Origin of the sequence: Acinetobacter sp. YH12138 (assembly GCF_015218525.1) — a bacterium.
GTDB lineage: Bacteria > Pseudomonadota > Gammaproteobacteria > Pseudomonadales > Moraxellaceae > Acinetobacter > Acinetobacter amyesii.
In genome coordinates, this window is record NZ_CP048670.1 from 1,672,475 (window position 1) to 1,730,145 (window position 57,671).

The following is a 57,671-nucleotide window of genomic DNA, read 5'->3' on the forward strand; positions in this document are numbered from 1 at the left end:
AAAGATCTTTTTGAAAAATATCCAGAACAACTGAATATTTCTGATCTTAAAGGCCAAACACCATTAATGTTGGCTGTTGAAGCTCGTGAAACGATGTTAGTTGAACAAATGTTGGCAGCTGGAGCAAATGCGAATATTGAAAATTATCAAGGGATGACTGCGTTGCATACGGCCTGTAAAATTCAAACTCCCCAAATTTTTGATGCCTTTTGCACTGAGTCTTCCGATTGGAATGTGAGAACAGTAGATGGAAGATTACCGTTACATACTGCTTGTTGGTCTGGAAATATTTATGCTGTCAAAAAGTTGGTAGTATTGGTGCCAAATCAACTTTGGGAAAAAGATCATGCTGAATTTACACCACTAGAATTGGTTGAATATCTGATTGAAGAACCTGAAGCTCTAGCCATTTTAGCAAAAATTAGTCAAGAAAATGGCTATTCCTGTGGCTCAAAACAAGAACTTGTAAAAATTGTGGAAGTTCTTGAACAAGCTATCCTTTTGAAATGCTAATTAATTAAATAATTACCCCTGAGCAGAAATTCCGCTCAGGGAAGGCTATTCAAAAGGTGTGATGGTGCACTCAGACCAAGGTAGTCAGGTAATCCCCCTAAAAATAATAGGACCTAAAAGTAGAATTTCCTCTTAAAGTATAGGCAGGAGATTCTGCATGAAAACATCTAAATTTACTGACAGCCATATCATGGCTATATTAAAGCAAGCGGAAAGTTTGGCACACCTGTTGCTGCCCTTTGTTGTGAACACGGTCTTCTATAAATGGCGTGCCAACAAAGATGTATGCATACATCTTTGTTGGCACGGATGAAAGTGTTAGAATATGTCGTACAAAAAGGAAAGGCTAAATTTTTAAATTAGGTGACACTCTATTCAAGTTTTGTTGCATAAATTACTCTGTTAAGGTTAATTCAAGCTAGGATCGATCCAGAGTTATTCATATATTTTAATATGTAAGATTATCAATACTGTATTTCTAAAATATTTTTAAGAGCATTTAATTCAGCTCTTAATAAAATTAATTCCTTTTTCTTGTTTTTTATTAATGTGCCTATAGCATCTGAAATTATTGGAAATTTTCCAGAATATGAATAATAAGCATTTATTTCATTGTGTAACAATTCAATATTATCCAAGACATTATTATGTTCAATTAAAAGGTTTTTTCGAATTAATTCATTAGTATCTAATGAACTGAAATTTAAAATTTCTTCTTTTGAATAGTTTGACGTATATCTATATGTACAGTTTTTTCGGTCAACGAGAATCATCCCAGATTCACCTAACTCTCTTATAATTAGATATATTTTTGAATAGTATTTTTTTGCACTAAATTCCGGGTAATATTGGATAAAAGATTGTCTTAAATCCTTAAACTCATAGCTAGTGAATGACATATTTGATAAAAATCCAAATAAACAATTTTTAAGCTGATGAGTATCTTGCATATTTAATGACCTAAAAACTAATAAAATCAATCAAATATCCTATTTTGGGATATTTGATTTAATAGTACACCATCTTGAGCTATGAGCTCAATACATGATCCTAGATATAGAAAACTTATCAAAGCATTAATTCTTAAACGTGAGTTAAAAAATATAACTCAAGTGCAACTTGCTTCATCCTTAAAAAAACCACAATCCTATGTAGCAAAAGTTGAAAATTTCGAGAGGAGAATTGATGTATTGGAACTTCACGATTGGTTGAATGTGTTAGGAATTTCAATCGTCAACTTTTTAGAAGAAAATTTGTAATTCATTATTTTTCGGCTTTGTTGCATAAATATGTAAGCATCTGATTTAAATAAATTTAATTTTAGATCAAAAAATAATCAAAACTTTTAAAATCATATAGTTATGAAATCTTTGTGCAACAAAGCCTTATTTTTCTATAAAATAAATATTTTCTTTTTGATTTGAGCAGATATTCTCAGGGAATATATGCTGACAGGTTTTTGACTTTTCTTCTAACATAATAGTGTCTACTTTGATAAATATTTTTTCAAAAGATGTGGGGCTAAGAGATGATCGATCTTTAAATTTGTTCTTAATTTAACCTCCTCAATAATATCTATCAATGTTTCTGTATTTTGATTCAGCTGTGATTCCAACTCATTTATTTGAGAATGCAGATTTTTATTGGTATCAGTAAGCGCTTTTCTCGTTTTTTTATTTACATATAGTTGCTGTTCTTTAGTTTTTAGATTCAATGGTGCTATTTGCTCCACCATATAAAGACTAATAAGACTTTTTCTTTCAGCTGAACTCAAAGTACTAAGTCCCCCAGATATGTAGCCTCTGGCAGTTAAACGATCATGTAAGCTCTTATGAGAAATAGGGGACTTCTCAAAACCTTCAACCAACATCATTTGCAATTCTTGTTCAATGACTTCATCTAATTGTTTACCACGTAACATATCAGGCTTCCTTGGTTTCAATTTTTTGCTGTTCTATAGCGAATAGTTCACTTAAGGTTGTTGGTAATTTAGTAATAGCATCACCATAAGGAAAAACAGGAACAGGAGTTAAACTATTTTGCTTATCAAGTGCTTTTGTTTTTAAATCACTTAAATAAAGTATTTTTTTACGTAAGCCCTCAAGCATTTCGCTATAAGATGAATCATGGATTACGATTTGCTCTATTTGTACAAACTTATCTAGTAATTCATTCAAAGTATGTTGTAGGGCTTCTAATTCACCTTTACGTCCAGTTAAAGCAAAGTTTCCACATTGATCACCTGATTGGCATGCAAGACGTTTAGGACAATCGTGCACAGCCACATCACGCATACAACCACCAAAAGGTAAAGGGTGCAAACAAGCATGGCGTTGAACTAATGAGTTAGCCAATGATCGATCTTCTTTAACTAATTCATTAAAAGATTGAGCGATATCTTGAAAATATTCATCGAAGAAGGATTCCCTTATATAACTCGCTACTTCATTTTTCGAGTCAAAGGTTTGTAAATTCATCTTTAAATTATTTTCTAGATCCAATTTTTCTGAAAAGTACATTAATCCATCATGTTTTATAGAATCAATTGGATAGTCTGACTTTATTTCCTGTTTATCGTTTTTGTAAAGTGTCAATTCATATTTCTCTAACAAACTAGCTGTGACTTTACGTTGTTTTAACGCTAAGTGTTGATAATATTGATTTTGCTTTATATCTATGCGTCCCATGAGCATGGCCTGTAAATGTTCAGATATAACACTCAAAGCTAAAAAAGTATTTATATTATGTCGAGGAATATGTGTTGTTATCTTTGAGTATTCATCTTTATTTTCAAGTAAAAGGTATTTTTGGAAAATCGATATATTTCTGCCATTTCCAAAAAAATTATTAATTATTGTTGCATGAAATGGCATAATATTCGTTTTATTTGATAATACTTGCTTAACATTTGTAGATCTATATTCATGAATAAATAAAATGTCTTCAAATGGTAGGTTGATTAATTTATTTTCATAATTAAAAATATGATTAAACGGATTATCAATATTGTATGTTTTCAAACTAATCACATAATCATTTAAATCTTTTTTACTATAATATCGCTTAAATTGTTTTTCAGATTTATCAATGAAACTAGGTTTTAATCCAGTAAATCTAGCATTATCCATAATAACTCTACGTTTTGAGTCATTAGTTACTTTATACTCCTCATTGATACCAAAAAAATATTTAATTAAATCATCTATTTCAACAAAATCAGAATTAATATCATCAATCTCTTTAGGTAAAAAATCCTTTATATTTTTCCCGCGGATATATTTTATATAGTCTCGGTAGGGCTGTGTTAGAGATAATACATTTGAGAATATACTTTCTATAATAGGAACAGCAAGAGGTTCTACCCAATGAATACGGTAGCCAGAACCTTTTGCTCCATGATACTGAATGCCAACTGTGTATTGCTTAATGCCATCCAAAGCTAAATGCTCTTTGGTTAAAGGGTCAAGAATAGGTTTTTTTATCAAAGCATCAGTTTTTAAAAGAAAGGCTTCTGTAGAACGTAAACCAGTGACTATAAGTAATAGTAAAATATTTAGTACTATCTTTTCACCATTTGTACTACATAAGCTTATTAAAGAAACAATATTGATGAATGTTCGAATCGAAATGAGCTTATCCTTATCTAGATCATCTTCATCTAACTCTAATTGATCTATTAATGCTTTAGTTTTTCTAGCATTAGGGGTTCTATTTTGTCGATTTATGTATAAGTATTTTTGAGAAAATTCTAATGGTTGTTTAGTAAAAGCATAATGATTTATTATTTCTTGCAATCTTCTGTAAGTTCCAACATGGTCAGGCAGATTCATTCTACTTGAGTTTTCTGCCAAAATTTCAAAAGACTTATTTAAGATTAATGTTGATAACTGACAGGGATGTATGCTCTCGATTTTTTCAGTATATAAAGCGCTGTACCATCGTTTAAGAATTAAAAATTCTGCATAAAGTTTTTGAGGGGATGCTTTAGAATTGGACTTACGATAACTAAGAATGAGCACAGATTTAATAAACTCTTGAAAATCTGTATTTATAGTAGTGTTTTCAACACCTTTTAATCTTTTAATTGTGCTGAAAGTAAAATTTACTTTACCACTTCTTGACAGTAACCAACCAGATCCTATTGTACCACCATACCAAACTGAATCATTCCAATCCCATTTGAAGTTAGACTGCAAATTCTCATTAAAATAACTCTTTTGTTCATCTATAAAAATATTATATTTTTCATTGTTCATAAATATCATCCTTCTGTAATGCACAACGAGCTATTACGGATTCAATTTCGAATTTAGTTGACTCATGCACTCGTATCAATGGGTTTCTAGATACACCTATACCGTCTGATAATTTGATCAGATCATTGATTTCGCTTTGTATACTTTCTAAAATATGATTATGGTTAGCATCAATAAAAGGATAAAAGTACATACAGCCATAGCAATTACGAACTGGTTGAAATAAACAATTGTCTTCGTAGGAGCACCCACCAATATCGTAATGAATTTTGCTACCAATATTTCCTAGTACTTTTTTCTGTTGCCAATCTTTCTTATAAACGAGCCTTCCAGTCAGGAGCATGGCGATCATTTGTCGATATAAGGAATTTTTCCCAAGTGCCTGTGCTCTAATTTGAGCAAGTTCAGGGGTAGAGAAAATATAATGTCTAGCAGTTACAATAGAAGAATGACCTAAGATATAAGCAATTTCTTCAGCAGAAGCCCCAGCCATTGCCAAACTATAGCCAACATGATGCCTAAAATCAGAAAATGAGTACTTTTGCTTTATCATTTCATCTGCAAGAACAGCTTCTTTGTACTCTTCGGAAGCAAAATCAAATAATTGTGTATTAATCGCTTTTGAGCAAAAGCGTGCAGAATTTTCCCCTAAATCAAATAACTTATCTTTTGGACTTAAGTTAAATCTTTCGATATAAGCAATAATGATTTTAGCAACTTCTTCTGGTAATTTGACTGCGATCTTTTCATGTACATAACGTGATTGTTTCGCATAGGGAACTAGTATGCTATAGCGATGAAAATGATCTGTAGTGCGTGTGGTATCTATCTTTATGTCTTCAGCAGATAGTTTTGCTAATTGTACAGGTCTATGACCAGTTGCATACACCAAACCAAGTATTGATGAATAAAGTAATGTTTGTTTATCGATACCTTGAAAATCATCTTTGATAGCTTGGTTTAACTTGATAAAGCCTTGTTGAATCATTGAAATAAGAGGATAGTCGATCGTATCTTCGTATTGCTGGTAATATAAACTTGAATTAAATGCTTTAGGACGTTCAAGAAATTCCAACTCATATTCCTGATCAAGATCAAAGCATGAAAAGTTCTCGAGAAATAGTAGCTTCACTAAGAACTTAAAATGGTAATAGTATGTAGAATTATCGGCTTTTGCTAAATCAACCAGTAAAGATTTCGCATTCTGATAATCAAGCTTTAAGTCTCTAGTTTTTAGCGACTTTATTACAAAAGTGTAAGCTTGTAATTTAGCTTCAAGTGCAGATGGTGTATTAATTTGAATGTAATTAGCTAGAAAAAATTTAGCCAATTTTTTCTCTGACGTACTGAAGTTAGAGAAGTTTAAGTGAAGTTTTTTCCCTGAATATGAAAAATTCCAAACATCGTTAGATGTTTGAACGAACTTGCTATCAAATTTATCAGCTCTATAGAATCGGATGATTGCCGGTAAGTGTAAAGACTCTATGAGCCTAAGGTCAGCATCATGGAAAATAATAAAGTCACTAGGACTATCATCATTTTTTTCAAAATCTAGACTAAGTTGAGGTATATTCTTATCATTCATAATTTAATACTAGAATCAATTATCCGAGCCAAGTTCATAAAATTAGCACGTTCTACAATAAAGCGTTTACCATAATATATGGGCATTTTACTTGTAGGTGACCAACCACCTAAGGCTCTTAGATCATGCTGTGCATCTAGCAGAGCATCATTTACACTTTGCCTGAGATCAGAGTGACTATCATTTTCTTTCTTATACTTCTCAAAAGAAAAGCTTAACATCATATAAGCCCAAGAATGTCTACAAACGTGCGGAGTGAGACGTTCTATTGAATCATATGCTGAAGTATCAAAACACTCAGGTAATAATGCTTTTAATGACGAATCTACTTGATCAAATATCTTTTTAACACTGGCATAACTTAAAGCAGAATAGGGAGGCTTTAAGGATGTAAATAAGATATGTGAAGGAATTTCTTTTCGGATTTCATTTATATAGATTTGAAGAATTCTGTAGTCTCGTTCCTGCAGTTTAATTACTCGGTACGAATATTCATTTTTGATTTTTGGCTTTTTTGATCGATCATCGAACTCATCATCTGTATTTGTAATAATTAAACTAAAACTATGATTCTGAATTGATTTTTTAATAGAGTTGGTTGTTAGTAGCATAAGCTCACCAATTCTAAGACCATAGTTGAGCATGAGATGTATGATCAGAAAGTTTCTGAGTTGTACATTTTTAGATCTAAAAGGATTTAATTCATTGTATTTATTAGAGTTACTTGGTGAAATGACTGAATACAATCCTTTAATCATTTCCTGATTCATGCTCTTAAAATTATGATTTATCTCACTTTTAATTGTCTTATTGGCTTTTGAAAAATTATTTATAATTTTTTTCTTTATTGTCATATATTTATTCAAGTTTTCTTTAATTTTTTGAATTTCCTTCAACGTAAGTTGTGGCTGTGATTGCATGCTTAAGTATTCATTAATCAAGAAGTTGTAAAACTTTAAGAAGGATCTAACTCTATGACCAATTGTTGTGTAATTAATATGTTCTGAATTGCTTAGCCGTATAAGATTACTTTCAAGTTTTTTATTATTTTCTAAGTAAACAATGAAATTATCAATTTCACATTGAATGATCTCAAAATTATAGGATGTCGAATAGAACGACTCACAAAAGGACGTGGCAAACTTTTCAAACCAAAATTCATACCAAAATTTTATTGCGATTAAATCTGCATGCTGCGTAGAGATACTTTGAAATCTAAGAAATTTCATGGTGTACAGCATAGGGTACATACATGGACAGAATGAATCTAAATCAAATAAAAGAATAATTTGATTTTCGTTTGAGACTTTCTTTTCTAAATGAATTGTTTTTAAAGCAAACATAGTAAAGTTTATGAATTATTCTTAAGGTCAACATATCATATTTTATGATTGAAATAGAAATTAGTTAAGTTATTGAATCTTAGTTCAAGAAAGAAAAATATGAAGTTATTGTTAGGTGTATCGGATTTAACATAATATACATTATACGAAATGTTTAAGCTTTATTTACAAAGATGATAATTCACAGCTCTTGCACATCAACTGTATTCAAATTGCTATGTTCCTAAGCTTCGCTAAAAATAAATTTGTCCTGCCACAATCCTTAGGCAAGAAAAAGCCATAACAATTGTTGTTATGGCTGTACATATGTATTTCTATATTTAAATCAGTCCACTGTTTTCCTGATTGTTGATTTAGGAAGATTTGATTTCCTCACTACTAAATACTTTAGTCTTTTGCTCTATTTGATCTGGCTTTAAAAATGATGATGCAATAATCGCAATCACTGCAAAGCCTGAAATATAGGCAATAATTAAATTAGGGCTTCCATCACCAATACTTAGCAATTTCGTCGCGATTAATGGTGCTAAACCACCACCTAGCACGCCTGCAAATTGAACTGAGATTGAAATACCGCTATAACGTATTTCTGCTGGAAATTGGCGCGAAAATAACTGTGACTGCGGCGCATACATCAAAGGAAAAACTACACCAATACCAATCACAATGGCCGTCCAAACCAATACTGGATCTTTAGTATTTAACATCGCAAAAAATGGATAGCTGTATAAAGCCAGTACGCATAAACCAAATCTAAACATGTTTTTTTGCCCAACTTTATCAGACAAATGTCCAAAAATTGGCGTAATAACCATGATGACTGCAGCACCACAAATCGTTGCAAACAAGATATCTTGCCTAGGAATATTTAGCTGTGTGGTGGTATAGGCTAAAGCAAATGTCGATGCCAAATAGAACCAAGCATTTTCAGCAGCTCGAGATAAAATAATCGTAATCAACTGCTTAGGATGATTCTTAAATACCTGTTTTGCTGGAACTTTAATTGTTTCGGTTTGCGCTTTAACTTTTTCAAAGTCTGGCGACTCAGGCACTTTCACACGAATATACCAACCTACAGCCAGTAAAATAATGCTGGCTAAAAATGGTAGACGCCAACCCCAGCTAAATAACGCTTCTTCAGGTAACATTGAGACTAAGCCTAAAGCTACCGAAGCGAGCAATAAACCACCACCTGTACTGGCTTGCGGTAAACTTCCCCAAAAGCCTTTTTTACCCGCTGGCGCATGCTCTACCGCCATGAGGACTGCTCCGCCCCATTCTCCACCCATGGCCATGCCCTGTATAAATCTTAAAATAATTAAACAGACCGTTGCCCAATAACCAATGGTTTCAAATGTCGGTAACAACCCAATCATCACCGTTGGAATACCCATCAACATTAATGTGACCAATAACATTGATTTACGACCGATTTTATCGCCAAAATGACCAAAAACAATGCCACCAAGTGGTCGACCAATAAAGCCTACAGCATAAGTGGCAAATGCTGCCAATACGCCAGTTAATGGATCAAGATTTGGGAAAAAAAGTCGATTGAAAATGAGTGCTGCGGCAGCACCATAGATAAAAAAGTCATACCATTCGATGGTTGTACCCACCATGCTGGAAATACCCGCTAAACGATGCGAGGACTTAGCTGGTGGAGCTGTGTTTCCCTGTACATTTTGCATTGTTATCTTCCTTATTCTGCAAGATATTTCTACGTTGCATTTTCACGATGCTTGATTTGTATGATGATTTTCTTCATGAAAATCAATATTTTTAGATCTTATATGTGTTTAATTTACGCTGAGTCACTGGTTCATATCGAACATAAAATCAAATATGAATATTGACCAAGGGTTTGAACCGTTAAAAATATAAACCTACTGATTAAATAGATATTTCCTCCATTATTTTGTCTAAAGTCGGACTGGACTGTTGCCACTTTGGCTGTTTGTCTTTATCCACAATTAATGCACGCACACCTTCAACAATATCGCCATGTTGAAACCAAACGTCTTGTAAATGTCGTTCAATTTGCATGCATTGCTTTAGTGAAAGACCTCGACCTAAATGTTGGAGTTGCAAACTGATCCTTTTCGCGATTGGAGATCGTTGTTCCAAGGTATTGCGTATTTTTAACGCCCACGCTTGAGCATCATTATGCTGTTCATTTTCAAGACTATTTTCAATGGCATCAATGCTCTCAAAACCAAAATGCTTACGAATTAAATCTGCATTTTGACTGAGTTCACTTTCCACTGGTCGAGTAATATATTTCGCAATCAATTGTTCAATATTTTCTTTGCTGAGATGCTTGGAATTTCTTAAATCTTCTTCTAATTGAACAAGTTGCTCACTCGGAACATGGTAGTCAATCAAATCTAGATACAACGCATCGCTAGCACTGATTTGATCGCCCGTAGTTGCCATGTACACACCAATATCATCTAAACGTGATAAAAAGTGTGTCGCAGCCACATCTGGGAAAAATCCAATGGCAGTTTCAGGCATGGCAAATCTAGATTTTTCGCTACTCACAAGCACATGACATGCTTGCGCTAAGCCAAATCCACCGCCAAGTACATAGCCATCGAGTATGACAATAATGGGTTTTTCATAGGCACGAATGCTATTCAGCATTTCATACTCAGCTTGAAAATAAGCTTGATGATCTTCTTTACCATTCATGTAACTATCATAGAGATAGCGAATATCTCCACCTGCACAAAATGCTTTGGGACTATTTGAGCGAATAAGTACGGCATGAATATTAGTTTGATCAGCCCATAGCCCTAATTGCTGTTGAATTCCCTGAATCATTTCCAAAGACAAGGCATTTAAACTTGCCACGCGATCTAAACTGATTTGGCCTAAATGTCCATGTTCTTCAATCATTAAGTTATTTGTACTCATATCCATATAATCCTTTTTTATTTTTAATTGTCTTTAAAATTGGCTTGGCGCTTTTCAACAAATGCTTGCATGCCTTCTTTTTGATCTTGAGTGGCAAAAATCGAATGGAATGTTCTACGTTCAAAACGTAAACCTTCTTGCAAACTGACTTCAAATGCACGGTTAATTGACTCTTTGATCATCATGGTTGCGACTACAGATTTTTCGGCTATTTTTTCAGCAGCTTTTAAGGTCTTTTCGACCAACTCCTCTTTAGGGAAGACTTGAGCAACTAAACCACTCTGCTCTGCTTCTACTGCGCCCATTTGTCTCGCAGTCAGACACATTTCCATGGCTTTGGCCTTACCTATAGCAAGCGTTAAGCGCTGTGTCCCACCTATCCCTGGGATTACTCCCAATGTCACTTCTGGTAAACCGAATTTTGCATTGTCGGCACAGTAAATAAAGTCACACATGAGCGCTAACTCACAGCCTCCACCTAACGCATAACCACTGACAGCTGCGATTAGAGGTTTACGGCGCTGAGCAATTCGATCTGCCAGATGAAAAAAATCATCCAAATAAATATTTGGAAAACTCAGTTCAGCCATTTCTTTAATATCTGCACCAGCGGCGAAGGCTTTTTCTGAACCTGTAATAACCATACAGCCGATGGCAGGGTCTCGATCTAAATCATCCAAGGCAGAATTAAGGTCTTGAATTAATGTACTATTTAACGCATTTAAGGCCTGAGGACGATTTAAAGTAATGAGTCCAACACCATTGTTCTTTTCGAGTAGAATCGTTTCAAATTGCATGTAATATCCCTATATTTGTTCAATATTTATAAGTAGGCTTCGTCTGAAGCCTTGTCGTTTTAAATGTCTTAAAGACAACGTTATAAGCTTCGGGCAATCACTAAACGTTGGATATCACTTGTGCCTTCATAGATTTGGCAAATACGTGCATCACGATATATACGCTCTATCGGGAAATCTTTGAGATAACCATAACCACCAAAGACTTGTAATGCTGCGGAGCAAACACGTTCAGCCATTTCAGACGAAAAAAGCTTGGCCATAGACGCTTCATTTAAACAAGGTTGTCCTGCTTCTTTTAAACGTGCCGCGTGATAGACCAATTGGCGTGCAGCTTCTATTTCTGTTGCCATACTTGCCAATCGGAACGCAACTGCCTGATGTTCAAAGATCGGCTTTCCAAAAGTAATACGCTCTTTGGCATATCGGGTTGCTTCTTCTAATGCTGCTCGTGCAAGACCAACCGCTTGCGCCGCTATACCAATACGACCGCCTTCTAGATTTGATAAGGCGATTTTCAAACCTTCACCTTCTTTTCCTAACATCAGGCTTTCATGCACTCGCACGTCTGTGAGTGCAATTTGGCAGGTATCTGAGGCATGTAATCCAAGCTTTTCTTCAGTACGAATCACTTCATAACCAGGTGTTTCTCTTGGGACAATAAAAGCACTCATGCCTTTTTTCCCTGCACTTGGGTCAGTCACAGCAAAGACAATAATGACCCCTGCATTATGTCCCGAGGTAATAAACTGCTTAGCACCATTAATCACCCATTCATTGCCATCTTTTACTGCACGAGTTTTAATGGCAGCAGCATCTGAACCCGTATGTGGCTCAGTTAATGCAAATGCACCGATCATTTTGCCTTGTGCTAAAGGCACTAAATATTTCTGCTTTTGTTCTTCTGTGCCAAATTTAGCAATAGGAACACAGCCTACCGAGTTATGTACACTCATAATGGTTGAGGTTGCCCCATCGGCCGCGGCAATCTCTTCTAAAGCCATAACATAGGCAAGATTACCTGTATCTGAACCACCCCATTCATCTGATACCAACATACCCAATAAACCCAGTTCTCCCATCTGCGCTAATGCCGCTTTGGGAAAGGTACCGTTTTTATCCCATTCAGCCGCTTGAGGTTTAATTTGTTCCTGTGCGAAACTGCGTGCCATGTCCTGAATTAATAATTGTTCTTCGGTAAATTGCATCTTATCTTCCTGTACATCAATCAATTGCTTTCATCCAGTTTGAAAATGACTAGAACTGAATGAAAGCTTGATTTTGATCCTGATTGTTCGGCATTCATTTAGGGTTAATCGTTACGTCATTTAACTTGCATGCTGCGTGGATTGTTTCGCAATCTCTTGATTTCTTAATAAGAAACGCTGAATTTTTCCACTTGGGGTTTTCGGCAGTTCTTGAACAAACTCCACCAATCGTGGATAAGCATGTGCAGATAAGCGCTTTTTCACAAATTGCCCTAGTTGCTCTGCTAACTCTTCTGACGCTGTGACATGCTCAGCTAAAATCACAAAAGCTTTTACAATTTCTGTCCGATCCGGATCAGGTACACCAATGACCGCAGCTTCAATCACTGCATCATGCTCAAGTAAAGCGCTTTCAACATCGAATGGCCCGATACGATAACCTGATGTGGTAATCACATCATCATTACGACCAACGAAGCTCATACTGCCATCTGCGTGTAATTCTGCGGTATCACCCGTGAGGTAATAATGCTTTACAAAGGGTGACTTACGACTTTCTTTATAGCCACCAAACCACATCATCGGTGATTGACTAATATCGACAGCCAGTACTCCTGGCGTTCCTGCAGCTAGCTCTTGCCCTTGTTCATCAACAACCGCCACGCGATATCCCGGACTGGCATAACCTGCGACACCTGCGCGAATATCATGTTGTAAACCATGGTGATTACACACCACCATACCAACTTCAGTCTGACCATAATGGTCAAAGATCGGTGCATCTAAAACTTGTTTAAACCAGCGGAACACTTCAGGGTTAAGCGGCTCTCCAGCACTACTCACGACTCTAAATTTCCCTTTGAGTTTTGACATTTGTTCAGGATCAGCCGCCATCATCATTCGATACGCTGTCGGTGCGCCTGCAAGGTTCGTCACTTTGTAGTCATCTACGATCTGACACAAACTATCAATGCTAAAACCACCTTCGTAAAAGAGTGTTGCATGTCCAAGTAAAAGTGGCCCAGTAATTCCGTAATACAAACCATAAGCCCAACCCGGATCGGCAATATTCCAAAACGAATCATCTTCACGTAGCCCTACCGCATTTTTCATATATTGACCAAAAGCGATCAAAGCTTTAAGCGGGACTTCTAAGGGCTTTGCAGGACCTGTAGTACCTGAAGTAAACATCAAAAGAAATGGATCATTGATGCTCTGTAGGACAATTTCACAATCTGTAGACTGTGCGTTTACTTCATCCCAAAAGTTTAAATCTCCCTGTTGTATCCCTTGACCCGCTGGATCTGCAACAGTAACGATTTGAGGACAATGTGCAACTTCATCTAATTTACTGCGATTACCAACATCGCTAATCACCAATTTGCTTTGTGCAAGGTGTAAACGATGTTCAATGGCTTTGGGGCCAAAGGCGGTAAATAGCGGTTGATATACAGCACCTATTCGCCAAGCCCCTAAAATCACCACAAGTAATTCAACTGTACGGGGTAATAAACCCGATACACGATCACCTTTTTGCACACCCTGTGACTTTAAAAAATTGGCAAATTGGCTTGACCACTGTTGCAGCTCTGCAAAGGTATATTGTTCTTTCCGCCCATCTTTACCTTGCCAATATAGTGCGACCTTATTTTGATCAATCGCATGACGGTCGCAGCATTCATAACATGCATTTAATTGCTCTAAAGAGCCTGATAACATTTCTTTGGCAGCATGATTTAAGTCAAATGCCTTTGCAACATCTTGATAATTCGACATCTTCTCTACCTCAGTCTCAATTTATTGTTATTCCGACACGAGTATTAGTATTTTTAGCCATCCCTAGGCTAGATTGGTGTTCAATGTGATTCAGCATCCTTAGGTAAATATTGCTGCACGATGCTTGAAAAATCTAAGTGTGCATTACCTTGTAAACACAGCTGTTGATACATCTGCTGAACCAGTCCACCTAAAATAATCGGCTGTTTGACTTGTCCTGCGGCTTCTACAGCCAATCCTAAATCTTTCAACATCAACTGCGTTGCAAAACCATCGGTATAGCCACGTCCTGCAGGTGCATTTGCTGAGATACCCGGCCATGGATTACATACATCCGAACTCCAGCAACGTCCGCTCGAACTATTCACCACACCTGCTAAGGCTTGAGGATCAATCCCCAGACGCGCACCGAGCGCCATACCTTCAGCAACGGCTGCCATGGAAATACCAAGAATCAAGTTATTGCAAATTTTCGCAATTTGACCTGCACCCACATCACCACAATGCACAATGTTTTTACCCATGTGCCCCAATACAGCTTTGGTTCTTTCAAAAGTTTGATCATCTGAACCGACCATAAAGGTTAATGTACCTGCCTGAGCACCAATAGTGCCGCCTGAAACAGGTGCATCACAGATTTTTATCTGATGTGCAGCACCCGCCTCGGCTATATCCTTAATGGTTTGCGGATCAATGGTACTGCTATCGATACATAAGCTTCCTGCTTTCATTACCGCTAATACACCATTTTCTCCCAAATACACTTCTTTGACATGCTTGGCAGCAGGCAACATGCTAATCACAACATCTGCTTGTTTCGCTGCATCTTGTGGGCTTTGGCAAACAATGCCACCTGCTTCAGTAAAATGCTGAATCGCAATTTCGCTTAAGTCGAAACCGTAAACCGTAAAACCTGCTTTGAGTAGGTTTTGGGCCATTTTTCCGCCCATGTTTCCTAAACCGATAAAGGCAATATTCATCCTTGAACTCCTAAATTAACGTAGGTTAATGGTGGTATTCACTTCACCTTTTTCTTGTGTATCTTCGAACCAACGACTGGTGATCGTTTTGGTTTGTGTATAGAACTGAACTGCTTGCTTACCATATGGACCTAAGTCACCCAGTTTTGAACCACGCGATCCTGTAAAGCTAAAGAAAGGTACAGGTACAGGAATTGGAATATTGATACCCACTTGACCAATATCGATATCGCTTTGGAATGTACGTGCGACTGCACCGCTTTGTGTAAATAGTCCGACACCGTTGCCAAATGGATTGGCATTAATTAATTCAATCGCCTGCTCCAGAGTATCGACATGAATAATGGCTAATACAGGTCCAAAGATCTCTTCGGTATAGATACGCATATCAGTTGAAACTTGATTAAAAATCGTTGCTCCGACAAAGTTTCCTTGCTCATAGCCTATGACTTGAACATCACGACCATCCAGCAGCAACTCCGCACCTTGCTCTACACCGCTTTGAATTAAATCCAGTACACGTGCTTTTGCGCGAGGTGAAATAACTGGGCCAATATCGGTATTCGGCTCATGCCCTGCATTGACCTTCAGCGTTTTGGCTTTTTCAACCAGTTCATTGACCCATTCTTTACTTTCACCAACCATGACAGCAACCGACAAAGCCATACAACGCTGACCTGCCGCACCGAATGCTGCACCAACGAGGGCATTTAAAGTTTGTTCTTTATTGGCATCCGGCATTACCACGACATGGTTTTTAGCCCCCATCATCGACTGCACACGTTTTCCATGCTGTCCTGCAAGGTTATATACATGTGTACCAACGGCTGTAGAGCCTACAAATGAAATGGCCTTAATAGCTTGATGTGTGCATAAACGATCAACAACGTCTTTACCACCATGCACTACGTTTAATACACCTGCTGGAATACCGGCTTCAATCGCAAGTTCGACAAGCATCATGGTCGATAATGGATCTTGTTCAGATGGCTTTAAAACAAAGGTATTTCCACTGACAATCGCCATTGGAAACATCCACAGTGGAATCATCGCAGGAAAGTTAAATGGTGTAATTCCTGCACATACACCCAAAGGTTGCTGCAAGGTATAGGTATCCACACCACGTGCAACACCTTCTATATATTCGCCCATTTGAAGTGTGCCAACCGAACACGCATGCTCAACGACTTCTAAACCACGTTGAATATCACCCTCGGCATCTGCTAGCGTCTTTCCTTGCTCAGCCGTCAGTACACGGGCAATCTCTTTCATATTGCTACGGATCAGATCTTGTAGCTTCAACATAATGCGCATACGTGCTTGTACGGGTGTTAAGCGCCAAGTTTTAAAAGCCTCGTGCGCTGAAGCAATCGCTGCATCCACTTCTTCCATAGTCGCCATTGGAACACGACCTAAAACCTCTTGAGTTGCAGGATTTAAAATGTCTTGCCACTCTGTAGTGTTTGACTCTACAAATTTACCGTTAATTAATAATTTAGCCGTTGCTGACTGAATATTTGACATTGTGTTCATGACCTCTCCATAGGCACTTATTGTTTTGTACTGACTTAGAAAATATCCAAAAGCCTTATATTTATATTTTCCAATTCACTTCAAACTAGCAAAGAAAATTTTGACTACCAATAGAGATTCACGCACGATTGATGTGCAAATATGCACAGGGATGACAATAACAATGAAAGTAGACTGGGATCATTTACAGTATTTTTTGGTTTTGGCTCGTGCGAAAACCCTAACCAATACCGCCCGTATTATCGGTGTTGAGCACAGTACGGTTTCTCGACGTATACATGCGCTAGAACTGGCTTTAGGCACACCATTATTTAAACGTGAAGCCACAGGTTATGAGCTCACTTTAGAAGGTTTGGCACTGGTTCCTCGCGTTGAACAAATGGAACAGGCATTTTTACAAATCGAAAAACCCAACCAACCTATGCAAGGTCGTGTGCGAATTGGCACACCCGAAGGATTTGGAACAGCATTTTTGACACAGCTCTTGGCAGAATTGTCCAAAAAATACCCTCTACTGACGATCGACCTTATTCCTGTCCCGAAAATGATCAAGCTTTCACATCGTGAAGCAGATATTGTTATTTCCATTGATCGACCGAAATCTGGACCTTATATCATTACTCGACTGGCAGACTATTGTTTAAAGATTTATGGCAGTAAAGAATACTTAAAAAACACGCAACCCATTCATACATTAGATGATTTAAAATCACATACTTTTGTGAATTATATAGATGATTTAGTCTATAGCCCTGAACTGTATTGTTTAGAACGTTTACCTATTCAGCTCAATGCAAACTTTAGAAGTAGTAGTATTTTAGCTCAACAAATTGCCGTGAGTGCGGGTGCAGGATTGGCAATATTGCCCAAGTTTTTGGCCGAGGAAAAACCCGAATTAGAACAAGTCTTGGCGCAAGATGTTCGTTTTGTGCATACCTTTTGGATGCTGACCTTAGTCGATTTACAGCATGAGCCACGCATTAAGCTGGTCTGGGACTTTTTGAGAAAAAGAACCGATCAATATCATAGTTTATTAATGGATTAAGTCAGGATGGCTGCTTCTAAACTATAACTGTTATAGAAATTTAGATGAATGTTGTATCTATGCTTTCAAGCGATATACCCTAATAATCACCTATAACCACTAGGGATTTAGAGTACATCTTATGAGCAATCAAGAGCCTAAAAAACCGCAAAAATATGCAGACAGTGAAATTTCAGATAAGGCCTTTAAGCGTGCCATTATTTGGTTCTCGATCTATGTGCTTTTATTCTGTATTGGTGTAGCGTTTGTCGTTGGTGCAGATAATTCCTATCTACCTTAAGCGATAATCTATTCACTTATTACAACTCGCTATTGTATGTATATCTTACATTTCATGTTCGCTCATGATCAGTTCATATTGATCATCAGACCAAATAATTTGGTTTAAATTTGAATTTTAAAAAAGCTTGTAAGTCTAGATTTACAAGCTTTTTGCATTTTAAAGTAATCAATTCACAGCTATAAAAATTACTTGCCCATCTGAATCGCTTATGCAGGACTGTGCTTTATAACTTGGTGCTGTAGATGCGTTTGAATATATTCACCGTATACCGACATTTTTTCAAAGATGTGTTCTGAATAAAACATGTCTTCTACCAAGACTTGCGCACGGTCAAACTCATATAAACCTAATCGTTGTAAAATTTGCGCATTAATAAACGAAAATTTTTGACATAAATCGATATATTGCTGATCTTTGTCTTTAAATAGCAGCTTTAACATATTGATTTTATTTAGATCAAAGTCAATCGGTTCAGCTTTATCCGCCAAGACATGGATTTCAACATCTAAATATTCAGCAAGCTGATTTAATTTTTCTAAGTCGATATGTAGATGTGTAATACAAATAATTTTGGAAACTTTCGGATTACATAAGCTATTGATCAAACTAAAATAGAAGTATTCTGCTGGCGATAGCTGTTCATTATTTAGCTCAATGTAGACATTGAGTCCCGATAAAACATCATCAACTTTAAATGCGCTAAGTTTAGCCTCAGCATGATAATAACGATTCAATATCGCAACATTTTCAGGGCTTTGTGGTGTAGCGTAGATCACCTTCTGATTCAAATTCGCTAGGATAAATGGTGCAAATAAAAAAGCAGCATTTTCAGCCTTGGCGTGCATATGCTCCTGACAAATACTGACATAGCCCACTTGCTGTACTTGGCGCAAAATTCGACTGCGTAACAGCACCGCTTCTAAATTAGTATGCTGTTGTTGCAGCAGATGCAGCGTTGAATCTGTCAATGGAACATCCACCAGTAAATGTTGTATCAGATCTACTTCACTGGCTTTAAACATACTCAACTCCCTAACTTCCATACCATTTGACGCCACAAGTGTTGTGGTCAATGCACCTTATAAAAAATTCAAACTTAAAACTAGATACAGTGAATTTGAAAAAACATATAACAGTACAGACTCATCTGTTATAAAAATATAATGCAAGGCTACTTTTACTGATATATTTATAACAGAATCTTGACTTGTTGATGACTATGTATAAATCGGAACAGCTCGCTCAGCACCTACGTCAACTGATTGAAAATGGCACTTTAAAAGCGCACGAAAAACTTCCGTCTTTACGTGAACAAGTGCAGTTGTCCGGTTTTAGTTTGATCACGGTCATGAATGCCTATCAGGAGTTGGAATCGCGTGGCTTAATCTATGCACGTGAAAAATCAGGCTACTATGTAGCTCAAGGCTTAGTCGAAATAGAAGCTGAACAAACTCAAATCGTGTCCTTAAACACACCGGTTGAAATTAACTCTCTGGTCTTTAAGTATTTAAAATCAATACAAGATGAAAAAATCATTCCATTGGGTTCAGCCTTTCCATCTCAAGATATTGTTTTTTCTAAAAAGTTAACCCAAATCATGGGGCAAATTTCCCGAAATCCTAAAAGTTACGATGCCATTGATAATCTTCCACCCGGTAATTTAGCCCTTCGTAAGTTGATTGCACAGCGTTATTGCATGCAAGGCATTGCCACAGATCTAGAGGATATTGTGATTACCTCAGGCTGTATGGATGCACTGAATCTTTCCTTACAAGCCATTGCCTCACCGGGTGATTATATTGTGTTACAGCAAAATATTTTCTATGGCGCCTTGCAAGCTGCAGAGCGCTTAGGCCTTAAAGTGGTGACCTTACCTGAACATCCACAAGACGGTTTTGATTTAACCGCGTTTGAACATATTTTAAAAACTTATCCCGTCAAGATCTGTTGGTTGATGCTGAATTCACATAATCCTGTGGGCTTCACAGTGAGTGATGAAATCAAGCAAAAAATTGCCGTGCTCTTACACCAATATCATGTGCATTTAATTGAGGACGATGTGTATGAAGAAATGCATTATGCGTCTAAGAAACCTGTTTCAATGAAATACTTTGATCAAAATAATATGGTCTTACATTGCTCTTCTTTTTCTAAAACGTTGGGCGCTGCATTTCGGGTGGGTTGGGTGCATGCAGGTAAATACTCTCAAGCGATTCAACACTTACAGCTTATGAGCACGATTTCCGTTAATACCTTATTGCAAAATGCCTTGGTGGAATTTATTTCAAATTATCATTATGAAAAACATTTACGGGTCTTAAGAAAAAGTCTACAGCAACATAAATTACAGTTTTACCGTTATTTAGAAAGCCGCCTACCGACTGGATGCAAATTACAATATCATCCAAGTGGTTATTTTCTTTGGTTAAAACTACCAGAAAATATTGAAAGCATGGCGGTCTATGAAGCCTTAATTCAACAGCAGATCGGTGTTGCTCCAGGCCGTTTATTTAACGTATCAGAAGCCAAAACTCAATATATCCGTCTAAATTGTTCCTTTGCATGGAAGGATGAGATTCAACAGGCTTTAGATGCCCTCCTTAGTACAATCTCTGCACTTTCTTCAGATCAGATGAATATTTGACAATTTTTATTGTCATTATTATGCTCAACCAGATAATGTTCAAATACATATATTTGTTGTTGAGAGAGCAATGAATTCATTCAATATTTACCAAAATTCAAAAAACAAATAGGTTAGTTCATGGAAGATCAAAAACACAGTCAACGCATACATGCCTTTAGTTCGGATGTACTCACAGATCTAGATGCTGTGGGGATTGCACAGCTCATCAAATCTAAAGAAGCCTCTGTACAGGAAATAACACTAGCGGCCATTACACGTGCGGAACAAGTGAACCCGCATCTAAATGCCATTGAATTAGACTGTTTTCAGCGTGCTTTAGAGAAAAATCAATATGTTGAACATGGTCTATTTGCGGGCGTCCCTTTTTTCTTTAAAGATAATCTAGATTATCAAGGCTTGCCCTCACGCCATGGTTCAAAGGCCATAGGTTCAAAACCAGCCGATCGTAATCCTCAAATTAGCCAACAAATCTTAGATCAAGGTTTTGTCGTATTAGGAAAATCCAAGCTCCCTGAATTTGGTCTAAATGCCAGCACCGAATATAAAGATGGATCAGCCACCTATAACCCTTGGCATTTAGGTTATTCCTGCGGTGCATCTTCAGGGGGTTCCGCAGCTCTCGTTGCAGCCGGTGTAGTTCCGATTGCCCATGCCAATGATGGCGGTGGTTCGATTCGTATCCCTGCTGCATGCTGCGGTTTGATTGGATTAAAGCCTAGCCGTGGCCGTACTTATGACAGTGAAGCAGCAGCTTCTCTTCCGATTAATATCATCAGTGAAGGTGTCCTAACCCGTAGCATACGAGATACTGCGCATTTCTATGCAGGAATGGAGTCAAGTTATTACAATAAAAAACTGCCACGCATAGGCATGATTCATGGCCCTTCTAAACGTCGACTACGCATAGGCTTAGTCCCGCAATCGATTACAGGGCAAATAGATAGCGAAACAACTGCAACGTTAATGCATAGCGCAGCACTCTTAGAAAAATTAGGCCATCATGTTGAAGAACTTCAGTTACCTTTTGCCTTAAGCTTTGTGGAAGATTTTAGTGAATATTGGGGGATGTTGTCCTTTTTACTGAGTACCTTTGGCAAGAAAATCTTTGGTACTGACTTTAATCCAAAAGAGTTAGATCACTTAACCGTTGGTTTATCGAAGTTGTATAAAAAGAACTTTTATAAAACCCCGTTATTTCTGTATCGATTAAAGAAAATGCAGCAACAATATCGTGAAATCTTTAAGCATTACGATGTGTTGCTATCACCTGTACTTGCACATACCACACCTAAAATCGGCTATTTGTCACCTCAATTACCGTTTGACCAGTTATTTGAACGTATACAGAACTATGTGACTTTTACACCCATCCAAAATGTTGTTGGTGCTCCAGCCATGTCGATTCCTATGGGAGAAACGCAAAACGATGGACTACCGATCAGTATGCAAATTTCAGCCGATGTCGGTGATGAAAAAACCTTAATTGAACTGGCATATGAAATTGAAGAAGCTCAGCCATGGCGACGTATTCAGGATATGCCTCGAACTGCTTAACAAACTAATCAAAGAGTTAAAAAAAGGGAGCTGATTGGCTCCCTTTTTTTATTCAAATCCACAGAATAAGGCTTTTTAATTGTTCGCTGTATTTGAATATAAGATGCTTAATTAAAATGATACGTCAGTCCTGCATATACCGCCCGACCTTCACCAGGTGTTAAACGAGCAGGATCTTTGCCGGCATCGTTATAGCCCGGTGTCACGGTAGATGCATATTTTTTATTGGCCATATTTCTGAAATCCAACCAAGCCAAATACTGTTTTTGTGGTTGCATATAGCCGAATGATGCTCCCCAAATTTGCCAATCTTTTGCGTAGAAACTATTGGCATAGTCGGTTGCGACCTTTGCGGCATAAAGTGTATTCACCGCAACATAAAATCCTAAAGGATGTTCGTATTTCAGTTCAGCCTGATAGATGTGTTTTGGTATACCTGCAAGTTCATTTTTTCCAAATACCGCATCATTTTTATAGTGAAAATCATTCAAAGTATAGGCTTGTTTCAGTTGAACTTGTCCATATACATCATTTTGCCAAAGTGAACTGTTTAAACCGAGTTCTAGCCCCTGATGGATGGTGTCTGAAGCATTCGATTCGTAAATTATCGGATTAGGCTCTGGTTGGATTTCAACAGCCAACAGTTCATTTTTAACCTGTGAATAGTAATATGCAATATTCCACTCACCCAGTGCATGTTGACCACGCCCACCTAGTTCAAGAGTATTCGCTGTCTGACTATTCAAATGAATCGGAGCATTTTGGCGTCCCGTCGCTGCGCCACTTTCATCGGGGAACTTTTGATCCGAACCCCAAATTAAAGCCCAAGGATGTGGTGCTTCTAAGCTTCGACTGACATTGGCAAAGAGCTGTGTTTCAGGTTAGATTTGATATCGAAAACCTAGCGATGGCAGGACATTCCATTCACGAATATTTTCTTTATGACTTTGCACAGGCCATGTCACTTCACTTTCACGATGGGTGTACGCCAATGCAACTCGACTATCGAGCCAAAACTGTGGGTGTAGTGCCAAGGCATTGGCATAATGTAAAACATAGTCACCACCTTGGTAGGTATAATGCCGCGTTTCTGTACCCGCAGCATAGGCGCCTTGCGCTACACGCAAGCGTTCAACGACCTGACCATCTGGCAAATGCGTGGTACTACGAAAACCTAAAGTATTTTGGCTTTCATGCCCCCATAGCGTTCGGTCAAATTGGTAGTTAAATAAGGTAATAATATCGTCATAGTCAACATCGGTACTATACAAACCTTCTTGCAAATCCATCGGATAATGATGATAGGCCAGACCCAACTGTAAACGATCGCCCGAGTCCAAAGTCATATTGGTTTTATTCGCCAACCAAAGACTTCCCGGCTGCGGACGATTATTATTCAGCGAGATATTTTGGGCTACTGCTTGTTTTGGATTTTGTTCAATCTGTTGTTGGGTTAGACGTCCCGGCGTTTGGTGTTCAGTCTCTCGGTAACGCAGATAAAAACGTGTATCTAGGTTAGGGTTTATTTTATATCCCACATTGGCCGATAAACCTTTGCTCTGGCTTGAAGCATGATCTTGAAAACCGTCATCATCACTTTGTGTTAAGGAAAGATAATAGTCTAAGTCACCGATTTGTTGTCCTGAACTGATTTCACTTTTTTGATAACCGTGGCTGCCCATTTCATGATGCACTGACAGTTTTGCTGCATTTTTTCCTGTTGGGCTTGCATAGTTAATTAGACCACCCAAGCTTAATGCGCCACGTGTTAAACCATTAGCCCCTCGTAAAACCTCTATATGGTCTACCCACAGCGGCTCAAGCAGTTCATAAGGTGTTCCTCCTGGCCCTGTAAATGGCAAATCATCTAAGGTTACATACAACCCTGAAGCATGCGCCCCCGGTGCACGATTGATCCCCGAGCCACGTATCGACAGTTTCACCCCTTCATTTCCTGAAGATGCCGCGTATATCCCCGGTTGATTTTTAAATAAATCAGCATTTGTTCGCTTGGGTACATCTTGAATGTCTGCTGCAACGATCGCATTGGTTGCACCATTTACTTTAGTCAGTGCTTTTTTTATTTTTTCATCCATTGAACTTTGTTCAACGTTAATGGTGATTTCAGGTAATACATTGCTATCTGCAACACTATATTGTGCCATTGCAGTAAGCATCATCAGGCTTAAAAGCTTAAGTGACGTGTTGTTATATTTGGAAAATTGAGGGACATCCATGATTGCGTCTTCTAAGTGAAACGAAATTTACGGCAAGGATTGTAGTGTGTTTTATCGTCATGTATGTATCAAAATATTTCAAAATTCATGATTTTTATCAATATCCTTCTTCGTATTTTTATATTCAAATGATTTGTTAAATGAAATAAAACAGATAATTATATTTTTTAGTCAAAAAATATAAGTTTCTAAATAAGATAAAAGCCCTCAATCAGTGAAGATCAAGGGCTAGTATGAATTGAGAGCACGCATTGAAAGATTGTCGGAAAGTCAGATGTTAAAACCTGAATATAATTTCAATCACGCTCTCGTTAAATTGATATTGAAATTTCTAAGGCAATTTAAATTAAACTATTCTCTGTAATAGCATTAGAAGTTGTACATCGCGACTGCATTGATTCGGTTATCTTCCCCCTTAGTACTGCCATTTGGTGCAGCGCCAAAAGCTTCACGTTCACCATAGACATATTCCAGACCTAAACTAATCGGCTTAACAGGGCTGTAAAATACATTTGCCCATGCTTGCCACAAGTTTTTATTGGCCTTGGTTTTATCAACTAATGAGTTGACATAATCTGCATTACCATCTGCTTTCATATAACCATAGCCCAATGTTCCGCGCCATTGTGCTGAAATTTGTTGAGTTAAACCTACTGTAATCGAGTCAAATTCATTGGTGGCGATGATGTCTTTATCTGCATTGGTCACAAAACCTTGGTTGGTCCATGACACAAAACTACTGTCGCCTTTGACATGGTAATAATCCGCTTTGAGCACTGTTTTATCCGTCAAATCTAGCTTTGCGCCCAGACCAAGTCCCCATGCGGTTTCTGTATCCGTATCCGTTTTCTTTTCAGCACCCATCGCACGTGCGCTTAACATCAGTGTATCTGTCATTTTATGGTTTAACCGCGCTGTTAATGCAGGCAAACGCATAATTGAGCTGTCATCCTTAGAATCTTCTGCAGCGAGTACAAGATTTGTCTCTGGACTAAATTTGTGACTATAGCGAACTTGCGGTGTACGTTTAACAGCACCACCGACATAGCCCAATGCATCAATGGTTTCAGGCATATAATCAGGTACAGCAAAGTTAGACCATGTTTGCCCCACCAACCAATCACCATAAGTTAAATAGGCATGACGAATCCTCAGTCCATCATTTGCACCCAAAAAGTCGACTTCAATTTTACCGCCTACATCGCCCACTTGAGTCGGCGTTTTAAAGTCTAGTCCTAAACGTGTAGCAGCAAGTGTTACTTTTAAACGATCTGAACTTTCAGCATTTCCTTCTAGCGGAACACTATTCATTTGGTTATACAGGCGAGATAAGCTGCCGCCTTCTGCCTGATAAGATGCATCTGCACGCACATTGCCATACAAGCTAAACTCAGCGCCCGATTTGGTATTTAAACTCAGGGTCGGTGTTTGAGTCTGTGCAGCAACTACAGGTCGTTGTTTTACATCTTTGATTTCACTCGACAAGGTGTTTTGTTGTTGAATATATTGCTGCATCATGGCTTTTAACGCTTTGACTTCTTCACGCAACTGTTCAACTTCAGCCTCGCTGACTGCCGCATGTATCCACATGGGGAACGCGGCTGCACAAGCTAGTATCATAAGTTTAATTTTAAAGGTTTTTTTGACTAAATTTAGCTTTTGAGTTTTCATCCTGACCTCGATTTGGGCGATGCCCTTTCCTTATTTTTTGTCACAATTTCCCACTAGCCCTCATGCTGTACATCAGGGCCTAGAAACTTAAAATTTTGGGGTAATGTTAAATCTTTAAATATCGGCTTAATTCGCTGGATTTTTGATAGCTTGCGTATTGAGTTTTGGCGATTGACCTTGAGTAGATGCCTCTACAGACGCTTGCAAATTCACCATAAATATTGCTAAAGAAGCAATGACACCGGGAATGGCAATCACCAAGAAATTCATTTGATGCGGCAAATTCATCGTTAAAAGCGCACCAGTAAGTACCGGCCCAACGATTGCACCAATTCGTCCAATACCCGATGCCCAGCCCATACCTGTAGAACGTACCGTGGTTGGGTAGTATTGTGCGACAAAGGTATAAAGTAAGATTTGTGAACCGATGGTAGCTGCGCCTGCTACAGCAATTAATGTATACAGAACCATTTGCGGACTGTTAAAGCCCAGTAAGATTAAAGCCAACGCGCCACACATGAACATGATGCTCAGTACTTTTTTGATATGGAATCGGTCTGCCAAAGCACCACCACCAATAGCACCTACCATTCCACCAATATTCAGCGCAAAGAGGAAAATCATACTTGCACCAAGCGAATAGCCAGCTTGAATCATCAATTTTGGTAACCAGCTTCCAAGTGCATAAACCATCAATAAGCACATGAAAAATGCAATCCAGAACATAAACGTACTGAAACTACGGCCTTGTTGAAATAATGCTTTTAACGGAGCGTTATCTTCTTCAGAAACTTCATTGAGTACAAATTGTGTATCCGTTGTGAGGACTTGTTCAGGGGCAATTTTAGAGACAATCGTTCGAGTCGTATCTGCTTGATGCTTTGAGGTTAAATACATCAATGACTCAGGGAGGAATTTCCAAATTAAAGGCAATGCAAGACATGGAATAATTGCAATATAAAACATGATTTTCCAGCCATATACAGGCACTAACCAAGCACCCAATAACGCTGAAGCCATACCACCTATGGCATAACCACTAAACATTAGTGCAACCAAGGTACTGCGTATACGTTTAGGCGCATATTCCGTCATTAACGCCACAACGTTCGGCATAACACCACCGATGCCTAGACCGGCAAGAAAGCGTAAAATACCAAACTCAACGGGAATACTTGCAAAAGCGCCGCAGAAGGTAAAACCACTAAAAATACCGACGCAGATCATAATGGTTTTTTTACGACCAATTTTATCGGACAGTGTGCCAAAACACATGGCACCAAACATCATGCCAAATAAAGCCGTACTTGCCAGTAAGCCGGCTTGTACCGCAGATAAGGACCATTCTTGCATCAACAACGGTAAGGCAACGCCATAGATCACCAAGTCATAACCGTCAAAAATAATAATCAAAAGACACCAAATCAAAACACCCCAATGAAATGGCGTAAATTTGGCTTCATCAACCAAGGTATTAATATTAATTTTCTGGTTTTGCATAGCCCACCTCCTAATTGTGAAGCTTGTAAAATTCGCTTTTCACAATGAATAAGTCGGTGCTTAATGTCCAAAACCGATTAGGCATGTTTGTATACCTAAAAAGTTGAATACAAATTAATCCCTTGATTCCGCTTTATTTAAATAGATCATTTCATATGTGCAGTTCATCTGAACGTCTAGCGACAACATACTCAAAACACAGCACGATCATATGGAATCGCTTCTAAATCATACACTTGATAAACACTATCAAATAAACCACGAATATCTTCGCTTTCATCCATATTACGTACAGCCATAAATATAGGACTAATCGCGGCTTCATCTAAGATCGGAACAAATGTTAAATGTGTTAATTGCACACTTTGGGCACTCATTGGGGTGATACAAACTCCTTCATTCGCTGCAACAAAGCCCAAGGCTAGTTGTAATTCACGTACTTCACGTACTTTTTTAGGTTCCAAACCATACTCTGAAAATATGCCACGCACTTGGGTCGAAAAGTTTGGTTTGTTGTGATTTGGGTAAAAAATCAATTGCTGATCGATCAGATCTGCGAGATATACCCCTTCCTTTTTTTGTGCCAATGGATGACTAGCATGTAAGGCTACCACTAAGCGTTCTTCACGCAGTAAAACCCGTTTGATCGCGGGGTCTGAAATACGCAAACGCCCAAAGCCGACATCTATACGACCTTCTTTTAATGCTTTAATTTGTTCAGTGGTCGCCATTTCCTCCATTTCTATTTTTAAATGTGGATGTTGTTGTTTAAATAAATACAAAATATTCGAAAGTAAACCAAACAATAAAGAGCTCACAAAACCGATTGTCACGGTCCGTTCTGTTAAACCGATTCGTTTCGTCATTGATTTAATTTCTTCTGCATTAGACAAAAGTTTTAAAGCATGATGATAAAAAAATTGACCTGCTTCTGTAGTCTTAAGCGGACGGCTACCTCGTTCAAATAACTGAATTCCAAGCTCATGTTCCAAATTTTGAATCTGCCGACTCAAAGGTGGTTGAGCTATATATAGTTTTTCTGCCGCTTTGGTAAAACTCTGCTCTTCAACCACCGCGACAAAGTATCTTAAGTGTCTTAGTTCCATGGTTATCGATACCTATTAAGTATAATAAAATGCAAATTTGATCTTCGACGTGAAGATTTTATTCTTTTAAGGTATATCACATAGACAGGATTAAGCAAATTTAATCCCATCCAACAGATCAAAAATATCGTGCAGCGCATTACCTGAAAGAGGCTTCAGCCGCTACACGAAACAACTTAAAAAGTATTGTTAGACAACCAAACAAGGAACGTGGCAGCCAAAGACCTCTTTTATCGAGTGATAGCCACCCAAACTTAAATGCATACTTAAGGAGATATAGTATGAACCGTCAAGAGATTGATGTTCTGGTTAAACAAATGAACGTAGATACAGCGACAGGGCCTGTTGACCAACGTGTACAGCAAGTTGTGGTACGTTTATTGGGTGATTTATTCCAAGCGATTGAAGATCTAGATATTACTCAAACTGAACTATGGAAAGGTCTAGAGTATTTTACAGACGCGGGTCAAGCGAACGAATTAGGTCTTTTAGCCGCTGGTTTAGGTTTAGAGCACTATCTAGATTTACGTGCCGATGAAGCTGATGCGAAAGCAGGTATTACAGGTGGTACACCACGTACCATTGAAGGCCCTTTATATGTGGCTGGCGCACCTGAATCAGTGGGCTTTGCTCGTATGGATGATGGTACGGAAACCGATAAAATTCCAACTCTGTTTATTGAAGGTACGGTAACAGATACCGAAGGCAACATCATTGAAGGCGCTAAAGTTGAAATTTGGCATGCCAACAGCCTAGGTAACTATTCTTTCTTTGATAAGTCTCAATCTGACTTTAACCTTCGCCGTACGATTCTTTCTGACCAAGACGGTAAATATGTTGCACAAACTACGATGCCCGTTGGTTATGGCTGCCCTCCAGAAGGTACAACTCAATTTGTTTTAGACAAACTAGGCCGTCATGGTAACCGTCCATCACATGTACATTATTTTATCTCTGCACCGGGTTACCGCAAGCTAACTACTCAATTCAACATCGAAGGTGATAAATACCTTTGGGACGACTTTGCCTTTGCAACTCGTGATGGTCTGGTGGCAACTGCTGTTGATATCACAGACGAAGCTGAAATTGCACGTCGTGGTCTAAACCAACCGTTTAAGCACATTAGCTTTAATGTTGAGTTAGTTAAAGAACAAGCTGCTGCACCAAATACTGAAGTAGATCGTCGACGCGCTAGCGCTTAATTACTCAATCTAAGGAAGCCGAGCTGTCTCATCTAAGTCTGACAACTCGGTGACTATCCCCTCATTGGACAGTCGGAGAATGGACATGCCACGTATTCCTGTAATTAACACCAGCCATCTAGATCGTATTGATGAACTTCTTGTCGATAATTTTGACACTGGTGAATTTAAACTGCACCGCTCAGTATTTACCGATCAAGCGTTGTTTGATCTTGAAATGAAATACATTTTTGAAGGTAACTGGGTGTATTTGGCACATGAAAGCCAAATTCCAAATAACAATGATTATTACACGACTCATATCGGTCGCCAGCCGATCATCATTGCACGTAACCGTAATGGTGAACTGAATGCCATGATCAATGCCTGCTCACACCGTGGCGCACAGTTATGTCGTTATAAAAAAGGCAACAAAGCAACCTACACCTGTCCATTCCATGGTTGGACTTTTAATAACTCAGGTAAATTGCTCAAAGTTAAAGACCCTGCTGAAGCTGGTTATTCAGATTGCTTTAACCAAGATGGTTCACATGACTTGAAAAAAGTCGCGCGCTTTGAAAGTTATAAAGGCTTTTTATTTGGTAGCTTAAATCCTGATGTGCCAAGCCTTGAAGAATTCTTAGGTGAAACCACCAAAATTATCGACATGATCGAAGGTCAGTCGGAAAACGGTTTGGAAGTTTTACGTGGTTCATCTACCTATACCTATGAAGGTAACTGGAAACTGACAGCTGAAAATGGCGCAGATGGCTATCACGTATCAGCCGTGCATTGGAACTATGCAGCGACCACTCAGCACCGTAAAGAAGCACAAGCGGCAGATAATATTCGTGCTATGAGTGCGGGTTCTTGGGGCAAGCAAGGTGGTGGTTCTTATGGTTTTGACAGTGGTCACATGTTGTTATGGACCCAATGGGCAAACCCAGAAGACCGTCCAAACTTTAGCAAAGCCGATGAATATACCGAAAAATTCGGCGCACCGATGTCGAAATGGATGATCGAGCGTTCACGTAACCTATGTCTTTATCCAAACGTCTATTTGATGGATCAATTCGGTTCACAAATTCGAGTTTTACGCCCGATTTCTGTCAATAAAACTGAAGTCACCATTTACTGTATCGCCCCTGTCGGTGAAGAGCCAGAAGCACGTACACGTCGTATTCGTCAATATGAAGACTTCTTTAATGCCTCAGGCATGGCAACACCCGATGATTTAGAAGAATTCCGTGCCTGCCAAGCAGGTTATGCAGGGATTGAACTGGAATGGAACGACATGTGCCGTGGTTCAAAACACTGGATTCATGGACCGGATGATGCAGCCAATGAAATTGGTCTAAAACCACTATTAAGTGGCATCAAAACCGAAGATGAAGGTCTTTACCTTGCTCAGCATCAATATTGGTTAAAAACCATGAAACATGCCATCGCTGAAGAAAAAGAATTGGCACAACAAGTCGCAAATGAACAAGGAGATGTCGCATGAATTCAACTGCACATTTAGACAGCGTAAGCATTGAAGCTGTATCTCAGTTCCTCTACCGCGAAGCGCGTTTTTTAGATGATGAAAAGTGGGATGAATGGCTAGAGTGCTATGCCCCATCTGCATCATTTTGGATGCCTGCTTGGGATGACGATGACCGCCTAACGGAAGATCCGCAGTCTGAGATTTCTTTGATTTATTATCCAGACCGTCAAGGTTTAGAAGACCGTGTCTTCCGCATTAAAACTGAGCGTTCATCTGCCACGATGCCGGATACACGAACCAGCCATAACATTAATAACGTCGAGATTATTGAACGTGATGGCGACAAAGTAACGGTGCGTTTTAACTGGAACACCTTAAGTTTCCGCTACAAAACCAACTATAGCTACTTTGGCATGTCACGTTATGAAATTGATTTTTCAGGTGAGCAGCCAAAAATCCTCAGCAAATATGTAGTTCTTAAAAACGATTATATCAACCAAGTTATTGATATTTATCACCTCTAAAAGCTTATTTCACTAAGCAAGGTTTAACTTTCAGCCAGAAGGATATTTGGCTGAAAGGACACGTTATACCAGATTTTCAAAAGGATATTCAGCCATGTCAAACCATAATGTTGCACTTCAATTTGAAGATGGCGTTACTCGTTTTATTAGTGTTGCTCAAGGTGAAACCTTATCCGACGCAGCCTATCGTCAAAAAATCAATATCCCTCTAGATTGCCGTGATGGCGCATGCGGGACATGCCGTGCATTTTGTGAGTCAGGTACTTACGACATGCCTGAAGAATCTTATATCGAAGACGCTTTAACCCCCGAAGAAGCTGAGCAAGGTTATATTTTAGCTTGCCAATGTCGTCCAAGTTCAGATGCGGTTTTCCAAATCAGTGCATCATCTGACGTGTGTAAAACTGAAATTCATGAGTTTCAAGGCACATTGTCTCGTGTTAAAAATATGTCGGATTCTACGATTACCTTTGATATTCAACTGGATGAAGATCAACCTGACATTAACTTCTTGGCAGGTCAATACGTCAATGTCGGCATTCCGGGGACAAAAGAAACTCGTTCGTATTCGTTTAGTTCAAAGCCGGGTAATCGTTTAACAGGCTTCGTGGTTCGTAATGTCCCTGAAGGCAAAATGAGTACTTTCCTGAGTGCCGATGCGAAAGCCGGCGACAAAATGACCTTCAAAGGACCTTTTGGTAGTTTTTATCTGCGTAATGTTGTCCGCCCTGTGGTCATGCTTGCAGGTGGTACAGGTATTGCGCCGTTTATGTCCATGTTACAAGTGCTTGAAGAAAAAGGTTCTGAACAACCTGTTCGTCTTGTATTTGGCGTAACCAATGACTTTGACATCGTAGCAAAAGACAAGCTCGATGAATTACAAAGCAAACTCCCGTGGTTCGAATACCGTACTGTGGTCGCTCACCCTGAGTCACAGCATGAACGTAAAGGCTATGTGACCAGTCATGTTGAAAAAGATTGGTTAAACAATGGCGATGTGGATATTTACCTCTGTGGTCCTGTACCGATGGTCGAAGCGGTACGTGGCTGGTTAGATACCGAAGGCGTTAAACCTGCAAACTTTTTGTTTGAAAAATTCTCAGCGAATTAAGGGAGAATAGTTTAATGTCAGAACAAGCCAGATTTAACAATAAAGTTGTCATCGTTACCGGTGCCGCTCAAGGTATCGGTCGTGGAGTAGCACTACAAGTGGCTCGAGAAGGCGCTCAAGTGGTATTGGCAGATCTCTCAGATTTTGTTGAAGATACGCTGAACGATATTCAAGCCCATAATGGCGATGCCATTATTGTTAAAGCCAATCTTGAAACATTTGCAGGCGCCCAAGAAGTTGCTGCCCAAGCCATTGAAAAATATGGTCGAATTGATATCTTAATCAATAACGTTGGCGGTGCGATTTGGATGAAGCCCTTCCAAGAGTTTTCAGAAGAAGAAATCATTAAGGAAGTTAATCGTTCATTATTTCCAACTATGTGGTGCTGCCGAGCCGTGTTACCTGAAATGATTCAAAATCAGCAAGGGACAATTGTAAATGTATCTTCTATTGCAACCCGTGGTATTAACCGTGTGCCATATTCAGCCTCAAAAGGTGGGGTCAATGGCTTAACCGCTGCACTCGCTTTTGAACATGCCAAAGATGGTATTCGAGTCAATGCCGTAGCCACAGGTGGTACAGAAGCACCTCCACGGAAAGTTCCAAGAAATACCAATCCATTGTCAGATCATGAAAAACAATGGATGCAAGACGTGGTCGATCAAACCATTGACCGTACATTCTTAGGACGCTATGGCACAATTCAGGAACAAGTGAATGCCATCTTATTTTTGGCATCCGATGATTCATCTTATATGACAGGAACAGTCGTCCCTGTTGGTGGTGGAGATCAAGGTTAAACGCTATACCGTCATTGGTTTAATTCAACAGGCTCATTGACATAGTCGCATGGAGGCAAAAGCGATGGCACCCCTGTTAAAAACATTAAAAGAAGATTGGTCGATCTCAGCGACGGTTGCAGGATTTTTAGCCGTGCTGATTTCATATTCAGGCCCACTGATTATTTTTTTCCAAGCCGCACAAAAAGCTCAAGTTTCCCCAGCCATGATGATTTCATGGATTTGGGGGATTTCTATTGGTGCTGCGCTGGCGGGTATTTATCTCTCTATTAAATATAAAACCCCGGTGATTACCGCGTGGTCAGCGCCCGGTACAGCCCTTTTAGTCACCCTATTTCCGAATATTTCACTGAATGAAGCCATAGCAGCTTATATCACGTCTGCTATCGTTATATTTTTGATTGGAATCACCGGCTATTTTGACAAACTCCTAAAATGGATTCCTCAAGATGTCGCTGCGGGAATGATGGCAGGTATTTTATTTCAGTTTGGGCTTGGACTGTTCACTGCTACAGATAGTATGCCGATCATTGTCTTTGGCATGTTATTGGTCTTTCTGATTTCTAAAAGACTATCGCCACGCTACGCGATGATTTGGGTCTTACTGACTGGTGTCATCCTGAGTTTTACATTAGGAAAAATTAATCCTGTTGATGTGAATTTTCAACTCGCTATACCGCAGTTTATTGCCCCAATTTGGACTTGGAACTCGACTTTAAATTTGGCGATTCCTTTAATCTTAGTCAGTCTGAGTGGTCAATTTCTTCCGGGGATGGCGATCATGAAACTCAGTGGATATGACACGCCAGCTAAGCCCATTATTACAGCGACCAGTATTGCCTCGCTCGTTGTCGCATGTGTCGGAGGCATTACTATTGTTTTAGCGTCTATCACCGCAGCCATGTGTATGGGCAAAGATGCACATGAACTAAAAGAAAAACGTTATATAGCCGGTATTGCCAATGGTATTTTTTATATTTTAGGCGGCTTATTTGCAGGCAGCATTGTCATGTTATTTAGCCTATTACCTAAAGAGTTGGTCGCTGCACTTGCAGGTCTAGCGTTATTAGGTGCGATTGGAACAAACATGTCCGTTGCAATGAAAAATGAGGCCAACCGTGATGCGGCGCTAATCACTTTTTTAGCGACAGCCTCAGGTATGCATTTTTTAGGGCTAAGCTCAGTATTTTGGGGGATTTGTATCGGTGTCGCTGCACATGTCATTTTGACCAAACGAGTAGCCACACAAGCGCCGATGACAACGGCTCAAGATTCTAAAAGTTCATAATATTCAAAAGCATTACTACTACAAAGAAGATGGGAAAATTACATCTTCTTTGTTTAATCTACAACTAAATGCTTTCATTTAGACTTCGATTAATTCAGGCAATTCTCGATGAGCGATTTCAAAAGCTTCTTGAACATCTAATCCCACAGCAGTCAATAAAAGCTCTACAACTTTGGCAATCCAGTGAACCCTTTAGGCAAATAAGCATAGCAACGCACAGATTCAATTTTTATGATGAAGTAATCGCCACCTAGCCTTAGTTTAAAAAAAACCATCTAATTTGAACCAACATAAACTTTATCAGCAGCGTAAATCTAAAGGTTTTTACCCCCTGAGAAGATTATTTATTGAACAGAATCACTTAACTAAATGATATACTTCAATCAAACTTCAAATGAAAAAAATCGTTAATTAAATTTATAAATGCTTGCACACTAGGTAATGAATTTGTACTGCGCTTACTCATATATAAGTTGATTGTTGGAAGGTCCGTATCTAACTTTTTGACAATAATATTTTCATAAGCAATATCTGCAATATAACTCGGTAAAATCGTACACGACTGTGTGATATTGATTGAATTAATGTTGAATAAAATATTACTGGCGCGTTGGATGATTTTTAAGTTGATCTTTTTGTCTTCTGCAAATTTTAAAATCTTATGATGCAAAACTGACGACACTTCCTCAGCCGGAATAATAAAATCTATTTCTTCTAAAGATTTGACTGATATTTTATTTTGATTTGCAAATGGATGCTGATTATTCATCAAGAAAATCAAAGGCTCTTCAAATATCAACTGGCTCGAAATTTCATGGTTATTAACATCTGCCCTAGAAATGGCGATATCAATACGCCCATTATGTAAATCACTGACGATTTGCGTGTCATTTAAGCTCAAAAGTTCAACTTTTAAGTCAGGAAACATCTCTGTGAGTTTCGGAATAATAAAAGGAAAAATTTTCATTTCTGCAACTGGTACAAAGCCAATGGTGATTTTTTGGTCTTTGGCTTTTTTGACTTGGCGCGTCATTGCAACTGCTTTATCGGCACTTTCTAAAATGTTTTTGGCATGTTCTAAAAACACAATTCCTTCATCGGTCAGTTCAACTTTACGTTTAGAGCGAATAAATAACTGTACGCCAATAAACTCTTCGAGGTCTTTGATTTGTTGGCTAAGAGAAGGCTGAGCCGTATAAAGTTTTAAGGCCGCTTGGCTAAAATTAAGTTCTTGTGCAACCATGACAAAATATTTTAAATGTCTTAATTCCATTTAAGTCACCTGTGTAGTCCAATCCTTAGGACGTTTTTAATACAATTCCGTTAGCAAGCTAAAATAGTCTTATATTTTGTGGTGAAGTGTTCATTTTTTATTTAAATATCATTTTTTCTCATATTTTACTTCTAAATAGTTCAAAATTTTTAATCAATTGAACTCATGCTGGAATTATGTGATTTCAAAAGAGCGTCTTCTCTAGCACCGCTTAATTCATTTTAGAAATACATTTTCAAATATATATTTTGACAAAAAAAACAAAAACAAAAACAAAAACAAAAACAAAAACAAGGGATCATGTTGCATCATCCCTTGTTATTGATCTTTGAATTATTTACGTTTTTTCTTACCACTAAGTAGATCTATGGCTTGGGCATATCGTGTAGGTGCAATTCGCTGAATTAAATCAATAATTTTGGCATCATTACCAATTAAAACTCGACGTTTATTCTGCTTTACCGCATCTAAAATGCCTTTTGCTGCGACTTCAGGCGGTGTTTTTAGCACTTTATTAAATGCTTTGGTTGCCCTATCTGGGTTCATCCCTAACGCACGAATACTGTCACTCATACGCGCGCTATTTGCAATATTGGTTCGAATCCCACCCGGATGCACGCAAGTTGCGCTGACTCCAGCATTTTCCAAGTCTAATTCTTGGCGTAAAGATTCAGTAAAACCACGGACTGCAAACTTCGTTGCATTATAGGCACTTTGAGTCGGTTGAGCCGTCAAACCAAATAAGCTGGAAATATTAACTATATGTCCATCGCCACTTTGTTTTAAATACGGTAAAAATGCTTTTGTCCCATATACCACGCCCCAGAAATTAATATTCATAATCCACTCAATTTCATCATAATGCATACCTTCTACAGTACTGGCTAACGCGACACCTGCATTATTAAAGATCAAATTGACCTGGCCAAATTCAGCTTGGGTTGCAGCCGCCCATTGCTCTACAGCGGCACGATCAGACACATCTAATTGGGTCTGAATTATTTTCACACCGGTGTGCTTAATCATTTCAGCCGTTTGTGCAAGACCGTCAAGGTTGCGATCACTTAATGCTAGATGCGCACCTGATTGAGCCAGTTGAATGGCTAACTGCTGCCCAATACCTGAACCTGCTCCAGTAATGGCTGCGACTTTGTTGTTAAAATTTTTCATCGTTATTCCTATACACACTTAATCTCGTTCAGTGAACAAGCTGCATTTTCATATTATTCATAACACAAGCTTAACGAGAACTGATCTATGAATGAAATGATTTTATTTAATTGTAAAATATGAATGCTATACATAGCTCTTTAGCGTTATTGCTTCAAATCAAATTAATGTAATTCAACATGATTAGAGCAAAAATTGAAAACTTAAATGAGCCTTTTAGCTCCGGCTTTTTTTGGGATTGTAGCTCTAAATTTTTCAGCTCAAACAGCGTTTGATATTTATAAAAGTGATACAAATCCCAAATGTTATAAACAAAGCTCAACATTTATTCTATTTTTCTACACGATCCAGATTCTACATATTCAAAATCAGTATATAAAATCCACAATATATACTTATTTTTTTGTGAATATAGCCCTTGAAGACAGCAAGGCTGATGCTTTGTAATTTTCCAAGTCTTGTGTATCCACCTTTTGGAAGATCAGGGATGCACATCTCTTACTATGTTCAATAGAGGTTCTAAAATGATAAAAACAACTCTTAGCCTAATCGGTTTGTCACTGGTGTCTAGCTTAGCTTTGGCTGCTGATCCATTGCATGGTACTAAATGGAAAACCATCGATGACCAAACCAAAAAACCTTTATCTGTAGTTCAATTTAATGAAACATCAAAGGGCGTTTTATCTGCAAAAATCGTGGATGTACTCACCCCGGGTGAAGCAGAAAACTGCCAAAAATGTGTAGGTAAATTCCACAATAAACCACTACTCGGTGTGCAAATCGTGAATGGTTTGAAAAATACCGGTAAAAATACCTATGACGGCGGTAAAATTACTGACCCGAAAAATGGTAAAACCTATAGTTTCAATGCCAAAATGTCGAATGACGGCAAGACTTTAAATGGTCGTGGCTATATTGGTGTATCTGCGCTTGGACGCAGCCAGACATGGATACGTGTAAACTAATCCTTAGTGTACAAAGTCAAAAGCGGCTCGATTGAGTCGCTTTTTTGTATGAATACTTCAAATATAAAATTTAAACGGTATAACGTTTGCTTAGCCCCCATTCGGCTAATATGCGACGATAGGTTGTGGATGAGCGATCTGCTTCGAAATGCGCCTCCATACTGATATCCAATGGCAATTCCTCAGGTTTTTGACTTTCCACCATGTCCTGATCTTCTGCAAAAATTTGTGCATTAAAATCATAGACCGCTTGTAAATCTCCTGTGGTATCAAAATTACGAGTTAAAGGCACAAATAAACGTGTTTTATTATGCGATACAGGACAACAGGCATTTAAGATTTTCAACACCCCATTTTCAGGAAAATCAATGGTTAAAATTGCTGAAAATGGCGGATAGACATCAAATGTTCTTTTCCATAAAAAATCTTCTGGCGCTAAATGTTGTAAGCCATGCGGATAATTACTCACATCACTGAGATATTCTGTATGTAGTCCATAGTCTGTACGCACTGTCGAATATTTTTGTACTTTAGGGTTTTCACGGTCTGCAAAGCTTTCATGATGCACCCATGCGAAATGTGCAACATCAATAAAGCCTTCGAGCTGACGTCCACTTGAACCTCCAATATCTACATAAGGTGGCAATATCGATTGGTGCTGCTCTGTATCCCACGTGTCTAAATCTGGAAAATTGGCCGTAGATTCGTCTCGGTTAAATAAACTGGTCCACACCAATCCATATTTCAATACAACTGGAAATTTAGTTAATGAAAAACGCTCTGAAATTTGAGTCAGCTCTGGCTGTGCGGGAATTTTTACACACTTTCCTGCGCCGTTATAATGTAGACCATGATATGGACAAATGATATCTTCACCCTTGACCCAACCTTTGGTTAATGGCACCCCTCGATGTGGACAGATATCACGAACTAAATGAATTTTTCCACTTTCAGTTTGATATAACGCCATTTTTACATCGAGTAATTGCACTTGTTGCGGTTCAGTCGAAACATCTTCTACACGTGCAACGGGATACCAATGCTGCGCCAAAATATTCCAGTCGTTAGCATCAAATGTACTGCACTGAGGTTGGGTAAATAAATTGAGTACTGGAATGGCATTCATAGTTCATCTCAACATTTTCAATATTTCTTCAGCATTTAGCATTATCAAGGTTTTGCTAAACCCTTATTTTCTAAGTCGAAATTAATATCTAAACACATTTCTGTCTATTAGAATGATTTGCATAGATTGTTCTGTTTTTTAGAACATTAAGCATTGAACCCTGCTTGATTTGATAAAGCTGGCATGAATATCGCTTAAAATACATAACATTATGATTCGCTATTTACGCGATAGAGATTGAAGCCTGTATGTCGATTACTTTTTCTAGATTTTCTGAATATTTTATGGCGGTTGCACGGACTGGAAGTCTACGCAAAGCTGCTGAACAACTTTTTATTTCAGTCTCGGCAGTACATCGACAAATCGTTTTGGCAGAGGAAGAACTGGGGGTTGCCCTATTTGAACGACTACCTCAGGGCTTAAAACTGACGCTTGCGGGTGAATTACTGTATGCCGATTTATTAAAATGGCAAAAAGAATATCAACTGACGCGAACTCGATTTGATGAAATCCAAGGCTTAAACCGTGGAAACATTGAAATGGGTTTTATTGCGGCTTTGAATGATAGCTTTGTTGTCGACTGTATTCAAAAGATGGCTGAAACTTATCCGTGGATCAACCTCAACATCAGCATGAATAGCAGTGAAGATATTTCCAGAAAAATCGTTGATGCAGAATTAGATTTTGGCATTATTTTAAATCCTAAAAGCCATAGCCAATTAGAGATTTTATCCTTTATAGAAATTCCGTTGGGCTTTGTGATGTCGCCGCATCATACCCTGGGTGGAATGGATAAAATTTATCTTTCAGATACGTTAAATGAACGGCATATTTTGCCGAGTGATCCACTCATTATTAGTGAATATGTACAGACTTTATATAAACATCATAAGTTTAGTCCTATTAAAAAGATCGAATGTAATGACATTAGAATGATACTGTCATTGATTCAACAACAATTAGGCATCAGTTTGATGTCATATATGGATGCTTTGCCATTGCTTGAGAATAATAAGATTATTTTTAAACCGATCCGTGAAAAAGGTTTGCACAGTTTGACCATTGCTTTATGTGTCGCATCGAAGCGCCAAACTTCTCGAATTTCTCAGATCATGATTAATCATTTGGTGGAAAAAATGGAAGAAATTAAAATCAATTTAAAATCCATGACCCCCTAAAACCAATATTTTGGCGTTGTAATAGCAAATAATTATTTAAAAAAAGCCAGTGCGAATAACCCGTACTGGCTGCTGAAAGCTAAAGTTTTATTAGTTTATTTTTTTAATCCAATGGATTGCCTACAATATTACTAATGATGCCTTTCATAATATGATTGCCTTGTTCTTTACGCAGTTCTGCATACCATTCACGCGTCACACTTTCATCTTTCATATGCATCACATCACAACGTTTACGCGCTCGCAGAACCAATTCATTAGCACGTTCATTACGTTTATTTTGATAACGACGCAATGAATCTTGTAAGCCCAAAGTATTGATTTGCAAAGAACGAGCTAAATAAATTGCATCTTCCATTGCTTGGCAACCACCTTGTCCAATATCAGGCGTTGTGCTGTGTGCTGCATCACCCACTATCACCACACGACCTTTGTAGAAATCTGCAAAAGGTTCAATATCATGAATTTCTACCCGATTGGTTTTTTTGGCATCTACAGCATCAATTAGCTTTTGAACCGGTTCACACCAACCTTTAAAGTATTCTTTAAATAAGGCCTTATATTGTGTGCGGTCATTTTCTAAGCCTGCTGCCAAAGGTACATCAAAGAAGAAATAGAATCGGTTGTCGGCAACGGGCATCAGCGAAACGCGCTTACCTTCTCCTACAAATGTCGTCCATTGATCTGCCGCAGCAAATTCTTCTGAAATATCGACTAAACCGTTCCAATTGACATAACCTGCATAGCGGCGCTCAACTTGTTCCCCCAATACATACACCCGTGTCAATGAATGTGTACCATCGGCGCCAACCAATAAATCAGCCAGAACCTCACTTCCGTCAGCAAAACGGGTGATCACTTGATCATCTTGCTCCAAGAAGCTCACCATTTTTTTGCCTAGATGAATATTCTCACGACCAAATTCATCCATGAGCATATTTTGTAAGTCTGCGCGTGAAACTGGATAAGGTCGCTGACCAACTTCTTCGATTAAAGGAAACAGACTAAACTGTGTCATAACATCGCCCGTTAAACCATCGATATAGGCTAAGTGATCCATCTTGCCACCGAGCTTTTCGACTTGTTCGGTTAGCCCCAAATAGTTCAAACATTTGACACCGTTAGACCATAAAGAAATAGCGGCTCCAACAGGTAAAATTTGTTCTGCCTGTTCATAGATGGTTACTTGGTGTCCAAATTTTTTCAAAGCGATCCCTGTCGTTAGGCCCGCCATACCTGCACCAATAATTGTAATGTCCATCTATAACTCCCCTGTGTTTTTTTAAATATCTTTCTCCTAAAAAGCGAAAAGCATGCCATTTTTTCAAACAAGCAATAAAAAATTCTAAAGTTGGCACACGCTGTGCTTCTAAACACGTGTAAATGCTTGTTTTTATCAAATGTTAAATTTTTAACACTGAAAACTAAATGCATATGTTTTAAATGAAAATAGTGAATGGATTTTATATATGGCAACTTTACTTGCACCTAGTTTTGATATTCCTGCACAATTACAGACACTTACAAATTTAGCAGATGACCGTATTGGTGCAAAAATACTTGAATGTTCAGATGATTTTTTTGCAGAAGCAAAACGCATGCTTCAATTTAATGCACCAATCTTTGTCGAAGATAAATTTGATGATCATGGCAAATGGATGGATGGTTGGGAAACGCGTCGTAAACGCCATGCAGGTTATGATTGGGCAATTATCCAACTCGGTGTTGCTGGTCGAATTCAAGCCTTAGATATTGATACAACATTCTTTACTGGGAATTACCCAGCTTCCGCATCAGTTGAGGCCTGTTTTGCACCAAGTGGAGAGCTAGCACAGGCAGCATGGGTCAATATCTTAGGCAATACCGTATTGGGCCCGAGCCAACACCATATATTGAAGGTCTCAACTGATCAGGTTTTTACCCATGTGCGTTTAAATATATATCCAGACGGCGGTATTGCGCGATTTAAAGTCTATGGTGAAGTTCAGGTTCAGATTCAAGATAGTACGAACACTTTAGACCTCGTTGCGCTAGAAAATGGTGGACGTGTTGTTGCTTATAGTGATGCTCATTTTGGACATCCACGAAACTTAATTAACCCTGGTCGCGGCATCAATATGGGAGATGGTTGGGAAACTAAACGTCGCCGTGCACCAGGTTTTGACTGGTGTATTTTAGCTTTGGGGCAATCTGGTGCAATTGAAAAAATTGATATTGATACTGCCCATTTTAAAGGCAACTTCCCTGCGCAGGTTTCCATACAAGCGATCTATGTAGAAGATGCCACTGACCCTCAACTGATTCCGCAAAGTATGTTCTGGCCGTTTTTGCTCGACGCACAAGACATGCAGATGGATCATATTCATAGCTTCGTTAGTGAGATTTTAAAGCATGAAAAAATATCGCATATCCGCATCAATATGATTCCTGACGGGGGGATTAGTCGCATACGGTTATGGGGAAAAATACATCCTTAATTGCAGTGTTAATCACATAGGAAGCCTTCGTGCTTCCTATGTGTTTGGTTTCAATTTTTTTAATTAAATGCCCTATAAGATATCTAAACATGACACACAGCATAAAAATACAAGCTCTCAGTATTGAAGGCTTTGCGCCTTTTGGAGAGGTCATTTGCACAACTGGACATGATTTTTTCCACATCAATGATGCACATACAGAGCGATATCATGCCCTCGTAGAAACAGAAATTTCAGGTGATGCGGTTGCTGGAATTAGCATCTTTAGAAATATCAAAACCACTGAATTGCCTTTTACGATTTCGATGTTAGAGCGGCATCCCAACGGCTCGCAAGCTTTTATTCCAATGCAAGCACAGGCTTTTTTAGTGTTAGTCGCACCTGCATTGGATGATCACAGCCCTGATCTTACACAGCTATGTGCTTTCATTACTGATGGTAGCCAAGGAGTCAATTATCGTGCAGGAACATGGCATCATCCTCTCCTAACACTCGAAGCACCGAGTAGCTTTGCCGTCATCGATCGTATTGGCGCTGGGCATAATTGTGATGTGTTCCAGTTCCCAACGCCTATTCACATTTCAAATTAATGTATTTTTAGCTTAAATACTTACAGTTAAATAGACTAAAAATCACTTAACCATCTGTTAATACATTCTTTATTTAACCTATTGATATAGTTTAATTAAAAAATATCGCAATAAAAAAGCCCTCTACTTCGAGGGCTTTTTTAAACTATAAAGTTTTTATTTTATGAATCATCGTGAGGTTTAAGACTTAAAATCTGCCATGATTAATGTTGCACATCTATCGCCATGCTTGGTTTTTTAACCTGATCTTTGCTCATAGTCACTTCTTTATTTTTAAATAAATTTAGATGATTGAATACAATATTTAAAATAATCGCCATCAAACAAGTCGAACTAATGCCTGAATGAAAGAGTGTTTGCACCCATTTCGGGAAGTTGGCATAGAAAGAATGATCGATAATTGGAATCATCCCTGCTGCAATCGCAGTCGCAACTATGATGAGATTCTTTTGCTCGTTATAGTCAATTTTCGCCAAGGTACGAATACCACTTGCCGCAACCGTTCCAAACAAAACTAAACCAGCACCACCTAATACAGGGACAGGAATCGCTGCAATCAGTCGCCCCATAATTGGCAGAACGCCTAAGACGACCAAGATCATCCCACCCGCTGCGACAACAAAGCGACTTTTCACGCCTGTAATCGCGACTAAACCGACATTTTGTGCAAAAGCACTTTGCATGAATGAACCGAAGATTGGCGCTGCTGCACTAGATAGCATATCTGCACGTAAGCCATTGGTAATACGCTCAGCATCTACTTTAGTACCAACAATTTCCCCAACGGCAATAATGTCTGCCGTCGTTTCAGTCATAATCACTAAAGTCACAATCAGCATGGCAATAATGGCACTTAACTCAAAAGTTGGCATACCGAAAGCAAAGAAGCTTGGAAATTGAATCCAGTTACCATGTGCAACTTTAGAAAAATCTCCAAAGCCAAAGGCATAAGCCAGCACCGTACCGAAAACGATGGCTAACAAAATAGATAAACGTCGGATGGTTGCATTACGGGTTAAGTTCAGCGCAATCACAATACCCAAAGTCAAAAATGCCAAGCTGATGTTCTCAGCACTTCCCCAGTCTGGTGCTTTATTGTTCCCCCCCATCATCCAGCGTACCGCTACAGGCAGCAATGAAAGACCAATCACAGTGATCACACAGCCAGTCACAATCGGTGGGAAAAAACGAATAATTTTTGAAAAATATGGAGCTAGAAAAAAGCCAATTAGAGATGCAACAATCACTGCGCCATAAACAGCAGAAAGCCCACCGCCTGCGGTTACTATGGCAATCATCGTCGCCACACCTGCAAATGAAACACCTTGTACTAAGGGTAATTTTGCACCGATATATTTCACACCTACGGTTTGTAGGATGGTCGCCAAGCCACCGACAAAAAGCGCCGCCGCAATCAATAAACCGATTTGCGCAGGTTCAAGTCCCGCGGCTGTACCAATAATCAATGGCGGAGCGATAATACCGCCATACATGGTTAATACATGCTGTAAACCATAGGCAAGGCTTTTCCCTGCGCCTAAATATTCATGTTCTGGTGAATCTGTTTTATCTTGTTCTGTCATTTTTATATCCCCTATTTTTTAACTTTGCTCTTAGCTGCCACGATACGTTGAATATGCAAATGGGCTGATGAGTAAAGGAATATGAAAATGCTGCGAGGCATCTTTTACATAAAAATGAATCACAGCTTTTGGAAAAAAGGTTTCGGTATTTAAAGTCTGAAAATATTCAGCGGTCGCAAATTCAAGGCTATAAGCACCTGCTGTAAAGTCCTTCAGCGCAAAATCGTTAACGCGACCATCTGCATTGGTTTGGGCTGAACCTAGTAACTCTCCGTGTGCATTAAATAATTGAATGTGGACGTTTGCTGCGGGTTTGCCTAGATTGGTATCTAAAATATGTGAGCTAATCATGCGCTAAGCTCCTGTTTTAATCTTAATAAGGCAATTTCAGCCAATTGATGATGAACAATTCGTTTTTCAGTTTCAGGATCATTCAATAATCGATATTGCAGTGCCTGTAGTACATCTTCACTACTGAGGCCAGAAGCTTTGATTAAAAAGAGATAACCATACTTTTTCTCATACGCGATATTGCCTTTGAGCAATGCAAATTGAGTTTCTTCATCTGCTGAAATTTTAGACTGTTCTCGATTTGAAAATTGTTGTTCCAAACTACTTAATTCAGCCTGCGCCTTTTTTTCACCAATCCGGGGATGGTTATCTAAAGCATTTTTGATTTCATCCCAAGTCCAAGCATTTGCAGCTTTTACTGCTTGATCTATGATTTGCGTGACAGAGGTATAAGGGCGCTGCGCCACAATGTGTTCTGCCCAGCTTTCAATTTGCACACAGTGCTTTAAAAAAGTTTTTACATCTGCTTCGGATGCTTTATTAAATTCAACAAGTTGCACTATAAAATCGCCTAAAATTATTGAATGATTGTTCAAATTTAGTTTTGCAATATCAGTGCCAACCTAGGTCTATGATGTCAGTTACCTAAGTACAGGCCTAAAAAAAGAGGAGCTAAGCTCCTCTTTATCCAAATATTTTTTTACTAGACTGCATGATGTGTATACCAATGTTCCGCGATATCACCACGGCGACAAATCCAGACTTTTTCATGTGATTGCACATAATCTAAGAATCGTTGTAGTGCTTTAAAACGGCCTGGTCGCCCTAAAATACGACAATGCATCCCAATCGATAACATTTTTGGCGCGCTTTCACCTTCTGCATATAGCACATCAAAAGCGTCTTTAAGGTATTGATAAAATTGTTCACCACTGTTGAAACCACCCGGTGAACAAAACTTCATATCATTGCTTTCGAGTGTATAAGGAATAATTAAATGAGGACGGGTTAGACCATTTTCATTCGTCAAATGACTCCAAAAAGGTAAATCATCACCATAGTGATCACAGTCATATTTGATTTGCGGAAATTCAGCCAATAGCTGACGTGTATTGGGACTGTCACGCCCTGTGTACCAACCAATAGGCGTCTTTCCAAATAATGCTTCAAGCACACTAATCGCTTGATCCATGTGCTGACGTTCCAGCTCTATCGGCATATCTTGATAATGTAACCAGCGTTGACCATGTGAAACGACATCATAGTTGGCTTGTCTGATCGCATCGACGATATAAGTATTACGTGCTAAAGCCATACCAACGCCAAAGACCGTCATGGGTAAATCACGATTTTTAAATTCTTCATGTATCCGCCAAAAACCGGTTCTGGAGCCATATTCATACATCGAGTCCATCGACATATGTTTGGTAGGAAAACTGGCCGCTCCAATAATATCGGATAAGAATTGTTCTGATCCTGCATCCCCATGTTCGATATGGTTTTCTCCACCTTCTTCATAGTTCAACACGAACTGCACTGCGATACGTGCCTGATTAGGCCATACGACTTGAGGTACATCGCCATGATATCCAATTAGATCTCTGGAATAATCCTGTTGTTGGATCTGATCAATTAAGTCTTGTCCACGTAAGTAGCCTGTAGTCACTTCAACTTCCTAATTTGTTATATCAAACAGTAAAAAATTAGGTAGAAACAAGCAAATTATGCGCCAATGTCGTAGACGGCTAAATAACTTTTCATATCAATGACCATTGCCTTTTTTTAAAATATTGAATGGTTGCCCTGAATCATCTGCAATGATTGAAATTTGCCAAATTTCATCAATTTCTGGAAAATTCTGATGCAGTTGATCAAGGAAAAAGTAATAACCCTGTGTATTTTCGGTAATATGAATGATTGTATTTGAACACAATATATAGAGTTGAATCTCATCAAAGATACCAAGATCATGGCGTACGACATCTATACTTTGAATATTTTTCCATAATATAGTTTTAGTGCTTATTTCAGGCCCAGTTGTAGTGTAAGTGAAACCATCATTAAAATATTCAAAATCACCTTTATCCTGTCTTAGAATTTCAAATTCGTTTGTTTTATTTTTTATATCTTGTTTTAAATCAATTGAATCTACAAACCAAATATGAGGATGACAAACTATTGCATTCCAAATAATAAAAATACAAAGTGTAAAAAACCATATATTAGCTGTAATTACTATCGTAAGCACTGCCAATATAAATAAGACAAAACCAAAATTTATGTTTAAAAACAATATTGTTGTAGTTCTTATTGGCAGCTTCACTTTCATTGGTAACTGTTTGAATAAAATATCACCATCATTCAATTTTTCGTTGTATTTACAGTAAAAACAAATTGCCAATATTAAAAAAGAAATTATGCTAATGAATGTAAAATGTTTTTCCCATATTTTCCAATTAGATAAAAAATATATAAAAATGACCATAAATATTGAAATTGAACAATACATCGTAAGTAAGGAATTTAAAAAAATATGCATTCTCATTGATTTTTTAATCTAGTAAATTTTTTAATGGTATAACTATACTTAAATTTAAAGCATCATGATCAAATATCTTTGTAAAATCAAAACACCTAACTCTGAAAATTAATTTATACTCATAAGTCATTTTCACTCAGTTCCAAATAAAAGATTCAAACAATAAGATTGGCTAGCAATTGATTAATCCACGCTTTGGAGAAGACAAAAGATTTTGATTAGGCCCACCTCACATCCAAGTAAGTTACATAAGTTTTAGTGACTTATGGTGGTCTGCCTTAAGAATCTTTATGCAATAGAGCCATAAACGAGCAAAACTCTACAAAATATTAAAAAAAATATTTACTCATAATTTTTAAATTTTACTCTTCACTCAACAATGCAATATATTGAAAATAAATAAATTACAAAAATATAGATAAACCTAATATAATATTCATAAACTTCACTTTCTTTTTTTATCTTCCCGATCAACAAATAACTCCCATTATAAATTAGATCAACAAAGATAATAAAAAAAACTACTGCACCAATAAAACTCCAGAAACCTATCCCAAAAAAGTAATACTTTATTAAAAAAATCAAAAATTCAATAATAAAAAAAATAGCTATAATTAGCCTTTTATAATCGTGATAAACTCTAATTACAAGTTTTTCCATTATTATTCCTTTTTAAACTATCGATCCATCTCATTACGAACTGCATCATTACTTTACTTCTTCAGTAGACATCAATTATTTAATACACATCACGGCGGTAACGACCTGCTTTACGCAGTGTATGCAGTTGTTCAATGCCCAGTATCTCTTGCAAAGTGGCATCTACCGCTTTAGCCATATTCAAACTGCCGCAGATATAGAGACAAGCCCCTTGCTCTAGCCAATCAATCAATTCAGCTTTTTTTACAACTAGGACATCTTGCTCATACTTTTCAGCAAATCCATCACGAGAAAATACCCGATCGATTTCTGCAATTTTACCTTGGTTTTGTAATTCATGCAGTTCATCAGCAAAAATTGCATCGAAAGCTTGTTGACGTTCACCATAAATTAACCAGTTTTGATAGTGCTCTGTTGCGACACGTTGCTTAAGATGTGAAAGCAAACCCGCCATTCCTGAGCCATTGCCAATCAAAATCGCAGAGTGAACGCCTTCTGCTAAGTCAAAATTTGGATTCGCACGAATATAGGCATGAATACATTGTCCAAGTTTTAAATCTTGTGTTAATAAACCAGAACCTAAACCTAGTTCATCGCCATGCTGCTCTTGACGTACGACGAGCTCTAAATCTTTTTAATTAAATAGAGTTTGATAATTTTCACGCTTATACTAAACGACTGAATAAAGACTATAATAAAAATTAAAAATTCATTCGCTATTTGCGAAATCTTCGAGCAATCATGTCCAAAAATCTTGCAACGCTGATTGGATTCAGTGCAATCTTACAATGGTCTTCTATTGTTGGTTTACTTAAGAAAATTAGTTTCAGTATTGGCCCTGATCTTGCTGTGCTCTTTATGTATACCTTGAGCGCAATTATTCTATTGCTCTTATTTAAAATTCCAAACCTTAAACTGGTTCCGCGCCAATTTTTGATATACGCCACCCTTTTATTTGTGATTTATGAGTTGTGTTTTTCGTATGCCATTGCTTTGGCTCAAACAGCTCAACAAGCGATTGAAATCAGTTTAGTCAACTATTTATGGCCGAGTCTGACAATTGCCGCGTTAATATTATTTAAAGAATTAAAATTTAACTTTTTCGTAATCATTGGTTTAGCCATTAGTTTGGGCGGCATTATTTTGATCCAAACGGGTAATGGAAGTTTTAACTGGTCTACAGTCTTTACGAACATTCAGTCCAATCCATTAAGCTATTTTCTTGCTTTTATGGGCGCGAGTTTATGGTCACTCTACTGTGTGATTACCCGTAAATACAGTCATGGACATAACCCTATTTCATTCTTTTTCGTCGTGATCACCATTGTGCTATGGCTAAAAATGTTGATATTTCACGGTATCCCGCGAATGCCTGCCGTAGACTTACATACCGGTAAGTATATGTTAATCGTGTCCATCGTGACCGCATTGGGCTATGCAGCGTGGAATGTTGGTATTATAAAAGGCAATATTACGATATTGGTGACCTTATCGTATTTTAGTCCGATTTTTTCTTCGGTTATTTCAATGTTTATATTACAGACACCACTGAGTTTAAGTTTTTGGCATGGTGCCATTTTGGTGACATTCGGTTCGCTGGTATGTTGGATTTCAACCAGTTGGCCACAAATTAAAGCCAGATTAATGCAATTGCGCCATGAATAATAAGAAGCAGTCACTTGGCTCATTTATCTTAAACTGAATAGCAAAACCGCGATTAGGCACAGCATGTGAAGTAACTGTGTTGGTGCAAAATATAGAAAATATTTCCATCCACCTGTGAGAAATGCATTCACACATTTTGAAATTGCATGGGCTGATAATCCAATCACCACAGCATAAACCAGTGTGAAATTGTCGATATTACCTTGCATCACCACGGTTGCCATAGCTGCATGGACTTCAAAGAGTGATGCCAATAATGTCCCTAAAATTAAACCTTTATCACCTAAAGCGAGATTTAATCCATAGACAAGTGTTTGAATCAAAGTAAGCGTGATGGCTATGATTGCCGCCTGTTTTAAGCTAAACATTCGACTATCAGTCTTTTCTAACTTTGCTGGTTCATTCGCCTCTACATGAAGCATTTCGGGTTCTGACTCTTTATTATGCTGAACTTGAGATGAGCCATAAATCAGATATAGCGCAGCAAGGACCAATATCAAGATGCCGACGATACTTGGTATAACTAATATTTTAAACCATGCAAAACTCACCCCAAGGACGATGATCAAGAGTTGAACCAATGTCGCAACACATGAAAAAAGTCCTGCCCCTGCATTACTTTTGGCACTGGCTTTTCCTGCTCGCACTTCCATGCCTAAGCTTGCGATTGTTGCTGTGCTCGACACAAAACCTGATGCCAAGGCCGATAAGATAATCGCTTTATCAGAGGATAATAGCCGCTTGGCGATGTGCGCTAATGACTGCACCACCAAGATCAATATCAGTAATTTTAAAATCACATAGGGATTTAATACTGAACCCCAATAGGCTTGATTCGGCGTTAAAGGTAAGGCAATTAGGATCAATGCCAGTAAAAAGACCCCATCTCTTAACTCATAGTTTTTGATCCAATGCGCTGCAAAATGATGTAAGCCTTTTTTTCCAAATAATATGAGGGTCAACACCACAGCCAAACACGCAGCAAGTGGAATATTAAAAACACAAGCGGCGCCGATCAAATAAGTCATGACAAAAGCAAGTTCAGTGGTTGTTCCAATATCTTGTTTTTGTTGACTTAATCCATAATAGCTAAACATACTGACGACAATTGCACCGATTACACCAACAGCTAAATGGATTAAAAAACACAATGCTCCAAACAGCGCACAAATGGTAAATGAGCGTAAACCGGCAAAGCTCTGTTCACTGTCCAAATTGTTGTTACGTTGACGCTCCAAACCGATGAGCAATCCACAGCCTAAAGCCGAAGCTAAAATAGTTAACAACGCTGGGAAGGATAATGTTTGTATGAGTATTTCCAAATTTAAGCCCTCCCATCAATACATTGTTTATTTTGGCAATATAAAAAAAAATAATATAAAAATTTAACGCTAAAATTTGAAAAAAACATATAAATTGAACAACTTGAGCATTTTCAATCATGTTCAAAGTTTAGTCATACTTTAAATCATAAACAATTCAATGATAAATATCCTAGTGGACATCAAATATTTCTCATCTTTTAATTAAAAAAATATTCGAAAATCTGACTTAAATTCGGACTTTTTTTACCTTCATGTCTGTTTAAAGCACACATTAAGCCCAAATCACCATAATCGCCGCAATCACCACTAGGGCTAAACCCCAATGATCGGTTCTTGCGAGTTTTTCCTTAAAGAAATAGGCAGAGATTAAGAGGCTAAATAATATTTCGATTTGACCTAGGGTTTTGACAATCGCAACCGTTTGCATACTCATAGCAGTAAACCAGCCCAAGGATGCTAGAAAGCTACAGACACTAACGCGAAAGGTCAGACCGACTCTATCCCACATGGCAATGAGCGTTTTGCGGCTAAATAGACTGAGGTACAGCAGCATAATCACACATTGAAAGCCAATTACACTCAACAATACCCACGCCGCACGATGCAAAGTCGGTAAATCACTTAGCTCTAAACTGGCTTCACGAACCAATAAAGAGGTAATGGCAAAACTTAATCCACTCCCTACACCGATGCATAAAGTTGGCAAAGATAACTTTTGTCGTTGAGAACCTTTGCTTAAAAGAAAAACGGCTATGCCACCAACCAAAACACCAATCCAACCAAATAAACTTAAATGTTCACTTAAGAAAATCACCCCCACTATGGCCGCAAAGATGGCTTCACTTTTCGCTAAACCGACGCCGATGGCATAATTCTTTTGCTTAAAAAGCAAGACCATTAAAATCGTCGCTAAAATTTGACTTAGTCCTGCAATCACCACATAGATCCAAAACATAGGTGTAAATGTGGTCACGTGAGTCACAGGCTGTTGTTGGTACAGCACAAATAAATAAATGCAGGCAAATGGGAGCCCAAAAATAAACCGTGCAAGGGTGACACCATACACATCAACAGTGGTACTGAGTTGTTTTTGAAATGCATTGCGCCATGACTGCATAAAAGCAGCCATTAAAGTGAATAAGATCCAAACTGGAAACATAAGAAAGGTGGTTTAACGGTGGATGCCTCATCAATTTACGCTTTTATTGAATTGAATGCGACCTAACACGGCTAGATTATTCATTGAACTTGGTTATGGATTCATTGAAAAAATTTTATTTAAAAACCTCATATTAAGAATATGGTATTTATCAAAATTTAAGTTTTTATAAAAATACGCAAAGGCATGTTACCTTTGCGTTTTGCTCCTTACCAACATTTAGTTGGTAACTTACAGTAAGTTAGCTTTCAAGTAGTACAGCACCAAATTGCTCACGTAAATCTTTTTTCAGCATTTTACCTGTTCCACTCAAAGGAATAGCATCCACGAAAATCACTTTATCTGGCACCTGCCATTTAGCGACTTTATCTGCATAATAATCCAAAATTTCTGTATCAGATAAATCGACATCTGGCTTTTTAATTGCAATCAAAACAGGTCGCTCATCCCATTTCGGATGAGTCGCTGCAATCACTGCTGCCATTGCAATTTTAGGATGTCCCATAGCCAAGTTTTCTAACTCAACAGAAGAAATCCATTCACCACCCGATTTGATCAAATCTTTTGAACGGTCACTAATTTTTAAGAAACCATCTTCATTCAGGGTTGCAATATCCCCGGTATCAAACCAACCATCTGAGGTTAATGCAGACTCTGTTTTGCCAAAGTAATTGCCAATAATCCAATGCCCTTGGATCTGTAAATTACCCGTCGTTTCGCCATCACGTGCAACTTCATGTGTACCGTTTTCTTCATCGGTAATACGTAAATCAACTCCAAATGGCGGACGACCTTGTGATAATCGTACTTGTAATTGTTCTTCTTCAGATAATAACAAATGTTTGGCTTTAAATTGGTTTGAAGAACCTAATGGACTGGTTTCGGTCATTCCCCAAGCATGAATCGTTTCACAGTTAAATTGTTCTTTAAACACTTTTAACATCGCAGGAGGACAAGCAGATCCACCAACCACATTACGCACTAAACTTTCAAGCTGACTACCCGCTTGCTGCGCAGCATTAATTAAACCTTGCCAAATCGTTGGAACGCCCAATGCAACGGATACTTTATAGTCATCAATCATTTGCGTCAGGCTCGCACCATCTAAACCTGGGACTGGCAGCACTAAAGTACATCCCACCATTGCCGCAGCGTATGGCGTACCCCATGCATTGACATGGAACATCGGTACAACGGGCATCATAATATCTCGCGCTGAGATATTTAATGAATCCGGCATACAAATCGCATAACTGTGTAAGACTGTTGAACGATGGCTATACAACACGCCTTTTGGATTGCCTGTGGTACCCGAGGTATAACATAAAGAACTAGCCGATAATTCATCTAATTCTGGCCATGTATAGTCTGCAGATTGTCCCGCGATAAGTTCATCATAAAATTTAACATCTGGCACCGCTTCGACAATTGCTGCATCCGGTGCATCTAAACAAATAAAATGTTCAACAGATTTTAATAGTGGTTTTACTGCTTTGATTAAAGGCAAAAAGGTTTTATCAAATAACATCACGCGGTCTGCGGCATCATTGATGATAAAAATTAATTGTTCTGGAAATAAACGCGGATTAATGGTGTGACAAACATAGCCGCTACCTGAAATAGCGTACCAAGACTCTAAATGACGGTGGTTATTCCAAGCGATGGTCGCAACACGATCCCCTAAATTTAAACCGAGTGAAGCAAGAACATTAGCAAATCGTTTTGAATTTTTATGGACATCACCCCAAGTGGTTTTCGTAATCGTCGAGTCTGTATTTTTTGAAATTACTAAACTATCCGCATGATAGCGACCCGCATGTTCAATCATGCTACTAATCAAAAGCGGTTTAAACATCATATTACCAAGCATTCTTTGCTCCCACATTCATCCATATTGAGTTGTTGTTTTTCCGCACTGTCCTGCAGATTTTTTAAAACTTTGCACCATGTCAAAAGTGATTGTTCTTTATCGACAAGGTTAAAGCAGTAGATATGAAACGCATATCCAAAACTGATTCTTATGTTTTAACCTTAATTGATTTTAGAATCCACTGTTTTATTGCTCAAAATATGAATGCTTTAGTGGTATATAATGCAAAAATTAATAGCATCATCCCAATTCAAAATATGTTCCTATTTTGTTTTCGTTCTTTTGCTTTAAAAAATGTCGATTTCAGTTATCAAATAATCGACTGAGTCAATTGGCATAAAAAAACCCAGTCTAGATACACTGGGTTCAATCGTCGCATTAGCCGTTGTAGTTACAATAGTTACAGCACTTCAAACTCAATACGACGGTTTTTCTTACGGCCTTCAGGCGTAGCATTGTCTGCCACAGGCTTATTTGAGCCCATCCCTTCAGTACTTAAGTTCGCCGCTGCAATATTTTTTGAAATCAGGTAGTTTTTAACTGCATTAGCACGATCTTGGCTTAAACTTAAGTTTTTCTCAGGATTCCCTGAGCTGTCTGTGTGACCAATAATTCGTACTTTTTTCCCACCGACGCGATTCAGTGCGATAACCATTTCATCTAAGATCTGTACCCCAGATGGTGCTAAAATCGCGCTTCCAGATTCAAATTCAATAATACGATTACGTAAAGCCGCATCAATAATGGCCTGTTCAGCCTGATTGACAGAAAGCTGTGCATTGAAACGAAAAGGTGCTGTGACCAAAGACTGAAACTTGGTGGTCGTGGGTTGGATATCATTTTGATTTGACATCTTGCCACTTAAATCGACTTGCGTTCCGCGTACAGAGAGTTTCCCCTGTTTTACTTTTTTTAAGTCGTCATTAATCATTTGGCTTACGCTATTACCCCAACCATTAGGTGCTGTAACCGCTCGAACCTGAATTTTATCAACCACATTTGCCTGACCATAGGTCAAATAGGCTTTATTTAATATTTCTTGCTTGGTTGCTTCATTCGGTACAGCACCTTCAATCACAATAGGCTCTGCCCAAAGCAAAGTCGAACAACCTAAAATGCATACACTCGCAATAAATTTGGGCAACATTGGTAAGATTCTTTGCATCATTATTCTTCTATAAAAGTCTGTCTAAAAAGTTTAATGCCATGAATAAGGCTGATCTGACGCTCACTCAAAGACTGTTCCAAAACGGCTAAGCCTGCATTTTGTTCAAGATAAGGATCAATCCAACTGGCATCGATCAGGGAAACCCAATGATCACTTTGCATATTTTGGGTGAAAACATCACTAAGTGCAGTAATATCAGCACCTTGAAAACCAAACAGTAAAACAGGTGAATCACTGTGTAGGATGCCAATGAGTAACTCAGCATCTTGGTTTTCGACAAAACGACTAATTAAATTGACCCAAAAAGCCGCGATTTCATAGCAGTAACTAATATTATTGATCGGTAAGATCAACACTTTATTCAACCGAGACGTGCCCTGATGAATAATCGGTTGTAGCAGCAAACCGAGACCAATCATGCTTTGCGCCAACTGATAAGGCGTAAAATTCAATAAACGTGCAAATGAATGCAACGTATGGTGCTCATAAAAAGAAGAGGTTTCTTCTGTTCCGAACACTTGGATTTCGTTATTCAATTTGCCTAATTTATCGAGCAAAATATCGGGATCGCGAATAGAACGCATCACTCGGTTACGCTGATATAAGTCAATTAAGGTTTGTTTATAACGATATGGTGCATACAAAATATTATCGAAAGGATCATCGATTTCTAGCAGATGAGCGAGCACCATTGGAAATTGACGCTTTGAACTGTCTTCACTGCTAATCAAATTGGCAACCAAAAAACGCTTATCTTTTGGACTGGCAATAAAGAAATCTAATGAAGGCAGTGAGTTATACGCTGCATTAAAATTGTCTGAACGCATAGCGAACTCAAGCGCCTCCGTGATCCACTGATCGATTAACTGAATCAGTGAATATTGTTCACGGCTCTTTAAGAAGTCACCACGAGCTGGACATTTTCCATAATACAGCGGTGTCGTTCTCACTTCATACATCGTCACACTCCTTGTTCTTTTGCACGAATGCCACCGCTCTCATTTTTAAATTCATCATCATGGTGTTGCTGTTCCTTGTACAACACTCATCGGTGAAGTCGCTGGTGGCGCTACAGGCGCTTGTCCTGCAGGCATCGTTTGCGCTGCGACGACACGAACACCTTTATTCGTCACCACTTGATCAACAAGAGTCATACCTGAATAGCCTGAACCTGTAGTTGGGCCAGATGCGTTACCACTAATTAAACGGAAATTCACTTTAACAAACACTTTTGGATTTTGTTTGCTACGCCACACCATTTCAAATGAATTACCATTTTGTGTACGCTG

At 38.4% G+C, this 57,671-nt stretch carries 50 protein-coding genes and 2 pseudogenes (2 of these 52 running past the window's edge); 18 read left to right on the top strand and 34 right to left on the bottom strand.

The features are described 5' to 3' along the window. Together G0029_RS08130 and G0029_RS18565 are read left to right on the top strand one after the other, a co-directional pair. Positions 1-513, top strand: partial view of an ankyrin repeat domain-containing protein gene (locus G0029_RS08130; protein ID WP_180107900.1) — the final stretch only. It extends 1,407 nt beyond the left edge of the window; only the last 513 of its 1,920 coding nucleotides appear in the window; the start codon falls outside the window, past its left edge; it ends in the stop codon at positions 511-513. Positions 514-670: 157 nt separating this feature from the next. Next, positions 671-837 (top strand): annotated as a pseudogene (locus G0029_RS18565) (transposase); the annotation flags it as partial. Between the two features lie 140 nt (positions 838-977). On the opposite strand, the gene G0029_RS08135 reads toward G0029_RS18565, so the two are convergent. Continuing rightward, entirely contained in the window at positions 978-1,463 is a 486-nt protein-coding gene (locus tag G0029_RS08135) for a hypothetical protein (protein ID WP_180107901.1), read from the bottom strand. Between the two features lie 81 nt (positions 1,464-1,544). Between G0029_RS08135 and G0029_RS08140 the strand changes: the two genes are divergently transcribed. Beyond that, positions 1,545-1,772, top strand: coding sequence for a helix-turn-helix domain-containing protein (locus tag G0029_RS08140; RefSeq protein ID WP_174560613.1), 228 nt, complete (start codon positions 1,545-1,547; stop codon positions 1,770-1,772). A gap of 227 nt (positions 1,773-1,999) precedes the next feature. Here the strand turns inward: G0029_RS08140 and G0029_RS08145 are convergent, their stop codons facing one another. The 11 genes from G0029_RS08145 to G0029_RS08195 form a co-directional block, all read right to left on the bottom strand. After that, entirely contained in the window at positions 2,000-2,434 is a 435-nt protein-coding gene (locus G0029_RS08145; RefSeq protein WP_174560612.1) for a hypothetical protein, read from the bottom strand. A 1-nt stretch (position 2,435) separates the two neighbouring features. Next, positions 2,436-4,769: a hypothetical protein gene (locus tag G0029_RS08150; protein WP_180109699.1), complete on the bottom strand. Its 2,334-nt coding sequence runs from the start codon at positions 4,767-4,769 to the stop codon at positions 2,436-2,438. Then, positions 4,759-6,354 carry a site-specific integrase gene (locus G0029_RS08155; RefSeq protein WP_218947996.1) on the bottom strand — a complete coding sequence of 532 codons (1,596 nt, stop codon included), beginning with the start codon at positions 6,352-6,354 and terminating at the stop codon, positions 4,759-4,761. Before G0029_RS08155 ends, G0029_RS08150 begins: the two co-directional genes overlap by 11 nt. Beyond that, on the bottom strand, positions 6,351-7,697 hold the full coding sequence (locus G0029_RS08160) for a site-specific integrase (RefSeq protein ID WP_180109700.1): 1,347 nt from the start codon (positions 7,695-7,697) through the stop codon (positions 6,351-6,353). The genes G0029_RS08155 and G0029_RS08160 overlap by 4 nt, the downstream gene beginning before the upstream one ends. 353 nt (positions 7,698-8,050) lie before the next feature. Further along, positions 8,051-9,388 (bottom strand): MFS transporter, encoded by a 1,338-nt coding sequence (locus G0029_RS08165; RefSeq protein ID WP_180107902.1) that lies wholly within the window; start codon positions 9,386-9,388, stop codon positions 8,051-8,053. Between the two features lie 202 nt (positions 9,389-9,590). After that, positions 9,591-10,616, bottom strand: a complete 1,026-nt coding sequence (locus tag G0029_RS08170; RefSeq protein WP_180107903.1) for an enoyl-CoA hydratase/isomerase family protein — start codon at positions 10,614-10,616, stop codon at positions 9,591-9,593. A gap of 23 nt (positions 10,617-10,639) precedes the next feature. Further along, the gene (locus G0029_RS08175) at positions 10,640-11,413 is read right to left on the bottom strand and encodes an enoyl-CoA hydratase (protein WP_180107904.1); all 774 of its coding nucleotides are present in this window, start codon (positions 11,411-11,413) and stop codon (positions 10,640-10,642) included. Between the two features lie 80 nt (positions 11,414-11,493). Next, the gene (locus tag G0029_RS08180) at positions 11,494-12,621 is read right to left on the bottom strand and encodes an acyl-CoA dehydrogenase family protein (RefSeq protein WP_180040943.1); all 1,128 of its coding nucleotides are present in this window, start codon (positions 12,619-12,621) and stop codon (positions 11,494-11,496) included. 120 nt (positions 12,622-12,741) lie between these two features. Continuing rightward, on the bottom strand, positions 12,742-14,397 hold the full coding sequence (locus G0029_RS08185; RefSeq protein WP_180107905.1) for an AMP-binding protein: 1,656 nt from the start codon (positions 14,395-14,397) through the stop codon (positions 12,742-12,744). 80 nt (positions 14,398-14,477) lie between these two features. Then, positions 14,478-15,377, bottom strand: a complete 900-nt coding sequence (gene mmsB, locus G0029_RS08190; RefSeq protein ID WP_078190719.1) for a 3-hydroxyisobutyrate dehydrogenase — start codon at positions 15,375-15,377, stop codon at positions 14,478-14,480. Positions 15,378-15,392: 15 nt separating this feature from the next. Then, positions 15,393-16,910: a CoA-acylating methylmalonate-semialdehyde dehydrogenase gene (locus G0029_RS08195; RefSeq protein ID WP_180022890.1), complete on the bottom strand. Its 1,518-nt coding sequence runs from the start codon at positions 16,908-16,910 to the stop codon at positions 15,393-15,395. 163 nt (positions 16,911-17,073) lie between these two features. Here G0029_RS08195 and G0029_RS08200 point away from each other — a divergent pair, with 163 nt between their 5' ends. After that, positions 17,074-17,955: a LysR family transcriptional regulator gene (locus G0029_RS08200; protein ID WP_194087866.1), complete on the top strand. Its 882-nt coding sequence runs from the start codon at positions 17,074-17,076 to the stop codon at positions 17,953-17,955. 121 nt (positions 17,956-18,076) lie between these two features. Next, positions 18,077-18,235: a hypothetical protein gene (locus G0029_RS08205; RefSeq protein WP_168379604.1), complete on the top strand. Its 159-nt coding sequence runs from the start codon at positions 18,077-18,079 to the stop codon at positions 18,233-18,235. 209 nt (positions 18,236-18,444) lie between these two features. Here the strand turns inward: G0029_RS08205 and G0029_RS08210 are convergent, their stop codons facing one another. Continuing rightward, positions 18,445-19,260 (bottom strand): hypothetical protein, encoded by an 816-nt coding sequence (locus G0029_RS08210; protein WP_180109701.1) that lies wholly within the window; start codon positions 19,258-19,260, stop codon positions 18,445-18,447. A gap of 197 nt (positions 19,261-19,457) precedes the next feature. On the opposite strand from G0029_RS08210, the gene G0029_RS08215 reads away from it, so the two are divergent. Then, positions 19,458-20,882 (top strand): PLP-dependent aminotransferase family protein, encoded by a 1,425-nt coding sequence (locus G0029_RS08215; protein WP_180109743.1) that lies wholly within the window; start codon positions 19,458-19,460, stop codon positions 20,880-20,882. A 120-nt stretch (positions 20,883-21,002) separates the two neighbouring features. Further along, positions 21,003-22,439, top strand: a complete 1,437-nt coding sequence (locus G0029_RS08220) for an amidase (RefSeq protein ID WP_180107908.1) — start codon at positions 21,003-21,005, stop codon at positions 22,437-22,439. 107 nt (positions 22,440-22,546) lie between these two features. On the opposite strand, the pseudogene G0029_RS18435 reads toward G0029_RS08220, so the two are convergent. The 5 genes and pseudogenes from G0029_RS18435 to G0029_RS08240 all read right to left on the bottom strand — a co-directional run. After that, a pseudogene (locus G0029_RS18435) lies at positions 22,547-23,260 on the bottom strand (TonB-dependent receptor domain-containing protein); the annotation flags it as partial. Between the two features lie 60 nt (positions 23,261-23,320). Next, positions 23,321-24,676, bottom strand: coding sequence for a TonB-dependent receptor plug domain-containing protein (locus G0029_RS18440; RefSeq protein ID WP_257223949.1), 1,356 nt, complete (start codon positions 24,674-24,676; stop codon positions 23,321-23,323). 369 nt (positions 24,677-25,045) lie between these two features. Beyond that, positions 25,046-26,266 carry a DcaP family trimeric outer membrane transporter gene (locus tag G0029_RS08230; protein WP_227591797.1) on the bottom strand — a complete coding sequence of 407 codons (1,221 nt, stop codon included), beginning with the start codon at positions 26,264-26,266 and terminating at the stop codon, positions 25,046-25,048. 207 nt (positions 26,267-26,473) lie between these two features. Next, complete coding sequence (locus G0029_RS08235; protein WP_180107910.1) at positions 26,474-27,847, bottom strand: MFS transporter; 1,374 nt, start codon at positions 27,845-27,847, stop codon at positions 26,474-26,476. Between the two features lie 191 nt (positions 27,848-28,038). After that, positions 28,039-28,953 carry a LysR family transcriptional regulator gene (locus G0029_RS08240; RefSeq protein WP_180107911.1) on the bottom strand — a complete coding sequence of 305 codons (915 nt, stop codon included), beginning with the start codon at positions 28,951-28,953 and terminating at the stop codon, positions 28,039-28,041. Positions 28,954-29,234: 281 nt separating this feature from the next. Here G0029_RS08240 and catA point away from each other — a divergent pair, with 281 nt between their 5' ends. The 6 genes from catA (at position 29,235) to benE (ending at position 35,343) form a co-directional block, all read left to right on the top strand. Continuing rightward, positions 29,235-30,155 (top strand): catechol 1,2-dioxygenase, encoded by a 921-nt coding sequence (catA, locus tag G0029_RS08245; protein ID WP_078193335.1) that lies wholly within the window; start codon positions 29,235-29,237, stop codon positions 30,153-30,155. Between the two features lie 85 nt (positions 30,156-30,240). Beyond that, the gene (gene benA, locus G0029_RS08250) at positions 30,241-31,638 is read left to right on the top strand and encodes a benzoate 1,2-dioxygenase large subunit (RefSeq protein ID WP_180106481.1); all 1,398 of its coding nucleotides are present in this window, start codon (positions 30,241-30,243) and stop codon (positions 31,636-31,638) included. Beyond that, complete coding sequence (gene benB, locus G0029_RS08255; protein WP_180107912.1) at positions 31,635-32,144, top strand: benzoate 1,2-dioxygenase small subunit; 510 nt, start codon at positions 31,635-31,637, stop codon at positions 32,142-32,144. The genes benA and benB overlap by 4 nt, the downstream gene beginning before the upstream one ends. Before the next feature lie 94 nt (positions 32,145-32,238). Further along, positions 32,239-33,255, top strand: a complete 1,017-nt coding sequence (gene benC / locus G0029_RS08260; RefSeq protein ID WP_180107913.1) for a benzoate 1,2-dioxygenase electron transfer component BenC — start codon at positions 32,239-32,241, stop codon at positions 33,253-33,255. 14 nt (positions 33,256-33,269) lie between these two features. Next, positions 33,270-34,055, top strand: a complete 786-nt coding sequence (benD, locus tag G0029_RS08265) for a benzoate diol dehydrogenase BenD (RefSeq protein WP_180107914.1) — start codon at positions 33,270-33,272, stop codon at positions 34,053-34,055. Between the two features lie 64 nt (positions 34,056-34,119). Beyond that, the gene (gene benE, locus G0029_RS08270) at positions 34,120-35,343 is read left to right on the top strand and encodes a benzoate/H(+) symporter BenE (RefSeq protein ID WP_180004507.1); all 1,224 of its coding nucleotides are present in this window, start codon (positions 34,120-34,122) and stop codon (positions 35,341-35,343) included. A gap of 379 nt (positions 35,344-35,722) precedes the next feature. On the opposite strand, the gene hcaR is transcribed toward benE, so the two are convergent. Both hcaR and G0029_RS08280 read right to left on the bottom strand, forming a co-directional pair. Continuing rightward, positions 35,723-36,616, bottom strand: a complete 894-nt coding sequence (gene hcaR / locus G0029_RS08275; RefSeq protein ID WP_180107915.1) for a DNA-binding transcriptional regulator HcaR — start codon at positions 36,614-36,616, stop codon at positions 35,723-35,725. A 333-nt stretch (positions 36,617-36,949) separates the two neighbouring features. Then, complete coding sequence (locus G0029_RS08280) at positions 36,950-37,786, bottom strand: SDR family NAD(P)-dependent oxidoreductase (RefSeq protein ID WP_180088249.1); 837 nt, start codon at positions 37,784-37,786, stop codon at positions 36,950-36,952. 524 nt (positions 37,787-38,310) lie between these two features. Here G0029_RS08280 and G0029_RS08285 point away from each other — a divergent pair. Next, positions 38,311-38,751: a DUF2147 domain-containing protein gene (locus G0029_RS08285; protein ID WP_168379617.1), complete on the top strand. Its 441-nt coding sequence runs from the start codon at positions 38,311-38,313 to the stop codon at positions 38,749-38,751. A 70-nt stretch (positions 38,752-38,821) separates the two neighbouring features. Here G0029_RS08285 and G0029_RS08290 read toward each other — a convergent pair whose 3' ends face one another. Further along, positions 38,822-39,877, bottom strand: coding sequence for an aromatic ring-hydroxylating oxygenase subunit alpha (locus G0029_RS08290; RefSeq protein ID WP_078193340.1), 1,056 nt, complete (start codon positions 39,875-39,877; stop codon positions 38,822-38,824). Positions 39,878-40,125: 248 nt separating this feature from the next. Between G0029_RS08290 and G0029_RS08295 the strand changes: the two genes are divergently transcribed. Further along, positions 40,126-41,055, top strand: coding sequence for a LysR family transcriptional regulator (locus tag G0029_RS08295; RefSeq protein ID WP_180107916.1), 930 nt, complete (start codon positions 40,126-40,128; stop codon positions 41,053-41,055). 103 nt (positions 41,056-41,158) lie between these two features. Here G0029_RS08295 and hpxO read toward each other — a convergent pair whose 3' ends face one another. Further along, positions 41,159-42,316 carry an FAD-dependent urate hydroxylase HpxO gene (gene hpxO / locus G0029_RS08300; RefSeq protein WP_180107917.1) on the bottom strand — a complete coding sequence of 386 codons (1,158 nt, stop codon included), beginning with the start codon at positions 42,314-42,316 and terminating at the stop codon, positions 41,159-41,161. 208 nt (positions 42,317-42,524) lie between these two features. On the opposite strand from hpxO, the gene alc reads away from it, so the two are divergent. Further along, positions 42,525-43,532, top strand: a complete 1,008-nt coding sequence (gene alc, locus G0029_RS08305) for an allantoicase (protein WP_180107918.1) — start codon at positions 42,525-42,527, stop codon at positions 43,530-43,532. Positions 43,533-43,621: 89 nt separating this feature from the next. Next, on the top strand, positions 43,622-44,122 hold the full coding sequence (locus G0029_RS08310; RefSeq protein WP_180107919.1) for an ureidoglycolate lyase: 501 nt from the start codon (positions 43,622-43,624) through the stop codon (positions 44,120-44,122). Between the two features lie 203 nt (positions 44,123-44,325). Here G0029_RS08310 and G0029_RS08315 read toward each other — a convergent pair whose 3' ends face one another. The 6 genes from G0029_RS08315 to G0029_RS08340 all read right to left on the bottom strand — a co-directional run bounded on the left by G0029_RS08315 (position 44,326) and on the right by G0029_RS08340 (position 49,649). Beyond that, complete coding sequence (locus tag G0029_RS08315; RefSeq protein ID WP_180107920.1) at positions 44,326-45,705, bottom strand: nucleobase:cation symporter-2 family protein; 1,380 nt, start codon at positions 45,703-45,705, stop codon at positions 44,326-44,328. Positions 45,706-45,735: 30 nt separating this feature from the next. After that, positions 45,736-46,056, bottom strand: a complete 321-nt coding sequence (gene uraH, locus G0029_RS08320) for a hydroxyisourate hydrolase (RefSeq protein ID WP_168379624.1) — start codon at positions 46,054-46,056, stop codon at positions 45,736-45,738. Then, complete coding sequence (uraD, locus tag G0029_RS08325) at positions 46,053-46,556, bottom strand: 2-oxo-4-hydroxy-4-carboxy-5-ureidoimidazoline decarboxylase (RefSeq protein ID WP_180107921.1); 504 nt, start codon at positions 46,554-46,556, stop codon at positions 46,053-46,055. The genes uraH and uraD overlap by 4 nt, the downstream gene beginning before the upstream one ends. Before the next feature lie 143 nt (positions 46,557-46,699). Next, positions 46,700-47,662 (bottom strand): allantoinase PuuE, encoded by a 963-nt coding sequence (puuE, locus tag G0029_RS08330; protein WP_180107922.1) that lies wholly within the window; start codon positions 47,660-47,662, stop codon positions 46,700-46,702. 96 nt (positions 47,663-47,758) lie between these two features. Next, positions 47,759-48,325 (bottom strand): hypothetical protein, encoded by a 567-nt coding sequence (locus G0029_RS08335; protein ID WP_180107923.1) that lies wholly within the window; start codon positions 48,323-48,325, stop codon positions 47,759-47,761. Between the two features lie 949 nt (positions 48,326-49,274). Then, positions 49,275-49,649: a hypothetical protein gene (locus G0029_RS08340; protein ID WP_180107924.1), complete on the bottom strand. Its 375-nt coding sequence runs from the start codon at positions 49,647-49,649 to the stop codon at positions 49,275-49,277. A gap of 287 nt (positions 49,650-49,936) precedes the next feature. Here G0029_RS08340 and yddG point away from each other — a divergent pair, with 287 nt between their 5' ends. Further along, complete coding sequence (gene yddG, locus G0029_RS08345) at positions 49,937-50,860, top strand: aromatic amino acid DMT transporter YddG (protein ID WP_180107925.1); 924 nt, start codon at positions 49,937-49,939, stop codon at positions 50,858-50,860. A gap of 23 nt (positions 50,861-50,883) precedes the next feature. On the opposite strand, the gene G0029_RS08350 is transcribed toward yddG, so the two are convergent. The 6 genes from G0029_RS08350 to tssM form a co-directional block, all read right to left on the bottom strand. Continuing rightward, positions 50,884-52,182 (bottom strand): MgtC/SapB family protein, encoded by a 1,299-nt coding sequence (locus G0029_RS08350; RefSeq protein WP_180107926.1) that lies wholly within the window; start codon positions 52,180-52,182, stop codon positions 50,884-50,886. Between the two features lie 274 nt (positions 52,183-52,456). Further along, the gene (locus tag G0029_RS08355; RefSeq protein WP_180107927.1) at positions 52,457-53,344 is read right to left on the bottom strand and encodes a DMT family transporter; all 888 of its coding nucleotides are present in this window, start codon (positions 53,342-53,344) and stop codon (positions 52,457-52,459) included. Positions 53,345-53,585: 241 nt separating this feature from the next. Next, complete coding sequence (locus G0029_RS08360; RefSeq protein ID WP_180109702.1) at positions 53,586-55,214, bottom strand: long-chain-fatty-acid--CoA ligase; 1,629 nt, start codon at positions 55,212-55,214, stop codon at positions 53,586-53,588. Between the two features lie 400 nt (positions 55,215-55,614). Next, positions 55,615-56,361: an OmpA family protein gene (locus tag G0029_RS08365; RefSeq protein WP_227591916.1), complete on the bottom strand. Its 747-nt coding sequence runs from the start codon at positions 56,359-56,361 to the stop codon at positions 55,615-55,617. A gap of 20 nt (positions 56,362-56,381) precedes the next feature. Next, positions 56,382-57,341 carry a type VI secretion system-associated protein TagF gene (tagF, locus tag G0029_RS08370; protein ID WP_078190765.1) on the bottom strand — a complete coding sequence of 320 codons (960 nt, stop codon included), beginning with the start codon at positions 57,339-57,341 and terminating at the stop codon, positions 56,382-56,384. Positions 57,342-57,398: 57 nt separating this feature from the next. Beyond that, a protein-coding gene (gene tssM, locus G0029_RS08375) for a type VI secretion system membrane subunit TssM (RefSeq protein ID WP_180107929.1) crosses the window boundary here: on the bottom strand, positions 57,399-57,671 show its 3' end. Its footprint extends 3,561 nt past the window's final position; only the last 273 of its 3,834 coding nucleotides appear in the window; its start codon lies beyond the right edge, outside the window — the gene reads right to left on this strand; it ends in the stop codon at positions 57,399-57,401.

Bases quoted from the DNA above. Each gene is read 5' to 3' on its own strand.
- G0029_RS08135 (WP_180107901.1), bottom strand. From the start codon at position 1,463: ATGCAAGATACTCATCAGCTTAAAAATTGTTTATTTGGATTTTTATCA.
- G0029_RS08140 (WP_174560613.1), top strand. From the start codon at position 1,545: ATGAGCTCAATACATGATCCTAGATATAGAAAACTTATCAAAGCATTA.
- G0029_RS08145 (WP_174560612.1), bottom strand. From the start codon at position 2,434: ATGTTACGTGGTAAACAATTAGATGAAGTCATTGAACAAGAATTGCAA.
- G0029_RS08150 (WP_180109699.1), bottom strand. From the start codon at position 4,769: ATGAACAATGAAAAATATAATATTTTTATAGATGAACAAAAGAGTTAT.
- G0029_RS08155 (WP_218947996.1), bottom strand. From the start codon at position 6,354: ATGAATGATAAGAATATACCTCAACTTAGTCTAGATTTTGAAAAAAAT.
- G0029_RS08160 (WP_180109700.1), bottom strand. From the start codon at position 7,697: ATGTTTGCTTTAAAAACAATTCATTTAGAAAAGAAAGTCTCAAACGAA.
- G0029_RS08165 (WP_180107902.1), bottom strand. From the start codon at position 9,388: ATGCAAAATGTACAGGGAAACACAGCTCCACCAGCTAAGTCCTCGCAT.
- G0029_RS08170 (WP_180107903.1), bottom strand. From the start codon at position 10,616: ATGAGTACAAATAACTTAATGATTGAAGAACATGGACATTTAGGCCAA.
- G0029_RS08175 (WP_180107904.1), bottom strand. From the start codon at position 11,413: ATGCAATTTGAAACGATTCTACTCGAAAAGAACAATGGTGTTGGACTC.
- G0029_RS08180 (WP_180040943.1), bottom strand. From the start codon at position 12,621: ATGCAATTTACCGAAGAACAATTATTAATTCAGGACATGGCACGCAGT.
- G0029_RS08185 (WP_180107905.1), bottom strand. From the start codon at position 14,397: ATGTCGAATTATCAAGATGTTGCAAAGGCATTTGACTTAAATCATGCT.
- mmsB (WP_078190719.1), bottom strand. From the start codon at position 15,377: ATGAATATTGCCTTTATCGGTTTAGGAAACATGGGCGGAAAAATGGCC.
- G0029_RS08195 (WP_180022890.1), bottom strand. From the start codon at position 16,910: ATGAACACAATGTCAAATATTCAGTCAGCAACGGCTAAATTATTAATT.
- G0029_RS08200 (WP_194087866.1), top strand. From the start codon at position 17,074: ATGAAAGTAGACTGGGATCATTTACAGTATTTTTTGGTTTTGGCTCGT.
- G0029_RS08205 (WP_168379604.1), top strand. From the start codon at position 18,077: ATGAGCAATCAAGAGCCTAAAAAACCGCAAAAATATGCAGACAGTGAA.
- G0029_RS08210 (WP_180109701.1), bottom strand. From the start codon at position 19,260: ATGTTTAAAGCCAGTGAAGTAGATCTGATACAACATTTACTGGTGGAT.
- G0029_RS08215 (WP_180109743.1), top strand. From the start codon at position 19,458: ATGTATAAATCGGAACAGCTCGCTCAGCACCTACGTCAACTGATTGAA.
- G0029_RS08220 (WP_180107908.1), top strand. From the start codon at position 21,003: ATGGAAGATCAAAAACACAGTCAACGCATACATGCCTTTAGTTCGGAT.
- G0029_RS18440 (WP_257223949.1), bottom strand. From the start codon at position 24,676: ATGGATGTCCCTCAATTTTCCAAATATAACAACACGTCACTTAAGCTT.
- G0029_RS08230 (WP_227591797.1), bottom strand. From the start codon at position 26,266: ATGTGGATACATGCGGCAGTCAGCGAGGCTGAAGTTGAACAGTTGCGT.
- G0029_RS08235 (WP_180107910.1), bottom strand. From the start codon at position 27,847: ATGCAAAACCAGAAAATTAATATTAATACCTTGGTTGATGAAGCCAAA.
- G0029_RS08240 (WP_180107911.1), bottom strand. From the start codon at position 28,953: ATGGAACTAAGACACTTAAGATACTTTGTCGCGGTGGTTGAAGAGCAG.
- catA (WP_078193335.1), top strand. From the start codon at position 29,235: ATGAACCGTCAAGAGATTGATGTTCTGGTTAAACAAATGAACGTAGAT.
- benA (WP_180106481.1), top strand. From the start codon at position 30,241: ATGCCACGTATTCCTGTAATTAACACCAGCCATCTAGATCGTATTGAT.
- benB (WP_180107912.1), top strand. From the start codon at position 31,635: ATGAATTCAACTGCACATTTAGACAGCGTAAGCATTGAAGCTGTATCT.
- benC (WP_180107913.1), top strand. From the start codon at position 32,239: ATGTCAAACCATAATGTTGCACTTCAATTTGAAGATGGCGTTACTCGT.
- benD (WP_180107914.1), top strand. From the start codon at position 33,270: ATGTCAGAACAAGCCAGATTTAACAATAAAGTTGTCATCGTTACCGGT.
- benE (WP_180004507.1), top strand. From the start codon at position 34,120: ATGGCACCCCTGTTAAAAACATTAAAAGAAGATTGGTCGATCTCAGCG.
- hcaR (WP_180107915.1), bottom strand. From the start codon at position 36,616: ATGGAATTAAGACATTTAAAATATTTTGTCATGGTTGCACAAGAACTT.
- G0029_RS08280 (WP_180088249.1), bottom strand. From the start codon at position 37,786: ATGAAAAATTTTAACAACAAAGTCGCAGCCATTACTGGAGCAGGTTCA.
- G0029_RS08285 (WP_168379617.1), top strand. From the start codon at position 38,311: ATGATAAAAACAACTCTTAGCCTAATCGGTTTGTCACTGGTGTCTAGC.
- G0029_RS08290 (WP_078193340.1), bottom strand. From the start codon at position 39,877: ATGAATGCCATTCCAGTACTCAATTTATTTACCCAACCTCAGTGCAGT.
- G0029_RS08295 (WP_180107916.1), top strand. From the start codon at position 40,126: ATGTCGATTACTTTTTCTAGATTTTCTGAATATTTTATGGCGGTTGCA.
- hpxO (WP_180107917.1), bottom strand. From the start codon at position 42,316: ATGGACATTACAATTATTGGTGCAGGTATGGCGGGCCTAACGACAGGG.
- alc (WP_180107918.1), top strand. From the start codon at position 42,525: ATGGCAACTTTACTTGCACCTAGTTTTGATATTCCTGCACAATTACAG.
- G0029_RS08310 (WP_180107919.1), top strand. From the start codon at position 43,622: ATGACACACAGCATAAAAATACAAGCTCTCAGTATTGAAGGCTTTGCG.
- G0029_RS08315 (WP_180107920.1), bottom strand. From the start codon at position 45,705: ATGACAGAACAAGATAAAACAGATTCACCAGAACATGAATATTTAGGC.
- uraH (WP_168379624.1), bottom strand. From the start codon at position 46,056: ATGATTAGCTCACATATTTTAGATACCAATCTAGGCAAACCCGCAGCA.
- G0029_RS08335 (WP_180107923.1), bottom strand. From the start codon at position 48,325: ATGAAAGTGAAGCTGCCAATAAGAACTACAACAATATTGTTTTTAAAC.
- G0029_RS08340 (WP_180107924.1), bottom strand. From the start codon at position 49,649: ATGGCGGGTTTGCTTTCACATCTTAAGCAACGTGTCGCAACAGAGCAC.
- yddG (WP_180107925.1), top strand. From the start codon at position 49,937: ATGTCCAAAAATCTTGCAACGCTGATTGGATTCAGTGCAATCTTACAA.
- G0029_RS08355 (WP_180107927.1), bottom strand. From the start codon at position 53,344: ATGTTTCCAGTTTGGATCTTATTCACTTTAATGGCTGCTTTTATGCAG.
- G0029_RS08360 (WP_180109702.1), bottom strand. From the start codon at position 55,214: ATGCTTGGTAATATGATGTTTAAACCGCTTTTGATTAGTAGCATGATT.
- G0029_RS08365 (WP_227591916.1), bottom strand. From the start codon at position 56,361: ATGTTGCCCAAATTTATTGCGAGTGTATGCATTTTAGGTTGTTCGACT.
- tagF (WP_078190765.1), bottom strand. From the start codon at position 57,341: ATGTATGAAGTGAGAACGACACCGCTGTATTATGGAAAATGTCCAGCT.